Origin of the sequence: Vibrio sp. 10N.286.49.E11 (assembly GCF_041469505.1) — a bacterium.
Lineage (GTDB): Bacteria > Pseudomonadota > Gammaproteobacteria > Enterobacterales > Vibrionaceae > Vibrio > Vibrio crassostreae_C.
In genome coordinates this window covers 1-57,215 of the sequence record NZ_JBFRKQ010000022.1, presented here as the reverse complement: position 1 = coordinate 57,215, position 57,215 = coordinate 1, and the positions used below count along the sequence as shown (strand labels likewise).

Here is a 57,215-nt window from a genome sequence, read left to right as displayed (position 1 = left end):
TTTTGATATTCATCAACGAGTGCCCACACAGATTGATAGGTTTAAATTGTTAAAGAGCGCTAGCGTTTTGTGATTCACATCTCAGTCGCTAGGGGTGCGTACTATACCTGCACCACTTTGAGAGTCAAGGGTTATTTTCAAACTCTTTTTCTCTACCGATTTCGCTGTGTGACTTTCGTCTCACTCCGTGTCGGTGAGGCGGCATTATAGAGAGATTGAGATGGAGCACAAGGGCTTTTTGAAATAAAAGTTTTGTTCGCCTAAAAAGCCACCAGATCCGCATTTTTCGAATAAAAACTAAACATTTGAGACGTATCACAGCAATACATTGGAAAAATGGAAGCCATGAACGTAAGATTCATGTGTCTATTTTGTTAATGGTAGATGCGTCTATTTCGTTTATTAATATGTAGTATTCCGATATGAACTCAAAAAAATCGATGTTGTTAATTGTCGCACTGGCTGTATTAGGCGGCATTGTTTTCTCTCAGGTAGATATATCGCCTGCAATTACCTTTATCCTTGGTGTCTTGGCTTCCGCTTTTGTTGTTAACTTTTCAAGCACCGACTCACAATCAGATTCAGAACCTAAGGCTTCAACCAAAACACTTTATGTGGGTAACCTTCCATACAAAGCGAACGAATCACATGTACGAGAATTATTCTCAGAGCATGGTGAAGTATTTGCAGTACGTTTAATGAAAGACAAACGTACTGGTAAAAGAAGAGGCTTTGGATTTGTTGTTATGGCAAGTAATGATGTGAATCATGCAATCTCTGCACTTAACGATAAAGATTACATGCAACGCACTTTAAAAGTACGTGTTGCAAATGATCCTAAACATCCTGAAGCGGACGAATCTGAACTGAGCTAAACCCTAACTGCTTTAACATACTATTTAGTGCACTTTCTTTTTTAGGAAGTGCACTACAAAAAACTTCACGTACTCCCCCTTCTTTATTAACGCTTTCCAAACCCAACAAATCTTGAACCCGCTTAGCTATCGCTTTACCAGAATCTATCAGCACTACACTTTCACCTAGTACTTGTTGAATCTCTGATTTGATCAATGGGAAATGAGTACATCCTAATACAGCCACATCAATTGTGTTGATCATCGGCTGAAGGATTTGCTGTAACTCTTCAAGGCTAATCTCCTCGCCTCTGAGTTTATCTTCGGCCATATCCACGAGCCGAGTAGAACCCAACAGCTCTACTCTTTTATTACTCGAGAAGTTTTTGATGAGCTCGTGTGTGTATTCACGAGTAATCGTCGCGGGAGTCGCAATAAGGCCAACCGCTTTATTAGCCAGTAACGAAGCAGGTTTGATTGCCGGGACTACGCCGACAATAGGGATAAGGTTATTAGCGCGAAGTGTCGGCAGGACTATCGTACTGGCCGTATTACAAGCTATCACCACGATATCAATAGCGTGACTCGCCACAAAACTGGCGACGATACTTTGGACTCGCTGAATGAGGACTTGCTGATCGAGCTCACCATAAGGGTAAGCCTCGTTATCGAATACATAGATATAGTTGTGATTGGGTAGTAACTGGCTTATCTCTTTATATACAGACAGACCGCCAACTCCAGAATCAAAGACCAATATGTTTTTTTGTATGCTTTCCGACACAACCATTACCTGTAATAAGTTCCGCAGCAATGATACCCCTTCACCTAGTTTTCGCCAATCATCACTCTACATAATGCAAGCTCGGTAGCGTTGATGCCCAAAGCGCTCACCCTGATCTACATTTTCTAGCTCTATCTTGAGCTTACCTTTAAAGCATGGCGCTGACGTTACTAAGGTATGGAACTCACCATCTTCTCCACATGGGTCGACGTGACTTGGCAAACTGTCTATTAGTTCAGGCGTGTATTCTTTCCCGCAATAGCTCATGTCTAATGCATCGCTATCAACTGTGACGAGAAAGGTTTCGATTCCTCTATTTATGATTTCTTGAGCCAGAGTTTGGCTACTCTCTCCTAGTAGAGGAAATACACACTCCCAACCCGCAGGTTCTATATAACTTCTTCGGTAATCAGCAATACCATTGCAAAACATATCGCCGAATGCCACGGCATCAATAGATAAACCCGATCCTTTAAGCGCCGTAACAATCGTACTTTGATAGATCTCGTTACTTGGGAACACCTCCGGCAGCTCAATCGTTATTAGAGGCAAACCGATCAATGTAGCCTGCATTCCGACAACCTCGATTGGCGTGACTTGGAAAGGGACCTCATCTCCAACATACATAGTATAGAGAGCAACAACTTCATACTCGGTGCTTTCAAGTAGACGTTCTAGGGTTAATGTAGAGTCTTTGCCTGACGACCAACTTATGACGACTTTCTTTTTCATTGATATACCCAATAAGAAAAAACCGCCCGAAGGCGGTTTAGGTGATAATTAGAATTGGTAAGTAGCATTCACGTAATATGTACGCTCTGGTGATGGGTATCCACCAGCAGTCTCGTACTCTTCGTCAGTCAAGTTATCCACTCGACCATTTAAAGTAAGGTTTTCATTCGCATAGTAGTTCACTGAAACATCAAACAAGCTATACGCTGCGAGATCTTCAGAGAAGTCCGGTCTCTCACCTACATATTGGAAACCTAATGAAACATCAACATCATCGAAACTAGCCACTGCATTATACTTGTAAATCTTCTTAGCTCGGCGTATCAGTTGCTCACCAGATTGATCTTCTGGGTCTTGGAAATTAGCGCTCACTTGGTGGTTAATAAAGCTAGTATCAAACCCAACGACCATTTCCACACCACGTAATTGGCTTTCGCCATCGGTATTGTAGTACTTACTTGTCGCGTAGTTGTAATCAATTAAGTCTTCGACGTTCGTGTCATAGCCAGTAATCGACCAATCAACATCCTTGATTAAGCCACCAAAAGTCAGTTCAAATGAATCTGCCTTTTCAGCTTCTAACTGTGCATTACCGTAGTAGCTATATAGTTGATACAAGTTAGGTGCTTTAAAGGATGTGCCATAAGCTGCTTTTACAACAAGCCACTCAGCATAACGATAGCCTAACCCTGTGTTGTAAGTAGTTTCTGTACCAAACTGCTCATTGTCATCAACACGAAGACTCAGTTCTCCGAACACTTTATCCGCATCTGCGTTTAATGCAGCGAAGTACGCAACATTCGTTCTGTCGTATTCAGTATTCGAAGGCTTAACAATATAAGCCTCATCACGCCAATCTACACCACCACTAAGAGTCAGTGACGACGTTAGTTTGTATGAATTCACCCATTGAACATTTAGCTGTTCAAGCTCATCAGATGTTGCTGACGCTGAGTTCTTGCCTAAAGACTGTTCGTAGTTCCAGTTATCTTGATTCTGATAGTTAACTAAGAAATCAGACTTAAGTTCACTGCCACTATATTTAACACCAGTAGCAAAGGTCGAATTTTGAACTTCAGCTTCTTTGTAAGAATGGTCTGTACCAAATGAACCATCGTACTGAGAAATGGTTTCAAACATACGGAAATTCGCGAAGCCACTCCATTGCTGATCAAAATTATGAACATAACCAATTAGAGCATTGCGTGATTCAAAACCATGGCGATCACCATCATTAACACCTGGTAATGGATGAACGTTGTATCCCTCATCGGAATCGTAACCAACCGATACATTCAAATGACCATTTTCGCCAACTTTGGTACCACTAACAAAACTTAACTCTTCATAATCACGGCTGCCTAATCCCGCACTCACTACCGTTTCTTCATTGTCAGAACTGGCAACTGTAATGATATTAATCACACCGCCGATAGCTTCTGAGCCATACATAGCGGCACGAGCTCCTCGAACGTATTCCACTCGGTCAACGAATGTAATTGGTAACTGGCTAAAATCGACACCACCCTTTGCAGCTCGCGCAAAACGAATACCATCAATGAGAACAAGCACTTGATCAGAGTTAGCACCACGAACAAAGATCGAAGCTTGCTGTCCTCGGCCTCCATTTTGTGAAACCTGAATACCCGTCAATCGTCTAAACACATCTGTTAGAGACTTAGCTTGAATTCGATCGATATCTTGGCGTGTTACTACTTCAACTTGAGCGACAACACTTTCCGTGCTTTGCTCAAAACGGTTAGCCGTAACCACCATGGTTTCGTCGGCAGATGCTTGTTGGGCGTGTAAATTGGAGATAGGTGAAAGCAGCGATGCTACAGCAACCGCTAAAAGGGATTTGTTCATGTTGTGATCCTAAATCGCGTAAATTCCTACCAAACCACATCTTATGGTTTAGCTACTGGCAGGTATTCGGACTCAAGAGCACAACCTTTTGGTTACCTTATATTCGACTTCCCACAAAAAGCTATTTGCAGTGTCTTGTGAATACTTGTTCTCTTTTACCGCTGCGCGTCAGTTCTGGATTCACACCAGATTCCCTCTTCAGCCATCTATACATCTAAATGGCACCAGCTTGCCGAAGATAGTATTGACCTCTGAATCATTTGTCTAGTCTAAGATAGTTATAAGCTATAGTTTTCATGGCCTATTTACACTGATTGGCTCTCAACACTGGACAAGCGCCTGTGATTGAATAAAATCTGCGCTCTTGATTTAAAAGCACGACAGCAAAAGGCATAACAATGGCGAATTTAGATGTAAACCCGCAACGCTACCAAGAACAACTGGCAGAAAAGACTGAGCGTCTTACTGAAATGTTCTCAGAATATAATGTGCCTGAGCTGGAAGTGTATGAATCTCCAGAACAACACTACCGCATGCGTGCTGAGTTCCGCGTGTGGCATGAAGGTGACGATATGTATTACGTCATGTTCAATCAAGAGACTAAAGAAAAATATCGCGTAGACCAGTTCCCTGCAGCTAGCCGTCTTATCAATGACCTAATGCCTCTATTAACAGATGCAATGAAGGACAACCACTCTCTGCGCCACAAGCTATTCCAAGTAGACTTCCTTTCTACGTTAAGCGGCGAAATTTTGGTGTCATTGCTTTACCACCGTCAATTAGGTGAACAGTGGATTCAAGATGCTAAAGCACTTAAGCAGCAATTAAACGATGAAGGTTTTAACCTAAACCTGATTGGCCGTGCGCGTAAGATGAAAATCGTACTGGACCGCGACTACGTAATTGAAAAGCTAGATGTGAATGGTGATAGCTACATCTACCAACAAGTAGAGAACAGCTTTACTCAACCCAACGGCAAAGTGGCAGAGAAAATGTTGGAATGGGCTGTCGATTGTACTCAAGACAGCAAAGGCGACTTACTTGAGCTTTACTGTGGTAACGGTAACTTCTCATTAGCGCTAGCACAAAACTTCGAGCGTGTACTGGCAACTGAACTGGCGAAACCGTCAGTAGAATCTGCGCAATACAACATCGCTGCGAACAACATTGAAAATGTTCAGATCATCCGTATGTCTGCAGAAGATTTTACTGTAGCAATGGAAGGCAAGCGTGAGTTCCGTCGTCTACAGCAAGCGAACATCGATCTTAAGAGCTACAACTGCAACACTATCTTTGTTGATCCACCGCGTTCAGGTATGGATGTTGATACTTGTAAGATGGTTCAAGGCTACGAGCGTATCATGTACATCTCTTGTAACCCTGAAACATTGAAAGAGAACCTAGACATCCTAAGCGAAACGCACGACATCACTCGTTTTGCTCTGTTTGACCAGTTCCCTTACACGCACCACATGGAAGCTGGCGTATTCCTAGAGCGTAAAGCGTAAGTATCGCTTTCAGGTCTAAGCCAAACAGCAGATACAAAAAAACGAGCCCATTGGCTCGTTTTTTTAATTTCTAAATCAGCTTAAGCAGTTTTGCCGATAAAGCCGAGTTTCTTACCTACCCATGCAAGAAGCAACATCGCGACAATAATCGCAAAGAAGTTTGAGCCAGCATCAGGGTGTTGTGCCTTCACAAAAGCCGAGTGGCCAAATGCACCTACAAAGAAACAAGCCAAACCTACTAGTGGAATATCTTCAGATACTGGGTTAGTTAGGTACTCTTGGTAAAGTGCTTGTACAGCCAAGACTAAAGCAATCAGTGGGAAAATAGAGAAGCCCACTTCGCTCATTGTTACCCAAGATAACAGAGCATCACCACACACACCGGCAATAACAGCAAGTACGAGTGTCTTTCTTTCTGAACCACGGTTTACAGTATTATTTTCATTCGACATTATTCAATCCCGCCTTTTAATCGGTTACGTTCACGTTCTTTACGATACCAAAAAGCCCCTTTGGCCATCATTCGCAATTGCATGATCAAGCGTTCAGCCAGTTCATCTCGCTGACGTCGATCTAAATCTAATGCTTCTGCCCCTGAGTTGAAGACCAAGATAACGGAGGCTTCAGCTTGAGTAAAAGCTTCGTCTCGTGTCATGCCAGTCGTTATCAAATATTCGGTTAACTCAGCAGAGAAGTGCTGTATCTCACGAGCTACCGCTGCACGAAACTCAAATGAAGTTCCTGAGCGCTCTCGCAATAACAGTCTGAATACGTTAGGGCTGCTTTCAATGAATTCCATAAAGGTTTCAACCGATGTACGAATCACACTGCCTTCTTTTACTATGCGTTGCCTAGCTTGACGCATTAACTGGCGCAGCAGTAAGCCACCTTCATCAACCATGGTTAAGCCAAGCTCATCCATGTCTTTGAAGTGACGATAAAAGGAAGTCGGTGCTATTCCAGCCTCACGAGCGACTTCTCTCAAGCTTAGATTGGAAAAACTACGATCGGCGCTGAGTTGGCTAAATGCTGCATCGATTAAGCTGCGACGAGTTTTTTCTTTTTGCTGTGCGCGAATGCCCATTGGTTTCATACTTTATCAATTTCTTCTTTTACAGCCTAAACAGGCATGTTTAATACTCTATTCAATATAACGCGAATCACTTATTTATATAAGGCACTCTGGTTATATAAGACACTAAACATACCTCTTTGTTCACGTACCGAAGTAAATACGTTCGAAGAAAAAATTTCAATATCCACACTGTCATTTGGAGACATACGACATACCAAATATTATTTTTTCGATAACACTGCGTGATCCCACCGACTCTCTGATGCCCTTTTCATGTACCCAAGAACAGAATCAGTTAAAATCTCGCTAAAGCAATGTTACTCAAATATAACAAGGAAGATATCTATGCCGCACTCCAACCACTTTGATGTAATCGTAATTGGTAGTGGCCCCGGAGGAGAAGGGGCAGCGATGGGATTGACCAAAGCCGGGTTGAACGTTGCAATCATTGAGAAAGAGAGCAGCGTTGGTGGTGGTTGTACTCACTGGGGAACAATTCCTTCAAAAGCACTGCGTCATGCCGTAAGTCGTATTATCGAATTCAACAGTAATCCGCTGTTTTGTCAGAACAACAAAAGCATACACTCAACGTTTTCTAACATTTTGGGGCATGCCAAATCGGTTATCGACAAGCAGACTCGATTACGCCAAGGCTTCTACGACCGCAACCAGTGCACGTTGGTCTTTGGTACTGCACGTTTTATCGATACCAACACTGTCTCGGTAATGCAAAGCGATGGCACTGAAGAACATTACAGTGCAGACAAATTTGTTATCGCGACAGGCTCTCGCCCTTACCAACCAGATAACGTCGACTTCCTGCATGAACGTATCTACGACAGTGACTCGATTCTTTCTCTTAAACACGACCCGCAACACATCATCATCTATGGTGCTGGCGTTATTGGTTGTGAATACGCGTCGATTTTCCGCGGTTTGGGTGTAAAAACCGATCTTATCAATACTCGTGACCGTCTGTTGTCATTCCTAGACAATGAAACCTCAGATGCACTTTCTTATCACTTCTGGAACAGCGGTGTCGTGATTCGCAACGATGAAACCTTTGAGAAAATTGAAGGCACTGATGATGGCGTGATCATTCACCTAGAGTCAGGTAAAAAGATGCGCGCTGATTGCCTACTGTATGCCAATGGCCGAACGGGTAATACCGATAAACTGAACCTTGGTGCTGTTGGCTTAGAAGCGGACTCGCGTGGGCAAGTCTCAGTAAATACCAATTACCAAACCAATGTTGACCATGTTTACGCTGTCGGTGATGTGATTGGCTACCCTAGCCTAGCAAGCGCGGCTTATGACCAAGGTCGATTTGTGGCTCAAGCAATTGTGAAAGGTGAAGCTGAACGCCACCTTATCGAAGACATTCCAACCGGCATCTACACCATCCCGGAGATCAGTTCTGTTGGTAAAACCGAGCAAGAACTTACCGCAGCTAAAGTACCGTATGAAGTAGGACGTTCTTCATTCAAACACCTAGCTCGTGCTCAAATTGCGGGTAAAGACATTGGTAGCTTGAAGATTCTGTTCCATCGCGAAACCAAAGAGATTTTAGGTATCCACGTGTTTGGTGAGCGTGCCGCTGAAATCATCCATATCGGACAAGCGATCATGGAACAGAAAGGTGAAGCAAATACCATCGAGTACTTTGTGAATACAACCTTTAACTATCCAACGATGGCGGAAGCTTATCGTGTTGCAGCACTCAACGGGCTTAACCGTTTATTCTAGATAAAGAACCAATAGGAGTATTTGACCACCCATAGGCCAAATACATAAACAGCAAGCCACGCGCTTGCTGTTTTTATTTAAAACACTGAATATTAAGGCATTGATAGTAATTAGATCATGATGTTCTAAATACCCCTTTACCTGTACAGCCTCATTTACTCTCCACAAACAGAGCCCTCAGAGCTAAGCGAGAAACTCCCCTTTCTTCCACTGAGAAACAAACAACACACCAAGACCAATTCCGCGCATTGCCATAAAGCTCAGCATCGCTAACCACAGTGCATGGTTCTCTAAACCTGATGCTAAATAGAAAATCGCGAAGAAACTACAAGTCGCAACAAACATACTATTGCGCATATCCTTGCCCTTAGTTGCTCCAACAAAAATACCATCCAACAAGAAGCACCACATAGACACCAATGGCATTGCGATTAACCACGGTAAATACACCTCGGCTTGACTCTTCACGTCTGGGATTGTGGTGATCATATTGATTAAGCTCGAGCCAACGAGTGCGAACACTATGGTCAGTACCAAACAAATATTGAAGCTCCAGAAGAAAGTTCCAATCAATGACTGGTTCAGCTCACCTTTGTCTTTCGCGCCTATCGCCTTACCGACCATCGCTTCCATTGCGTAGGCAAAGCCATCCATCCCATAAGAGATGATCATCAAGAAACTCATCAACACGGCATTGGCCGCAACAACATCATCGCCAAAGCTTGCACCTTGGAAGGTCATGAAAGTGAAAGTCGCTTGTAGGCATAATGAACGAAGAAAGATATCGCGATTCAATTTCACGAAACGACTCAAACCTTGGCTGGTTTTCTTAAGCAGATCCCATGGCGATGGTAACTGCTTCTTCGCCCAGATTCGGTAAACACAAATCAAGCCAAATGTTAGACCGGCATAATCAGCCATTACAGATGCCAATGCTGCACCTTCCACTTGCCATCCTAAGCCGATAACAAAAACAATATCCAAAACGATATTGGTGATATTGGTGATGATCACCATCCACATGGGCGCTTTGGCATTTTGAGTCCCGAGTAACCAACCTAGAATCACAAAGTTAGTTAGCGCAGCAGGCGCACTCCAAGCGCGGATTGAGAAATATTGCTGACCATAGTGCTTAACTTGATCACTGGCGCTACTCAATGAGAAAACTAAATCGGCGACTAGACTGTGTAAAAGCAAAAAGACACCAGCAAACCCTAAGGCCATGGTCACGCCTTGCACAAAGACTAAACCAAGTTGCTTGCCATCATTCGCACCATAAGATTGTGCAGCTAGCCCTGTTGTCGACATACGCAGGAAACCAAGCAACCAAAAGGTCACGCTGATCATTGTGCCGCCCAGCGCCACACCACCTAAATACCAAGAGTGCTCTAGGTGACCGATAACCGCCGCATCGACTAAGCCCAACAGTGGAACAGTAATATTAGAGAGAACCATCGGGATCGCGAGCAACAGCACTTTTTTATGCATCGCCTGATTGGATAGCGTTTGAAAAATAGTTTGGGGATTAAATAACTTCACGATCACCTCTTAGATTAGAGGCGATAGTTTAACCTAGTGGGTGGGCTTTCACTATGTTGTGGAATTTTACTTATACCGGCTATGTACTCAGTTACTCGAAATACAAAACACCTAGGATTACCACTTAACGAGCACTAACTGCGGCGTTAAACGCTTTTTGACCTGAGAGATCTTACAAAGAAGTCGCTGCCACAATTTCCAACGGTTGCATTTTTGGTCTAGTGGAGAAAACGCTTTTACCCATTGTGCCCATGGCAACCAATTGAGAACACTGTCTATTGGAGAAGATAGGCCATGCGCATACTTTCCTGAACCAAGTTTTTGCCCCAACGTACTTGAGCTTTTATCTCCAGCTAAGACTAAACACGCATGTGCATGAGTAAAGTAGCGACTCAAAGACTGAATGAAGTTCGCCGTCTGCTGTTCATTGCAATCCAGCAGAGCATGTTCACACACCACCATCACCGAGGCTTGTTCTGGAATATTAAGTTCATCCAACCAAGTTAGGTCATCGACAGAGCCACACTCTAAGCGATAGCGTTCATTTTTGTGGAACAAGCGTTGTCGCCAAAGCAGATTCTCGGTTACATCTAACTCAACCCAATGACAGCGGCCATTATCTAAACGGTAGAAACGGGTATCGAGCCCTGCTCCCACGTTAATAATCCAAGCATCTGGGTTATGAGATAAAAACTGTTGAACTTGAGAATCACAAAGTTGAGTCAGTGTCGCGTAAAGGAGTTGCTGTTGGTCGAGTTCACCGGTAAGACATTCTGGTGCGAGCTGGCAACGCTTGCAGGCTTGAGCTGCGATAGGATCATAAACGAGACCATCATCAGCTAGGCTTTCACGGCTACGAAACCAAAGATGCTGAACGAGGTTCGTCGGAACTTGGAATTCTTGATGTGCAGACCCTTGTTCAGAAGAAGCCTTTTGAACAGAGGAGCGCGGCTTACGAGTAAGCGGCTTCATTTGAGGTTTGGTTGGGTTTGGCATCATCATCTTCCTTGTATCTCGACAAAGAAGATGATAATGAATATCAATTACAATGACAAGTTATTGAGAATAAATATCAATAGCTGTTTGTACTGACTACATCCAGTCGGTGTTGCGAATAATACCAACCGCAAGCCCTTCAATAGACAAGTGTTGAGATTCTAGATCGACATGGATTGGAGAAAACTCTTCATTTTCAGCATGTAACAGAACCGTTGAACCTTTACGTTCTAGGCGTTTTACCGTTACATCATCATCGACACGAGCCACTACAACCTGACCGTCGCGTACGTCTTGTGTTTTATGAACAGCCAGTAGATCACCATCCATAATACCGATGTTTTTCATACTTTCGCCATTTACACGAAGTAAGAAGTCAGCCTGAGGTTTAAACATACCTGGGTCTACTTGGTAATGCATTTCTACATGTTCTTGAGCCAGAATAGGCTCACCAGCGGCAACCTGACCGATTAATGGTAAACCTTGTTCCTCATTTGCTGCATCTTCAAGCAAAATACGAATACCACGAGACGCACCCGGGATAATCTCTATCGCTTCTTTACGAGCAAGAGCTTTTAAATGTTCTTCTGCAGCATTAGCAGAACGGAAGCCTAGTTCACGCGCGATTTCTGCACGTGTCGGTGGCATACCGGAATCTTCGATCTTACCTTTGATAAGGTCAAAGACTTGTTGCTGGCGGGGCGTTAACGGCTTCATGATTCACCTGTCTTTTTATACAGTTGACTGTGAGTATATCCAGTAACTGAACAAAAGCAAAGCAATTGCTTGTTTTTAGTTCATTTTTAGCAAATTACAAAAACAGGATCTCTAGCCACACATAACCTGCGAGTGCCAAACAGATGAAAACTGCTGCCGAACCGACATCTTTAGCCATCCCAGAAAGCTCATGATGTTCACTGCCGATTCGGTCGACAACCGCTTCAATCGCGGTATTGATTAGCTCGACAACCATCACCAATACCACCGATGAGATCATTAAGATTCGTTCAACTTGGCTTACATCTAGGTAAAATGCCAACGGAATAAGCACGACCGCCATGAACACTTCCTGTCGAAATGCAGCCTCATTTTTAAACGAACTCGTAATGCCTTGCCATGAAAAGCCTGCTGCTTTGATGATGCGTTTGAATCCGGTGTTTGATTTTTTGGTCATTTTTAACCCTATACTCAATCAGTCGATGAATGATTTTCCACAAACTTAACGGCAATATGACTATTTCCATTAAAAGGTTAGACCAGTTTCTGGTATTCTTGCATCGATTAAATTTACGCCTAGGCTTATCCCTATTTCACTCATAGGATTTATCCTTTTTATCAGAGAAATAGAGATACGCTTCAGCACATTGAAATAACTATTGAGGCAGTGAACCTATATGTCTTCTGGACAATCTTTTTCACGTTCATTAATGAAGCTACCTTTATCCGTATTGGTAAAGGGCACATCAATTCCTTCAAACCCTGTTGAGGATTTGAACATTGATTTGAGCAAACCGATTGTATACGCCTTACCGTTTCGCTCAAGTGTCGACATTCTTACATTGCAAAAACATGCACTTGAATTAGGCCTACCTGATCCGTTGAGCAAGCTTGAAATCAACGGCAAATCACTGCAACGCTACGTTTTCATCTCTTCTCGCAAAACTCTGCTGCAAGACGATGATTATGTACCAAGCTCTTCAATTGAAGTGTTCTCTGAATTGCTTTCACTGCACGCCGACGACTCTGAACTCGATGTTCAAGTTATCCCTGCTACCGTTTTGTGGGGGCGCAAACCTGGTAAAGAGAATAACCAGAAGCCTTACCTACAGGCAATGAACGGCTTAGAGAAATCAAAAGCGGTATTGCTAGCCGGTCGTGACTGCTTGGTTCGCTTTAGTCCTGTGGTTTCTCTGCGTTACATGGCCAACTCACACGGCACCGACAGCACCATCGCGCACAAACTGGCGCGCGTGGCACGTATTCACTTCTCTCGCCAAAAGCTTGCAGCATCAGGCCCTAACCTACCAAGCCGCCAAGCTCTGTTTGATCGCCTGTTAAAATCAGAAGCGATCAAAAAAGCGATTGAAGACGAAGCACAAGCAAAGAACATCTCGATCGAGAAAGCGAGCAAAGAAGCTCAAGACATCATGGACGAGATTGCTGCGAACTTCTCTTACTCGCTGATCAAGCGTGGTGAGAAGATTCTTGGTTGGCTGTGGAATAAGTTGTACCAAGGCCTGCATATCAGCAACGCTTCAACGGTTCGTAAGTTGGCTCAAGATGGTCACGAGATTGTTTACGTGCCTTGTCACCGTAGCCACATGGACTACTTACTGCTTTCTTATGTGCTTTACCACGAAGGCATGGTGCCTCCGCACATCGCTGCGGGTATCAACCTGAACTTCTTCCCTGCCGGTCCTATTTTCCGTCATGGTGGTGCGTTCTTTATTCGTCGTAGCTTCAAAGGCAACAAACTGTACTCGACGATTTTCCGTGAATACCTAGCGGAATTGTTCGCTAAAGGTTACTCAGTAGAGTACTTCAGTGAAGGTGGTCGTTCTCGTACAGGTCGTCTACTGCAAGCGAAAACGGGCATGCTAGCGATGACAATCCAAGCAATGCTGCGCGGCATGAACCGTCCGGTGACTTTGGTTCCTGTATACATCGGCTACGAGCACGTGATGGAAGTAGCGACTTACGCGAAAGAACTTCGTGGCAAGCGTAAAGAAAAAGAAAACGCGAGCTTAGTGATTCGTACCATTCGTAAGCTGCGTAACTTTGGTAAAGGCTACGTGAACTTCGGTGAGCCGATTCAACTGAACCAATACCTGAATGAGCACTCACCAGAGTGGACCAAAGACATCGACCCAATGGGCACCAGTAAACCACAATGGATGAATCCAGTGGTTAATGACCTGGCGACCAAAATGATGACGCACATTAACGATGCCGCGGCGACCAACGCATTGACCCTTTGTGCAACCGCGCTATTAGCCTCAAGACAGCGCGCATTGTCTCGTGACTCTTTGGTTTCTCAGATCAATTGCTACCTGTCTCTGCTTAAGAACGTACCTTACTCTGATACATTTACGGTACCAAAAGACAGTGCTGAAGATCTGGTAAAACACGCTGAATCGCTGAACAAGTTCCTAATTGAATCAGACTCAATGGGCGACATTATTTCGCTAGACCGTCACCAGTCAATTCTGATGACCTACTACCGAAACAACATCATTCACTTGTTCGCTCTGCCATCTTTAATTGCCCAGATGACCATTCGTCAGCGCGGTTTATCGATTGAAGCGATTCAAAAGAATGTTGCAGCAATTTATCCGTTCTTAAAGAAAGAGCTGTTCTTAAGCTACGACGAATCACAGCTTGAAGGCGTAGTATCAAACATCATTGATGAACTTGTTAGCCAGGGCATGATTGTTGTGTCTGACAATGAAGTGACGATCAACCAATCGAACAGCCAAGCTCTTATGCTGTTAGGCCGTACGATTTCAGAAACGCTACAGCGCTACTCTATTGCTCTAAACTTGCTGGCAGAGAATCCGGAACTGGACAAATCTGACCTTGAGCAGAAAAGCCAAGACATCGCACAGCGACTTGGTCGATTGCATGGTATCAATGCTCCCGAATTCTTCGATAAAGGTGTGTTTGCTTCTATGTTCGCAACGTTGAAGCAGCAACAGTACCTAGATAACGACGGCAACTGCGATTTAGAGAAGACTCAGCAATTCGCTAAGCTTCTTTACTCGATGCTTTACCCAGAAGTCCGTCTGACTATTCAAGAGAGTATTCACCAAGTCGAGTAATTCCTGTATATAGCAGGGCTCTGATAGCAGATTCAACGCGATCAAAAAAGGCACCCAATGGGTGCCTTTTTCTTTAGCATTCGTTAACTCGAAAAGCGGATGCTTACCAGAAGGTAATGAACAAGCCCGCTGTCACTGCCATTCCAACATAGTTATTATTGAGAAAGGCTTGGAAGCATAGGTCTCGATCACGGTGGCGCATCAGGTGTTGTTGATACACAAACAAGCTGCCCGCTACCAACAATGCCCAATAGAAGGTATCTCCTAGTTGGTAATGCATGCCTAACGCAATCAGCATCGCTAGGGTGACGAGTTGCAAAGAGCCAACAATCAGTTTATCGAAGCGACCAAATAAAATAGCCGTCGATTTAATACCAATCTTCAAGTCATCATCTCGGTCAACCATCGCATATTGCGTGTCGTAAGCAATCGTCCACAACGCGTTAATCACGAAGACAAACCACACAATGCTTGGCAGTTCATTGGTTTGTGCCGCCCAAGCCATTGGTATCGCCCAACTAAACGCTAAGCCAAGAAACAACTGTGGAAGATGCGTAAAACGCTTCATGAAAGGGTAAATGAACGCCAGACCCACACCAATAAATGAGAGCTTAATGGTCAGTGGATTCATGGTGAGTACCAGCAAGAATGAAACTACGGCTAGCACTAAAAAGAGCAGAATCGCTTCCTTACTGGAAACCAAACCAGACGGCAGTGGACGCTGCTTGGTACGTTTAACATGACCATCTACTTTACGGTCCGCAAAGTCATTGATCACACAGCCAGCTGAACGCATCAACACCACGCCGAGTACAAAAACAACCAAGACATCAAAATCAGGCATACCTTGTGCGGCGATAATCAGTGACCACAAGGTCGGCCAAAGGAGTAATAGGGTACCAATCGGGCGATTCATTCGCGTTAATTGCCAATACGCCTTCGCTTTGGTGGCAAGCATTTACACACTCTCCTTAGAGTAAATGGGTGATGTTGGTAAAAACAGTTCTGCCACAAGCATCGGTTTATGGTTCATCCATAATCGAGAACGACGCGCGAGTAATCGCTCATCGCCTGCGATAACCCAACCAACTTGCAGCGCATCTCGCTCCACGTTCTCAGCACTAAAAACGGTCAATCCAAGCGGGACATTACCTTGTTGAGAAAGGTCTGAGTGCTGATGATCTTCTAATGTGACTCGGGGAATCAAGGTTCGACCTAACACCCACGGTTCGTCATCACCCTTTAAAATCACTTTACGCAGTAAGCAATCAAACGATGATAAAAGATGTTCCTCGTCTTGTTGCAGCATTGAGCGTTCTACAACTTGATTATGAAGCAACTCAACAGACAGGTGCTGACAGCACTTCCCCAACTTGCGGGAAAGAGAACCTTGCTCCATCAGCCACTCTTTGGTGGTTTCATTAGGAAAATCAAATGTTTCTGTACTTTGCCAATCTACATTCATTAACGAATTAAGATACAGCGATATTGGCTGATTCATACTAGTATTCAATAGGTGACTTTACACGTACAATAAAGCTTCAACTTTCGAACAAAATTAAAGCGTTCTTCGAATTGTAAACGTATTTAGATTTAGACCGCTCATTGTAACAAGACTAATGCGTTTCGAATATCGCGAATAAACTAAAGAAAAGTCACAAATATGCACAAACGTTATGTAGCCCAAATATTTCTTGCGATTACCCTACTCTTTTCAGCATCAAGTTTCGCGGAAGAGGAGTCGGCAGCTAAACTCGCCTACTTCACGCTAGAGCCAGACCTGACCACCAATTTTTACACTAAAGGTAAAAAACTGGGCTACATTCAGGTTCGCCTCGACATCATGGTGGCAAATAGTAGCGACTTGGCCGCTATTGAGCATCACCAACCACTGATTCGCGATGCGGTGATTGAATTGCTTGGCAAACAAAACGAAGAAACCATTAAATCTCTATCTGGCCGTGAAGACTTAAGAAAATCCTTAGTTGAACACCTCAACAAGATTTTGCTTCCAGAGACAGGTAAAACCCTGATTGCTGACTTACTGTTTACCAAATACCTTTATCAGTAATGATGTAAAACGAATCCCAATAAAAAAGCGGCTCATCTGGCCGCTTTTTTTGTCTCTATCGTTTGGCTACTCATTAGAAGATATGAATTAGCTTCTTGCCGAGCTTGGTGCTTTCATCGCATCGATAAAGCCAATAATCACACCAGCGGCTAGACCAGCTAAATGCGCCGTATTGGCGATAGCCATAAATGGCTGCATGTACCCAAGCACTAGCCACACCAACATAAAGCCGACAATCTGTCTTGGGATACCTAAACCAAGTTGTGGCGCCTTCGCACCAACCACCCATAAGTAACCAACCAAGGCATACACAACACCAGACAAACCACCGAAGTTCGCCCCTTCAACCCAATACTGCCCAGCACCTGAAAGCGCAGAAGAGACAGCAAAGATCTGAAGTAGCTTGAGGCTGCCAAGTTTCTTCTCAATGTCTCCACCTAGCTGCCACCACCACAAAATATTAAATGCGATGTGCATAACAGAGAAATGTAGAACGGCATGACTCAACCAACGCCACAGCTGCCATTGCTGTCCATCCACCGCTGGGAAATGTAGGGCATTGAAAATAGCTTGGCCAAAACCGATCTGTTGCAGCGCAAAAATCACCACACACACCAACATCAGGCTTAGTGTCACTGGGCCTGCTTTGGCTTTGATCATGCCCATGAAGCTTGGCGTGTGGTAATGGAAGTTGCTCTTTCTGGTCTCTGCCATGTCCCAAGATGCAGCTTGATAGCGCTTATGATTGGGCTCAGCCAGAAAACGATTCAGCTCAGCTTCGGTTTCAACCTGAAATTGGCCATCAAGAAGCCAAAGAGCAAAACGCCCTTCTCCCTCTGGAGACATCTGAATAGGGATCTGACGAGAGGCCATATAATCAATAAATGCTTGAGCAAGACGTGGATTGTCTAACACCATCAATCTAATCATTGTTACTTCCTATTCATTCTATGAGGGATGCTTGAGGCGGTTCAGGTGATGAAAGTCATTAACCTGCGATCACTGGAAGTTCAGCACGATGCCAAGCTTCGAAACCACCATCAACACTATATACCTCTTCAAAGCCTTGGTTCACTAAATATTGTGCCGCACCTTGGCTACTGATGCCGTGGTAGCACATCACTAAGATAGGTTGTTCGAACTCAACCTCACCCATGAATGACACCATCGTATCGTTAGTCAGGTGGTAGGCTGTTTTTGGGTGGGCAACCGCAAAAGACTGCGGGTCACGTATATCGACAAGTCGAGCTTCGCCTTGTTCGATGAGGGCTTGAGCGCCTTTAACATCGATATGTTTAAACTGGTCCATGACTTTCTCTTTTTATACTGATTTACTTTGCTGCCATTGTAACCTATCCCAAGGCTAACATTCACATCCACTTAATAAGGTTATCCACCAGCGATCACTTTTACACCATTTGTGGATAAATCTGTGAATTGCGTGAATAAAGTGTCTTTTCAAAAATAGATCCACAACATGTAGTAATGATCCTGATCTAACTGTGGGTTAACTGAAACATATCCCCACTCGAAAAACCCCGTCAAAGCCTTACTACACACTGCTTTTAGATAGCTGACGAATAAACTTCTCACAGAGTTATCCACAAAATCATTTTGCAAATTTCGATCGCAAAAGTTGAGAAATCGATCCAAAACAAAAAGGCCGAGATCTCTCGATCTCGGCCTTTTCAAAATTCAGCTATTTGTTAGCTCTACTAGAAAGTAGAAGCTAATAGAAACTAGATGCTATTAGAAATCACCAACGGCTTGTTTCAATTTCTTCATCGCATTCTTTTCTAACTGGCGAACACGCTCAGCTGATATACTGTAGGTATCCGCTAAGTCTTGCAGGGTTGCCTTGTTGTCGTCTAACCAACGTGAGCGAACAATGTGTTGGCTACGCTCGTCTAAGCTTGCTAGTGCTAGCCCTAGGCGATTATTGGTGTGTGACTCCCAGTTAGCCGCTTCAACCGTCTCAGCAACGTCTGACGCCTTGTCTTCTAGGTAGTAAACTGGAGCAGTGTAAGCAGAACCGCCATCGTCATCGTCCATAGGCGCTTCAAACGTCGCATCTTGTGCTGCTAAGCGAGATTCCATCTCACGAACTTCTGAAGGCTCAACACCCAGTTCACGAGCAACCGTCTCAACTTCACCGTTATTGAACCAACCCAAACGCTTTTTAGACTTACGAAGGTTAAAGAACAGTTTACGCTGTGCCTTAGTGGTCGCAATTTTAACGATACGCCAGTTACGTAGAACGTATTCATGGATTTCAGCTTTGATCCAGTGAACAGCAAACGAGACGAGACGAACACCAACTTCTGGATTGAAGCGCTTAACAGCCTTCATCAAGCCGATGTTACCTTCTTGGACGAGATCAGCCATTGGTAGCCCGTAGCCAGAGTAGCCTCTTGCAACGTGCACCACGAATCTTAGGTGGGAAAGGATCAAGCCTTTCGCAGCGTCGATCTCACCTTTGTAATGTAATCGCTCTGCAAGTCCACGTTCCTCTTCAGGAGTCAGCATAGGGTAGCTGTTCGCTGAGCGGATATAGCTATCTAAACTATCTTGTGTGACTAAAGCCATTTGATACGCTTGGTTTGCCATTCGGTTCCTCATCAATCTCTGATCTGGAGTAATACATCTATTAAAACCCTACAATCTTGAACCTAAAATGAACAGGTTTCAAGGAGGGGGAAGTAATTATGCATAATCAATTCGTCTATACAAGGCAAAAACTGGTTAAGAAGTGCCTATTTTTCGTCTAAATATGACTCTATTCACCTAAACTGGTTCAATTTCTTTTAGGTGACGCTGTGCAGAAAGCTTTGCAGCCACACTACCAAGCAGAGTTCCGACGATCAAAAGCAGTAAAGATTCATCCCAACTCAGGCCAATTAAACGGAAGTGGCTGTCGTATAGCTGAGCCAAGTCATCCACCGCGCTGTTCAGCAATACGGTAATCAATGCCGTCATTACCCAAGCGCTAATCGAACCTAAAACGCCAAACCACATCCCAGCATAAAGGTATGGTCGAAGAATGTAGCTGTCGGTCGCACCAATCAGCTTCATGGTTTGAATCTCTTCTTTATGCGCCAACACATTAAATCGTAGTGTATTGCCGATAATCAGAAATACCGCGCCCAGCATCAATACCGTTAAGGTAATCACGATGACAGCCGCTAATGCTTTGATCGCATCTAATCGCGCTAACCAATCTTCGTCTAGGCGAACATCGGTCACTAATTCTTGTTGTTTAACTGTGCCTGCCAGCTCTTTAATTAAGGTATCGCTGTGCACGCTTGGCGTAATCACCAGCACACCTGGCAGTGAATAATCGTCGAGAATGGTTAGGGCGTCTTCAAAACCAGAATACTGGCTGAGGTCTGCAAGCCCTTGCTGCGGAGAAATGTACTCCACGAGCTCAACTTGATCCCAACTTTCGATTTCATCCTTAAGCACCATTACTCGTGGCTCAGGAATACCATCCTCTACATAAGCACTTATTTGTGACGGGCTAGTGACATCTTGCGCCACTTCCCCTACATTTTTACCTAATAGGTACAAACAAGCTGGCATAGCCAACGCCATAGAGATCACCGCAAGGGTCAGTAAGTTGCCTAACGGGCGCTGCCACATTTGCGAGAACGATGACTTGGCTTGTTTCCAGTGAACAACAAAGAAGCCGTCGCTTGAAGCGCGGTTTGCTGCTCGATTAGATTGAGGTTTTTTGATGCGCTTATTCGCGGCCATAGTCTTCAACCTCACTCAAAAATCCTTGGTTTAATTCAAGATGGCGGTACTGAGGGCGAGTGTTCACTAACCCGATATCATGCGTCGCTAGGATGATCGTCACACCTGCGCGGTTGAATTCTTCAAATAATCGCAACACACGGTTAGATAATTCAGGGTCTAGATTACCGGTAGGCTCATCGGCTAAAAGCAGAGTTGGACGGTTAACCACGGCGCGAGCAATACCCACGCGTTGTTGTTCACCACCAGAAAGTTGGCTTGGCAAACAACGGGCTTTATCTAATAAACCGGTTTTATCCAACGCAGCACTGACTCGGCGTTTTATTTCGTTTTCAGAAATAGATTCAATACGCATAGGCAGAGCGACGTTATCGAAAATCGAACGGTCCATCAGCAGGCGATGGTCTTGAAAAACAATCCCAATATTACGGCGTAAGAAAGGAATGTCTTTGGCTGGGATACGAGTGATATCGTGATCGTTGAACCAGACACGTCCATCAGTTGGACGCTCTATCGCGCAGATCAACTTCAGCAAGGTACTTTTACCAGCCCCAGAGTGCCCACCCAAAAAAGCCATCTCTCCACGTTTCAGGTGAAAGTCCACTTTTTGGAGCGCTTGTCTTCCACCTCGGTAGGCTTTACTCACTTGCTGAAATTTGATCACCGAAAATTCCTCTTACGATCACTAATATCAAATTTAAAAACGGTAGCAGATTAAGGATAAACCACTTTGCTACTCGCGTTACTCTTCGCGGCTAAATAGTGCTTCAATGAAGTCTTTAGATTCAAATGGACGCAGGTCATCAATACCTTCACCCACACCAATGTAGCGGATTGGAATCTGGAACTGGTCAGCAATTGAGAAAATTACACCACCTTTCGCCGTACCATCTAGCTTAGTCAGTGTAATACCCGTAACTGGAGCCACTTCACTGAACAACTTCGCTTGGCTGATAGCGTTCTGACCTGTACCTGCATCGAGCGTTAGCATGATTTCGTGTGGCGCAGAGTCATCAATCTTCTTCATTACACGAACGATCTTGCGTAGCTCTTCCATCAGGTTGCTCTTGTTCTGCAAACGACCGGCTGTATCAGCAATCACAACATCAACACCACGAGCCTTCGCTGCTTCAATCGCATCGTAGATAACAGACGCACTGTCCGCACCAGTGTGTTGAGCGATAACTGGCACATCGTTACGCTGACCCCAAACCTGAAGCTGTTCAACGGCTGCAGCACGGAAGGTATCACCCGCTGCTAGCATCACTTTCTTGCCTTCATTTTGGAATTGTTTCGCCAGCTTACCGATCGTAGTTGTCTTACCTACACCGTTCACACCCACCATTAAGATAACGTAAGGTGTTTTAGTGGTATCAACAACCAGTGGCTGTTCCACTTGGCTTAAGATGTCTGCCATCTCTTCTTTGAGCAGACCATAAAGCGCTTCACCGTCTTTTAGGTCATTGCGAGATGCTTTTTCTGTCAGGTTTTCAATGATCTTAACCGTGGTATTCATACCCACGTCAGCAATCAGAAGTTGCTCTTCTAGCTCTTCAAACAGGTCTTCATCGATTTGCTTGCCTTTGAACAGACCAAAGAAACCAGCACCGATGTTTGCTTTAGTGCGGCTTAGGCTGCGCTTAAGACGAGCAAAGAAGCTTTCTGTCGGCTTCTCTTGTACTTCTTCAACCTTAGCTTGAGGAACTGCCACTTCTTCCTGTTCTGCTTCTGCTTCTGCTTCTGCTTCTGCTTCTGCTTCTGCTTCTGCTTCTGCTGCGACAGGTTGCTGCTCTTGTTGAGCTTCTTCAAGCGCTTGCTCAGATTCAGTTGGCTTAACTTGTTCAGCTTCAGGCGCGACCTGTTCAGCCTCAACTTGTGATTCAACTTCAGTTTGATCTTCAACGCTTTCTACGTTCGCTTCATTCTGAGTTTTTGGGCTTTGTTCTTCTTCACCAAAACCAAGCCACGATAATAATCCGCGCTTCTTTTTTTCCGTCATCAGAGGAGTTTCCTAGATCTACTAATTAGCTGTATTGACTTAATACACGTCGACTCTTTGCTATTGTTATACAATACAAGCTTGTACAAACGAATAGTAAAGAAAAATGACAAAGCAGTGATAAGTTTGCTTTTAGCTTGATACACTTTGTCATTGCAAATTTATTTAATACACGAACCCACTTAAATTGGGCTCGGTATAGTATCACTTTATTAGCGGTCAAAAAATCTATGGTAAGACGTCGCCAGCAAAACACATCACAAAAAAAGCCATCCGGAGGCTTTGTTCGAATTATTAGTGGCTCATGGAGAGGTAGAAAGCTGCCTGTTCATGATTTAGAAGGATTACGCCCAACCATTGACCGAGTAAAAGAAACACTCTTTAACTGGGTGGCTCAAGATATCCCACATTCAACTTGCTTGGATGTATTTGCCGGTTCTGGCGGTCTAGGTTTTGAAGCAGCTTCTCGCCAAGCCAAAATGGTGACACTGCTCGAAATGAATCAAAAGGCGGCTAAACAGCTTTCTGATAACGCGAAAGAGCTCAAGGCAGACAACATTAATGTCGTGAATACTGATGCTATCTCTTTCCTTAAGAAACCAGGCACTCCTTACGATATGGTTTTCCTTGATCCACCATTTCGCAAAGGCTTACTGGCAGAAACAGTACAACTGCTTGAGAGTAACGGTTGGCTTGCAGACAATGCCATCATTTACGTCGAGACAGAGAAAGAACTGAAACTCGAAGCTATGCCAGAGAACTGGGAATTGCATCGCGATAAGACCACCGGACAGTCAAGCTACCGACTGTTCAATCGAATTACTGAAGAATAGGAGTTATTGAATGAAGTTCTTGCTTCCACTAGCAAAAGCAGCCATCGCCTTTGTTTGGTTTATCTTGATCGTAAATATTTTCTACCCGTTCCCGGGTAATGCTGCGATTGCGCTTTATATCATGACAGCATTCTTGTTCTTCATGCACGGCCTGCAGATGCTGATTTTCATCGGTGCTTTCGGCGACAAGATCGAGATGTCACGTTGGGAGAAGTGGTCAATATTGATTTTCGGTGTCTTCGCCTTACTCGATATCCGACGCAAACACATGATGTAATCGAGCTTAAGCCCAGATATAAAACGCTTAGCTACAGAAAACATCATGACAGAAACAGTAGAGACAAAAACGCCGCTCATTTGAGCGGCGTTTTTTTATTCAGCAATGATATTGATGTTAGCCCATGTAGCCTTTCACACCATCGAGGAACATTTGCGTCGACAGCATAACCAACAACAAGCCCATCAAGCGTTCGATGGCTTTAAGACCTCTCTCTCCCAGCACTCGCAGGAAGAAGCCATTAAACATCAGAATAAAGAAGGTAGCACCCCAAGCCAGCATCACTGCGCCTGAAAGCTCTAACATATTGTCAGGGTGCTGTGTCGACAACAGAATCAATGCCGCAATCACTGAAGGGCCAGCAATCATTGGGATCGCCATCGGCACAATAAACGGTTCTTCACCCGCCGCGAGGCCAGTAATACTACCCGCACTTGGGAAAATCATCTTAATCGCGATGATGAATAGAATAATACCGCCAGAGATACTCAAGGTTTCAGGCTGCACGTGCAGGAAGTTCATGATGCTTTGACCAGCAAACAAGAACAACAGCAGGATAACCAGCGCAAACATCAGTTCACGAACAAGAACAATACGGCGACGCTTCGGATCAATATGCTTAAGGATAGAGAGCACGATTGGTAGATTGCCAAGCGGGTCCATAATAAGAAACAGCATGGTTGCTGCAGATAAAATTTCCATAAGTTTGTCTCGAAAAGCGTAAGTGCGCGGAGTATAGCAGCCTCAACATTGATTTTCGAACGCAGTAATAAAAGGATTAACTTATGTAATTAGAAGGGAATTTTGCGAGAGCAAATAGAAAGGAAAAAGGAAAAAGAGAATTTAAAGAGTGAAGCCGAAACGTCGCATCCACTCTTCTTATCGATAAAAGCCAAAAGGCTCTAAAAACCAAATCTCTGGGAATTAGTGGTTACACACACGTTCGCGGTTAGTGCAAAGCTTATCATCGACAACGACAACCTTGTCCATCTTCAAGAAAAACTTCAACAGGCTATCTAAATCCAGACCATTGAGCTTACAAGTATGGAAGCGAGCTTCTTCGCCATAGGTTTGAGCAAGCGCTAATGTTAGCTCTTCGCGAGTCAGTGGCTTTTCACTAAGCAGGTTTAAAACGTTGTGTGCGTGAATTTCAGTCGTCATAACTCAATCTCATGTTTAATGAATTACACGTAGAGTACCGAGTTTTAGCAACGCCGTTTTGATGTAGCTCAGGCTTGAGAGAGCTCTACCCTAAATAGTAATCGATGCGACGATGAATGCGTGTGCGAGAAAGTAACTGCCCGTTACCCAAAAGTAAGCGCCCTTGATTGGGCTGCGGTAACTGTTTAGCGCATAAGCTAAGGCCGAAAGGAGCAGCACGCTACAGCCAGCAAAACCGACCGCGTGTGATAACTGAGGATCCAGCAGCCAAACCTCACCAGAAGCCCATGCTAACTGAATAAGCACAATACCCATGATGACCACGGGAAAAACGAGTTTGTCTAAGCGTGGCAGCAGTAAAAAGAAAGCAACAACGCAAGCTGCCAATAACAGCGCGAACAACCACCAAACCATTTCACCTGATAGCTGTAACCAAAAAGCTTTGCTGTAACAGAGTTGAGCCAATAAGAAGCAGACAAAATGCAGAGGGCGTTTTTGAGTGAGAGTATGAAGCACATCTGCGATCGCAGAGATAGCCAACCCCGCAACTATCCAATAGGTAAAGTCAGCCACAACCGACTGAGTTAAAGCAATTGTCGCTAATAATACAAAGGTAAATACCTTATACGATAAGGCCTGACCGATATGTCCATGTTTCGTTCCTGCTATTGCTCCGATACCAGATAAGGAAACCGCTAACCAACTCCACATACCACTTGCCCTATTGCTTTAAATCGTCGCCAGTCTAGGCACACGAGTGTTGATGTAAAGCCTCAGCCCCTCAAAATTGGATCTTGATTACGCTTCCACTAAAAAGAGTCTCTTTAGATTGAAGTCGTAACAATTACCACCATGACAATGGCCATTCGTTTAAAACTAGAACGAATCATCATAAAACCCATTCAAACTGGCATTAGAGTCGCCATACTTGAATTTTGGCCAATTCTAACCTATCGACCCCACCAAAACCGGCCTAATTCCGTAAAATACCACACTTAAAAAATTAAAATAACCACATTTAAAGTAAATAATAACAATAACTTAAGTAAACAAACTCAAGATTAATAGGAAAATAAAAACGCCAACCAAGCCTAAACTTGTAAAGTAGCCAGTTTTCTTTTTTAACGCCCAGTTTTGTCAGGTTATTTCAAGCCTCCGGTAAAAATCGCCACAAAAACCAAGCCGAAAACTTAAAAAACCAACCAAAACCAACCTAGCCACCACCAACCTCTATTAATACAGTTTAACAACCTTTAACAATATAAATTACACAAAACAACCATTACAAAACAACAAGTTAAATCAAATTAGAACAAACATAAATCACAACGAACAAATTAAGAACACACCATAAAACACAGTTAAACACTGCCAAACAAGCCAAAAACTCATAGTTTTCTACTACTTTTAAAGCTTTCGAAAGTAATTCTTGATCTAAGGCCATAAGTAGTGCTATTCTTTAAAACATAGCGAGAGACAACCAAATTTAGGAGTAGTGTTATGATTTCATCTTCGCAAAGACAAGGACTTGTAATGATCGCGGTAGTTGTAGGTCTAATGACACTACCGATGATGTACTAAGCAAGTTACAGATAAAAAAAGGGACGCCATGAGCGTCCCTTTTTTTGTTCAATTTTTTCACTTCGAAAACAGATGCAGTGTTAGCACATCCCAGTTCGCATAATAGAAACCTGCGGCAGCTAAAGTCATTGCCATCATCAGTAAGATCGCAACTCGCCAGATAAAACGACCACTACGTGGAGTCAGCTCCTTCTCACAGTCGTTACACATCATGATGAACTTATGTTGGTCTTCCAACTTAGCCTCATGTTCATTGACTACCTTATTACGACACGTTGCGATATAGCGCAGCTTGCTCACCATATCGTGCGGTAGCCTTTCTTCACAGCTTGTTACAAGCTCATGCAATCCTTCGCCTTCGGCATGATATTGAAGCCTCAATAATTTCTCTATATTGCGAGTTCTTGTCACCACTTTTTCAATATCGGTCATCTTAGCCCTCCCACTCCACACTATAATTCTAGTCGAGCATTTCCCTATTCTTATACAAAATCACTGTTATTTACGAGAGAAAGAGACAATAAATAACAATGCTTTATCCCAAACTGACCATTAAATGTGATGTCTGCCGAAAAATAATCAGTTTGGCTTACAACAGTTCACGAATAACGGCTTTAAACACATATCCCTATTGCCTGAAAGACTAGAATAACCATCACGACTACATGGAGGTTATATGCCTAATTCACTCTTTTTTGCCATCTTTGCTCTCGCTGCTCTAGCGGCTTGGGTATTTATTGGTTTCTATCGAAAACACTCGCAAGGTGAAAATGCGCCAGAGAAGAAAGTGAATGTCACGGTGTTAGACAAACAATCGATCGACCTTCCTGACGCAGAACCGGGCCAAGAAGATCAAGAGTACTGGATTTACGTTCAACGTGGTGTGGTTGGTCCGAAGCGAGAATTCCAAGTCGGCATCCACTATTTCCACGCCCTTAACCCTGGCGACAAAGGAACCTTAACCTACCAAGGCGATAAGTTCTTACACTTTGCGTTGAAGCGCTAAACGTCAGCCGCTTCAACTGTCGTCCCTAAGCAATCCATCAGAAAGCCTTAGCAATCACCGCTAAGGCAATAACCAACGCGTTTTCTCTGACTTAGACACCAACCAGCTCATCCATAATGCGCCAGCTCCGCTGATCACAATCCATAATGGAATAACCCATGCCGGATGTCCTTGGTACCAACCAAACTCTTTCATCGGCCACAAGAAAATCGGGTGCAGCAGGTAAATACCTAAGCTGTGCTTACTGATAAAGCCAACCACTTGGTTACTCTTCTCAGACAGGCCTTCACCATAGTAACGGCATACCATGAACACCATGCTCGCGGCTAATACGGTATTCAACGTTTTGTAAGATAGCCAGCGCCCTACCGTGTACTCTTCTGCTACCAAGCTTGCATCAACCACCATGTAAACCGTGGTTAGTAACGCTAGCCCACCCAGTAACACACTCACGCCAACGGTCATCTTGTTAAGTGGCACAATCTTATACAGCAAGTAACCCAATGGTAAGTAACCGGTGTACAACCACAATTCGTGACTCCAAGGGCCATCGATTTTCAGTAAGAACAGCAATGTTGTGAACAACCATACCGCCGTAAAGGCATAGACCGATCTATCACCGTACTTTCTAACCATGATCTGCAAGAACGGAATCACAAAATAGAGTGGGATGAAGTAATAGAAGAAACCAAGGTGGTAATAGGTGTAATGATGGTAGCTATTAAGCAACACGTCCCAACTGACGTCGGCATCAAAGCCCATTGCCGACCAGCCCGACAGATAGGTATAGAAAAGCGACCAGACAATGAAAGGTATCAGTACCTTGCCCAAACGACGCTTGAGGTAGTATTTGGCGTCAAACGGGCGCTGATCACTGAGCATCAGTGCACCAGTAATCAAGATGAACACCGGCACCGCCCAACGACTGAAACCGTTCACCGTAATGGCGGTCAGCCACTCACCGAAAGGAATAGTGCCTAATTCATTCCGATAAGGCGCCAAAACATGAATCGCGATAACTGCTATGGCCGCAACACATCGTGCTAAATCAAAAAAGAGAATTCGCTGCTTCATGTAAATGCCTGATTAATATTCAATCATTCTACTATAGCAATAAAAAAGCTGACTGGAATAAATACCAAGTCAGCTTAGTGTTAAAGGAGAGGCTTATCGCGAATTTAGCTCATACGAATTTAGCTCGTGCGGCTGAAGCTTATGCTGCTGAGATTTGCGGCACTTTAGGTAAACGGAGAGAGATCACCGTCGTTATCGCTAAGAACGCAAAAGATACCCACAGACACGCAGACAAACCGGCCATTTGGAATACCAAGCCCGACAATATCGTGCCAATCAAACGGCCCATCGCGTTTGCCATGTAGTAGAAACCGACATCAAGAGAAACGCCATCACCTTTCGCATAACTCACAATAAGGTATGAGTGCAGCGATGAATTCACCGCAAAGATGGCACCAAACACCATCAAGCCACCGATAATAACGAACTCGGGTTGCCAGCCAATTTGCACCGCATAGGCAATACCTGCAGTCACGATAGCCAACGCCCCCGCCCATAATAGCGCTGCATGTCCATCAGGCACCTTGCCTTGTGCTTTACCAGTAATCTTGGGTGCAATGCCCTGCACAAAGCCGTATGCGATGGTCCAAGCCGCTAAAAAGCCACCCACCCATGAGTGATCCCACCCAAACACGCTGCCTAGGTAAATCGGCAAAGCAATCACAAACCACACATCACGAGCGCCAAACAGGAACATACGTGCTGCGGATAGGATGTTGATGGATTCAGACTTAGAGAAGATCTGTTTAAACTTAGGTTTAGTTTTCGCTTTACCCATGTCCGCTTCTAAGCTCAACACACTGCCAACGAAGACCAATGCCAACACGGCTGCCATCGCAAGCACAGCGTATTGGAAGCCAATCGTTGAAAGCAGCAAACCACCAATAAAGAAGCCTGCCCCTTTAAGCGCATTCTTAGATCCGGTCAGAATCGCAATCCACTTATAAAGCGCGCCTTGTTGTTCATCAGGAACCAGAGTCTTAATCGAACTCTTGGCACTCATCTTATTGAGGTCTTTAGCGATACCAGACAAGGCTTGCGCCGCCATGACCCAAGGAATGGTCAGCATTGCCGTTGGCACCGCGAGCATACCCAAGGCGACGACTTGCATCCCTAACCCGATGTTCATGGTCTTGTTGAGGCCAAGACGCGCCCCTAACCAGCCACCGATTAGGTTGGTCACCACACCAAAGAATTCATAGAAAAGGAACAGTGAGGCGATTTCTAGTGAACTGTAGCCAAGGTCGTAAAAATACAGAACCACCAGCATGCGAAGTGCACCATCAGTAATGGTGAAGTTCCAGTAGTTGAAAGTCACCAACATATATTGGCGAACGCTCTTACTTAGATTTGAAAACATAACGCTATCTCTGCAATCTAAACAAAAAGAGCTTTTGGATCATGATAAGTTCAACACTCCAGAGACCAAAAGCTCCCTGTCTAACACTGATGACTATTAGCTATTCGCTACGCCATTAATGTATTCAACCTGGATAGGTTTAGTGAAGGCACCTGGACGCAGTGCCTGCACCTCTTGAACTACCTTGCTCAAATCCCAGCCTTTTTCTAACAGTAGGTGAGCTGCGAACAAACCAGTGCGACCAGAGCCGCCCATACAATGCATTGCAACCTTGCCGCCGTTATCGACGATGTTATGTAGCTCAGGGCTAGCTGCTTGCCACTTCGCAGCAAAACCAGCACCCGGTGCACAGTCGTCTTCAATTTCGATCTGGAACCATTGCATACCTAACGCACGTGTTTTTTCACCAAGTGCCGCCACGTCTTTGCTTGCAAGCTCATGGTCATCAAGTGCTGTCACGATAGCTTCAACGCCTTGCTCTTTTAGCTGAGCCAGTGATGCATCAAGCGTTGCTTCTTTTGTGCCTGGGCACGGAGTAAGCACTAGCGCACCTTGCTCTAGGTCTAGTTGCCATGTTGGATGTATCATTATATCTTCTCCAGATTCTTATTAAGCAAGGCCAACGGTACGAACAAGCTCAGCGGTACGTGTTGCGTAACCCATCTCATTGTCGTACCAAGCGTAGATCTTAACCATGCGCTTACCGACCAACATCGTTGATAGTGCATCCACGATTGTTGAGCGTTGGTCGCCTTTGTAATCGATAGAAACCAGTGGACGCTCTTCAAAGCCAAGAATACCTTTTAGTTCATTCTGAGACGCTTCTTTCAGCATCGCGTTAACTTCTTCTGCCGTGGTGTCTTGCTTCACTTCGAAGATGATGTCTGTCAGAGAAGCGTTCGCTAGCGGTACACGAACTGCGTGGCCGTTGATGCGGTTTTCTAGCTCAGGGAAGATCTCAACAATCGCTTTGGCGCTGCCCGTCGTTGTTGGGATAAGACTCATGCCACATGCACGTGCGCGGCGTAAGTCTTTGTGCGGCGCATCAAGAATAGTTTGCGTGTTAGTTAAATCGTGAATAGTGGTGAAGGCTGCGTTCTCGATACCAAGCTTCTCGTTGATCACCTTAACCACTGGCGCGATACAGTTCGTTGTACAAGACGCTGCCGTTACGATTTTGTGTACCGCAGGGTCGAAGATATTGTCATTCACACCAACAACGATGTTTGCGATGCCTTCTTCTTTCACTGGCGCCGATACCACAACACGTTTCACGCCCTGCTCTAGGTATTTGTTTAGGAAAGAGGTCTTACGGTGAACACCTGTCGCTTCGATAACCACATCACAACCAGACCAGTCGATCGCATCGATGTCGCGCTCTTGTGTGGTCTTGATGCGCTGGCCATTAATGATCATCTCATCGCCTTCTGCAGTTACTTCGTGGTGAAAGCGACCTTGAACTGAATCAAATTCTAGAAGGTGGGCCAGTGTTGTTGTGTCGCCAGCAACATCGTTAATTTGAACAAATTCTAGCTCATCCCAATCGAATGCTGCGCGAAGTGCTAGACGGCCGATACGACCAAAACCATTAATACCTACTTTGACTGTCATTTTCTGTTCTCTCAGTTAATTGCCTTCATATTTGAAGCAGCAGCGTTGTTGACTACGTTCACTTACCGGAGCGCCGGCCGCCCTAATTACATAGAGCCACTATGCTCATAGGGATAAGTTCACTTGTCGCCTAGCTGCAACTACAACTATTTCGGCATTAAGTTTTAATGTATTTAAACGCAACATACTGGGCGTGAGTTCATCGACTCTAAGCGCTCAATATCTTGCTGGTATTCAGTTTTCAAACAGTTCGATGCAATAAGGTCGTCAATTAACTTTAGCATCCAACCTGGTAAATCTTGTGACAGGCGGTAAAACACCCACTGCCCCTGGCGAACATCAATCAAAACACCGTTTGAACGCAGCTGCGCAAGATGGCGTGAAACCTTTGGCTGACTTTCTTGCAATGCCTGAGTCAACTCACCAACCGATAAGCACTCATTGCGAACTATCAACATTAAGCAACGCACTCGCGTTTCATCGGACAGTAATTTAAAAAATTGGTGAGGAAGCATAAAAACATACTCATATATGGATATGCACATATCTTAGATATAAAAAAACGCACGTCAAGGCGTGCGTTTCAATTGTCATAAAAGTTTAACGAAGAAATATCAGAGCTTGTTGGTCACGGTATGGCTCCAACGGCGCGCTTCAGTAAGCTCCGTTTTAACCTGATCCACGCTTAATCCTAAATCGGCGCAGTGCTCATCAATCTGTTGCCAATCGGCATGCTCAAAGCTCTCTTCAAGTGCGAGCAAGGTACCATATGGCCCTTCTCTACGTAATAGAGCAACCTTGATACTTTTACACAGCGGCAACTGCTCGACTAAGTTATCTAACGACAAGTCCAACAGAGCACCCAACAAGGAGAATAAGCCAATCATAAAGGCCTGTTCTCTATACCCTTCAAATGCCTGATAGCGAGACATACGCTGACAAAACTGAGCACGCTGTAGGGACAATCCATACAGCTCTTTCGGCTTTTTATCAGAGACATAAGAGGCGACGGCTAACGACACAAACATTTTCAGTTTCTCTTGACCTAGATACACCAAAGCCTGACGAAAAGAAGAGATGGTCACTTCAAGGCGCGGCGACATAGTATTCACAAAACGCAGCAGCTTATATGAGAGCGCCACATCTTTCGCGACAATGCTCTCCACCCGTTGAAAGTCCACATCGGGCTTACACACTTCTTGAAACAGCTCCATAGCAATCACTTGCTCAGGGCTAATGTATTTACTCTTGATGATTTCCGGTTTATTGAAAAAGTAACCTTGGAAAAACTTAAAGCCAGCCTCTTTGGCTTGCTGGAATTCTTGTTCGGTCTCAACGCGCTCCGCCAAAAAGCTAAACTTTTTCCCTTGATGCGCCCTAACCAAATCACACGCTTCATCCAAACCCATCTGCATAATATCGAGCTTTACGATATGCGTGTATTTAAGGAAACGTTCCCATTCTGGGGTCGAAGTAAAATCATCTAGGGCAATCATGTAACCCGCTTGGTAAAGGTCTTTAACCGCTTCCAACAATTCATCTGTTGGTTTACAGGTTTCCAGAATCTCTACCACCACCTTATCTTTCGGCAAACTTAAGGGCAGTCGACGAATCAAACTTTGATAAGGGAAGTTGATAAAGCAGCGTGAAGATGGAATAGAAGGGTTAAGACCAACAGACAAGAAGTTCTCAACAATCAGACGATACGTTGCTCGATTAGACTCAATATGCGCTGGGTACGCATTCTTTTCTCCATCGCGAAATAACAACTCATAGCCGAGTGTATTCCTCTTGCGATTTAAGATAGGTTGTCGAGCAACGTATGTAGCGGTCATTTCTTGATAACTCTGATTGGTTTAACTATAACTCAGTCGCTTAATCTAAGCTTTCGCGGCAGCTAGCAAAGCACCGCAGCCCATGAACATACCACCAAATATTTTATTTATCTTACCCATTATGCGATCAGAGCGAATAAAACGTCCCATTTGTGACGCTAATGAGGTGTAACCCAACATAACAACGCTATCAATGAATACTGTCGTCACACCTAGCACTAATAACTGAGGTGCTTGAGGTTGTGTAGGGTCAATAAACTGAGGAAACAAAGCCACCAAAAACACGATTGATTTCGGGTTAGTTAGGTTGATAAGCACAGCGTTTCTCAGCAGTTTGCCACTCGACAGAGTAGAGCTTTCTTCAGATGCTACTAGGCTCGAGCTATCACGCCACTTTTGAATACCTAACCAAAGTAAGTACACCACGCCGACCCACTTAATGATGGTGAACGCCAACGCAGGCTTAGCAACGAGTGCACCGATACCCGCGCCCACCAGCATAATGTGAAACGCAAGACCAAGCTGTAAGCCAACAATTGATGCGAGTGACTTTTTAGTGCCATAGCTAAGCCCATTACTGATTGAGTTAACGGTACCCGAGCCCGGAGCCAAGCTAAACAAAATCGCTGTGACAACATAAGCAAGCCAGACATGAGTATCCATTTGCATTTCCTTACTAGTTCTTTAATCTAACAACATTAGTAGCAATAAAGCTCTCACACGCATCAGTTCAGGTAATTTCCCATGGAAAACCACAGCGAAGCCACCTTCCCTTACACTCAAGAACCTCAGTTCGATCATGCGATTAAACACCCGATCAACGCTCTTTGGCAACAAAGAAAAGAGGGGTATTTAACATCGTCTGGTAAAAAGAAACTGTACTGGTGCAGCCTCACCTCAGAAAAGCACAGCAAAGCTATTGTGATTTCAAATGGCCGTATCGAATGCTGCCAAAAATACCAAGAAATCTTTTATGATTTTTATCAACAAGGCTATGACGTTTATTCATTTGACCACCGAGGTCAAGGCCAGTCTGAACGTATGGTAACAGACTCTGACATTGGTCACATTCATGAGTTTGATGATTATGCATCTGACATGTCTGACGTCATTGCCAGTTTTGACCTAAGCCGATACTCCAATCGCTACCTACTGGCACACTCAATGGGCAGCACCATAGCCACTCGCTATCTACAAACTCATCCCGATCACCCGTTTGACAAAGTTACTCTGTGCGCTCCGATGTTTGGTATCAATACCGAGTGGTACCTGAAACCTATCGCGATGATCGTTGGACAAGTGCTTACCGCTTTTTATGCCAAGCCAACTTACGCGCCGGGCCAGCAAGCATATTATTCGAAGCCTTTTGAAAACAACTTACTGAGCCACAGTAAGGTTCGCTATCAGTGGTTCCGCCGCTTATATGACGAGTCTCCATCTTTGCAGGTGGGTGGACCAAGCACGCGTTGGGTGTGGCAAGGGTTAATGGCCGCCAAGCAAGCAATTCAACAAACTCGTCAAATCAAGATCCCTCTGCTATTGATTCAAGCTGGGGATGAAAAGATTGTCAGTAACAGTGCTCAAGTAAAGTTCATCTCTAAGCTGAAGAAAACCAACTCTGATTGTCAGTTTAAGTTGATTGAGGGTTCTAGGCATGAGGTGTTGTTTGAGCAGGATGAATATCGCAATCAAACACTGGATGCGATCAATCAGTTTTTCGCCTAGAGCTAATAGGCTAAGCAACCTACCAAGAAAATAAGCGCTAAAGAGGAAGAGAAGTAAGTGAGCTTTGCCCTCTTTTCTTGCATGAATTTGGCATACAATTTCTACCTAGAGATATTGTAGTTAAAACGATTCTAGCGCTGGCTAGCGTCAATATTGGTTAAGCATTTTGCAATGAGGGTTAAATGAGTATTCCTGCACTAAAAGATTCCGTGAAAATTGTTGCTTCTGATTTAGATGGTACGCTTTTGGCTCCCAACCATCAGCTAAGCGACTTTACCAAGCTAACGCTTAAGAAATTACACGACCAAGGTTATACCTTCATCTTCGCTACGGGTCGTCACCACGTCGATGTGGCGGGTATTCGTCAGATAGCAGGTATTCCGGCGTACATGATCACTTCAAACGGTGCACGCGTGCATGACCAAAACGATCAACTGATGTATAGCCAGAACGTACCTCAGGAACTCGTTCAGCCAGTTATTGATATTGTGCGCCAAGATCCAAACCTCTTTATTCACATGTACCAGAATGAAGATTGGTTACTAGACCGTGAAGATGAAATGTTGGCTAAATTCCACAGTGAGTCTGGCTTTAGCTACAAGCGCTTTGAAGCTGAAAACGCACCAAGCGAAGGCATCGCGAAAGTCTTCTTCACACATCCAGAACAAGACCACGAATATCTCGTCACGTTTGAACAAAAGCTAAGAGATGCTTTTGGCGACAAACTGAACATCGCCTTCTCTACACCTTGGTGTCTGGAAGTGATGGCAGCTGAAGTCTCTAAAGGCCACGCTCTAGACGCTGTTGCAAAATCACTAAACCTGACTCTGGATAACTGTGTTGCCTTTGGTGATGGCATGAACGACGCTGAAATGCTGGCTATGGCGGGTAAAGGTCTAATCATGGGTACATCACATGAGAAAGTGATGAAAGCACTACCTGACAATGAAGTGATTGGCAGTAACGCAGACGATGCCGTTGCTCACTACCTAGAAAAGCATCTGCTCTAATCTCGCTCGTTGAACAGATCTGAATAAATAAAAAGGCAGCCAACTGGCTGCCTTTTTTGAACCTTACGTAAAAAGCTCTCTCTAACGCTATCGAGAACCTAACACTTCTTTGCTTAAGATTGCCTGCCACTCTTGTTCGGTAACCGGCATGATCGATAAGCGATTACCGCGTTTCACCAAGGGCATTTCGGAGAGTTCAGGCATGGCTTTAAGCGTAACCAAAGGAATCAAGCGTTCAGTCACTCGCACAAACTCGACATCCACCATGATCCAGCGTGGGTTATCGGGTGAAGACTTAGGATCGTAGTAATCACTCTCAGGGTCGAACTGAAAGTGGTCTGGGTAGGCTTCTCTGGTTACTTTAGCGATCCCCGCTACGCCAACTTTTTTACATGATGAGTGGTATATCATCACCAGATCGCCAAGCTTGACGTCATCACGCATCATGTTTCGAGCCTGATAGTTGCGTACACCCTCCCAACAAGAGGTTTTTTGTACTCTAAGAGTCTGAATAGAGAAGGTGTCGGGTTCTGTTTTAAATAACCAATATGCCATAATAAATCCAATTAACGGTTGCTCCGAGGAAGATATAACATGAAGGTAATGAAAAACCCAGTGACATGGCTAGTCGCGTTCGCTCTACAAGGCTGTGTTACGGCACCTGATACGCCGCAACAACCTGAACAGCCCCCAGCAAACTTGGATGAGCCACTGAGCATTCAACCGCAAACCTTCATCATGCGTGGTCAGGTGGTGGTTGGCCATGAAAGCCGAACCTTCACTCCTTGCGGTAGCCAACAACAATACTGGTTAGACTTATCTCCAGAGTTAGCGTTAGAAGCACAAGGGCTCTCAACGAGACCTTACCAAGCCTTATATGGCGAGCTGATTGGTCACCTAACCGTGCCGAGCCAAACGGGTTATAACGCAGATTTCACAGCGCGTTTCGTGGTTGACCAAGTGAACATCCTAACCGCAGAGAACCCAGATCGCTGCGTCCAACCGCTGCGCTCAACACGAGTATTTGGTAATGAACCCTTCTGGTCAGCAACCTTCGATAAAGACCAGCTGAAATACACCAAGATGGGCGAACAGCCACAGACCCTCGATATTGAATCAAGCCGCACCACATCGAGCAGCCGTGACTACCAATTAGAAGGTAAAGCTGCACAAGGCAAACTCAACCTTACAAAAGAGAGCTGTAGCGACGGCATGAGCGATTCTATCTATGGATGGCATGCCAATCTTAACCTCAATGACAGTAACTACAATGGCTGTGCGACGGTCTCTAACCAAGATCCAACGCTGGACTGGAGCGGACTCTACTTCGCTAGCTCAACGCAAAACTCAGGGTTCTCTATCAACCTTGAACTCAACAATGACCACAGTGCTATCACGACTTATTCATACAGCAATGGAGACCCTTCTATTGTTGAACAAGGCTTCTGGCAGCAACTGAACCAAAATCAGGTACAAGTGGTTATGACTCGCCACCAGCAACAATATTTGATCTCCGAGCGCATCTTCACACTCGATAATGGCAAGCTAATCGCTGAAAAAGAGAAAGTGGGCAACGTGGTGTATCCGATTGCCAATGGCGGTCTGGTGCTATTCGAAGCTAAGAGTGCGCAAGCACAAGTAAACACCACCACTAACGTTGATCTAACCGCAAAGCAGGTGAACTCCAGCGATCAACTTGATCCAAAAGTCGACCAAGCGATCCGCGAATACTTTAAGATCAACAACAGCTCACCTGACGACACTAAATACCGCTGGTTAACCTACGACCTCAACGGCGACGGTAAAGAAGAGCTGTTCGCCCAACTCGATTGGTGTGGTTCTGGTGGCTGTACACTGCTAATTTTCGAAAACCATCAAGATAACTGGCGCTTCAATAGCCGAGTGACACTGGTTAAGGGCGACATACGCTTAGGTAAATCGCAAAACCACGGCTGGCAGGATCTGATCTTCAATGTCAGTGGCGGCGGTGCAACACCGGCGAAACACACACTTTCATACTCTGGTGTCAGCTACCCGCTAAACCCAAGTGTCGCTCCAGTTGCAGATGATGCTGATATCAGCGACGTGGTTTTGTTTGCTGATGGTATCTCACCCGCACAAAGTGGAGTGAAGTTGTAAACATGAGTAACCAACAAGCTTGCCATGGTTGTAGCTTCACTCACCAATGTATTTGTCACCTGATACCTAGTGTCGCAAGCCAAATCGATCTTGTACTGCTCACTCATGAGAATGAACTGTCACGCGATACCAATACAGGGAAGCTGCTTCAGCAATCCCTTGATCAGTGTCAGTCCATTGTATGGCAAAGGAAAACACCACCAGCGGAGCTCATCGCACTGCTTGACGATGAAACACGACAACCGTTTCTTTTATTCCCAAGTGATCAAAGTGTCGAGTGCCAGCAAGCTGTAATGACCCAAGCCCAGAGCCGTAAGCCGCTATTCATCATCTTGGATGGCACATGGCAAGAAGCGAAGAAGATGCTTAACAAGAGCTCGTGGTTACAAGCCGTTCCGCAAGTTCACCTCGATATTACCAGCGAATCTTCATACACCTTGCGCCGCAACCAAGACAGTGGCCACTTGTGTACTTGTGAAGTGGGTATTGAGTTACTCAAATCTTTAGGTGAAAGTGAATCTGCCAAGCTCATTGATGACTACTACCAGCATTATCTAAAAGTGTTCCACGCCGACAAGTGTGGCCACGCCCTCAAATAGACCAAGCAGGCGCGCGGGAAGGTAAAAACACATTTCGGGACGAGACAGACACTAAAAACAAAAAGGGTGAGCCATAAGCTCACCCTTTTTACATCGTATTTTCGTTATTGAGCCAACCAGTGTTTCACGTGAAACGCTCGCTCCATCAAAACAAACGCTGAGGTTGACCAAAGTAATACCCTTGCAAGTAATCGACCCCCATGTCTTCAGCAATACGGCACACCTGCTCATTATGAACGAACTCCGCCACCGTCTTAGCATTCAGAATCTGGCATAAGCTCACCAACTGCTGAGCGATCTTGCGCTGCTTTTTATCTTTATCAATATTGCGAATCAAACTGCCATCAAGCTTGATCACCTGTGGTTCTAGCTTCAATATCTCATCAATGTTCGAATAGCCCGAACCAAAGTCATCAACAATAATATTCACACCAAGATCGCGGAAGTGATTACACACCTCAATCAAGCGACCGTAATCCTGAATTTGTTCCGTTTCTAACACCTCCAAGCCAATACGCTGTGGGTGACTGATTTTCTTGATCGCTTGTTCAAGGTGAAGAATGGTTTTCTCATTGCTGAAATCTTGTGGCGCTAAATTAATTGAGAACGAATCGGTTCGCTGACTCATAAAATCGAAGGTGCGCGTTATCATCTGACGACTGAGGCGTGTATAGAGATGGGTTCCTTCAATGATTGGCAAGAACTTACCCGGTGCAATTAACTGACCGTCCTCTTCAATTCGAACCAAACACTCGTAGCTCTCTACCTGATGACTGTGTGCTGAGACAATCGGTTGAGAACACGCCACAATATTCTGATTAAGCACCGCGCGACTCACGCACGACAGCCAACCAAGTTGCTCTTGGCGATGCTTCTCCAATTGAATGAGTGCCTTGGCGCTCACTAGGTGTTTGTTTTGGCTGACGGCGCTGCGCCGCGCATCAATCGCCTTCAACAATAAGTCATCAATAGAGGTAGTAGGAAAATCTCGACGGCTGGCAATACCCGCACAAATAGACACCGACAAGTAATCAATATCAGGTAAACCGGTAGGCTCAAAATTCACATGCTCGGTTTGATCGGCAAATTCAGAAAATCGCTGATGAATATGTTCTTGGCTCGCCCAGCTATCAAACACCACCGCCCACTCACCAATACCGATACTGTAGAGCTGACAGCCCTCATCAAAGAACTGCCACAGCGCCTTTTGAAAGTACTCACTCAAATCATGCAGAAGCTTGTCACCTACTCGATAACCATACTTCTCATTGATCTGACCAAAGGTCGTGACCTTCAAAGCTAGTAAGTGGCTATCACTGCTCATCTTCGACAGTTTCTCACGCAGCACACTTCGATTGGGTAAACCTGTACGGTGATCAATTCGATAGCTTGCCGTCAATGCAGTGGCTTGCTGCTGAATCTTACTCGCCATGCTGTTGTTCATGTCATCGACATCAAGCAGTGCATTTCGGATCAATGAAAACAGAGGGGATATGTTGGTCGCGGGTTGCGTCTCTAATGGCAATACCGCCTTACCCTCGCCTTCTCTAAGCGCAAGATAAGTGAGGCTATGGTGCAAGATTCGCTGTTGGCCATTCTCTTGATAAAGTTCTCCCATGCAGTAAACGCCATAGCTGTCGGCCAATTTTTGGAAAACCTCAACCTCTTGGTTGCCATCAATAAAGTCGATACGAGATGTACAGTTATAAATGAAGAACTGTTCTGGCCTATGAGAGGCGATCTGCTGCACGCCCAGTCGTATCTGCTCTAAGGTCAGTGATGGATGGTCATAACAAAACCGGACCTCATCGCCCACTTGGAACAGGCCGCTGAATTCTATCTCTCCACTTTCCGTTACCTTGAGCGGTAAGTGAATGTTTTGCTCTTTCGGGTCACCGACCATCAAGGGAAAGTTATGCAGTTGCTCAAAAGGCACTTCGAGGCCATCAGCGAGGTAACGATTGTAGAGTTCGCGAACAGGCATCCCATCCAGTTCCAACAACCGGTTCTCTTGAGCACCTGTCACTCGAAAAGTTCGACCAATCGGATTCCATTCAGTGTAGTAACCCTTAGCGATGGAGAGCTCAACACTGTGCAGCGCCAACATCACATAGGCATTTTCATAGCAAATGCCGTCTAACATCACCCATCGCCCATTATCTGTGATGGTCGATGCACCGCCACAGATCGGTAATGAATACATCGACTGCTCAAACGCTGAAAATAGATCTCGGTTATTTATCTGCAAGCGGTCTGCGAAACAGATGATGCTTTGAGTATTATCATTGCACTCAAGCTGTTGCCACATAGCGTGGCTATCGAGCAATGGTTGTTCGCTATATTCGACAACACCACAAGAGTAAGACGTCGCGTCAAAGCGGGTAACAATCAGATAAAGACCTTGGTGCAGGATGACACCTTGACTAATGTAGTGGTTAGCACTGCAACCAATCAATTTGGCATTGGGAAAAGTCGATTGAATCACTTGGCAGGCAGCCAAAACAGAACCTTTCTCGAAAGACGAAAACACCTGAATCAGTAGGCTTTCATGTTGATGAAAATCTATCTTTTCCAATTCACGTTGGGTTTGCTCAATGTCTTGTATCAGGAGAGAAGTCGACTGCATATTCACATTAATCGTTACGTTAATGATTTATTATTGTGCTTATTATAGATAAGGCTTGCACGGAATACTTGCGATCGCGTTATGAATAATGTGACCTTAGTTAGACATCATTCATTCCGCCAAAAAGCAGTCATTAATGGCGGCGCAGTACTTTTATAGCCAGTCGTTACACAATGCGGGAAGCTTTAACTGCTAAAACAGTCGCTTAGGCTCACCGAAGTAGTAACCCTGCAGATAATCGACACCCATTTGCTCTGCTATCTCACAAACCTGTTGGTTATGGACAAATTCAGCGACCGTTTTGGCATTGAACACTTGGCACAAACGAATCAACTGAGAGGCTATGTTTCTTTGTTTTTGATCTTTGTCGATATTACGAATCAAGCTACCGTCGAGCTTAATGATCTGTGGCTCAAGCTTAATGATTTCCTCGATGTTGGAGTAACCAGAGCCAAAGTCATCAACAATGATTCTCGCCCCAAGCGCACGGAAGTGATCACACACCTCAATCATGCGGCCATAATCTTTAATCTGTTCAGACTCGAGAACTTCTAAACCAAGTCGAGTAGGATCGTTCATACCACTGATCGCAGCCTCAAGGACCTCGAGCGTCTTATCGCTCAACAAATCTTGTGGGGATAGATTGATAGAAAATGAGCTCTGCTTATCCGCCATATAGCCAATAGTGCTCTTAATCATGTGTCGACTAAGGCGCGTGTAAAGATGGGTGTCAGCAATGATAGGTAAGAACTTTCCTGGTGGCACAATAGTACCGTCCGACTCCATGATTCTGACCAAACACTCTTGGCCAATCATTTCGTGCGTAACCGACTCCACAATCGGCTGGGAATAGGTGATGATGTTCTGATCTAGAATCGCACGACTTACACAACTCAACCAACCGAGTTGCTCTTTGCGGTCCTCTTCGCTCACCTGAATATCTTTGGCATTGGTGATGTGGGTATTGTTACGTACTCCATAGCGTCGAGCTTCGATCGCTTTCAATAAGATCTGGTCACCACTGTCGGTTAAGAAGTCACAACGACTAGCAAAGCCGCCACACAGAGAAACTGACAGGTAATCAATATCAGCCAAACCATACGGCTCAAAATTTATGTGTTCGATGTCATCGGCGAACTCAACGAAACCTTCTTTTATTTTCGCACTACCAACACTGGCATTAAAGATAATCGCCCACTCTCCGACACCAATACTGAACAGCTCTACTTTCACGCGAGGCTCTTTGACGACACGAAGCTGCAATCGCTCGATGAAGTGATTAGACAGATCAAGCAGTAACTGGTCACCCACTTGATAGCCGTATTTTTCGTTAACTTGATGGAAATTCGTGAGCTTTAACGTGAGTAAGTGTTCACTAAACAGAATAGTATTGAGGCGTTCTTTCAATACGATACGGTTCGGCAAACCAGTACGCGAGTCAATACGATAGCTTTCGGTTAAGCGACGCGCTTGTTGATGGAGTTTCTTTTCCATCTGAGTATTCATACTGTCAAGATCAGCGACTGCATTTCTGACAAGGTTAAGCAATGGCGACACGGTTGAGCCACACTGAAAGTCTTCGCAATGAAACTCTTTAATCTCGTCAGACTCGCGCATAGCGATATAAGTCAGGCTATGGTGCAGTATCTCTTGGCGGTCTTCATTACGGTATAGCTCCCCCATGCAGTAGGCACCACATGTATTCACTATCCCTTCAAATGGCTTGAGCTCAAGTTTACTGTCGATAAACTCAAGTCGAGATACACAGTTATAAATGATCACCGATTCAGGCTGATGCATGGCTAGCATCTCGGCCCCGTGGCGTACCTTTTCTGCAGTGAGAGATGGGTGGTTATAACAAAACTGCGCCTCTTCACCGACATGCCAAGGGCTATCAAACTCGATACTGCCATCATCATTAATACGTAGCGGCGTCGAGATACCCTTCTTTCTGCCAAGTTCTCGATAAAGCGGAAAGCTCATCAGCTGGCTAAAAGGAAGGTCTTTGCCATCCGCAAGGTAATGTTTAAATACTTCAATAGCCGGCTTGTCGTTCAATGCGTATAAGCGATTTCCGATTGCGTGTGTGACTCGTAGCTTCATCCCAATCGGGTTCCACTCAGAGTACGCGTCCGACCAAACCTTCAATCTTGGGTTAGTCAGAGCCACAGCAACACAGGCGTGCTGGTAGGTTTGCTCGTTATACATAACCCAACGGCCAAATTCATTCTCATGGCACAGTCCACCAGCTATCGGCAAGGCGTAAGGCAAATTTTCAAAAGCGCTATAAATAGGATAATCACGCCCTTCAACCTGATCGCATAGGCTGATGACCGTTTTAGCATCTTTCGAGAGATCTAGTTGAGAAGCGAGCTCTTGGCTGTCTTGATTTGGATTGCCGGAAAAAGGCTGGACCGCAGAGGTTAGATGGGTTTCGTTGAACTCACTGATGATGACTAAGGTGCATGCACTTTCAAGGCAATTATCACAGATAACATGACGAGCACTCTGGCCAATTAGCGTCGCATTATTTAAACGATTGAGGGCAACACCCGCGATTTGACGAGCTAGATCTGAAGATTGAGCTGAGAAAATTTGAATAAGGTACTGTTTGCTGTCACACCATTCTCGCTGATCAAATTGAGCTCTAAATAACGCCTCAGTATTTGCGAGAAATGTAAATGTTTGCATGCCAACCCTTGTTCAAAATCGAGTGAAGTAACAACCCGCAACCACTGCTATGACTGAAATGAATCGATAAAAAGTAGTCGCCAATTATCCTAGCCTAATCAGGCTTTTATAGGCGACTAATGTAACAATTCAATAGCATAAATGCGACACAATAAGCTTACCGAGCCATTAAATTAGTCGCATAAGATCGCTAAGTTGGTCTATTTCAACATCAGGGAGCACACTCGCCTTCGGGGAGCGGTATAAATTGGAACCAGTGTCATTAAACCAGCACGCTTGGAAGCCATTTTGCTTGGCTCCATAGACATCCGTTTTGAGGTGATCGCCAACATGAAGAATATTCTCAGCGTCACAACCTAGGTGTTGCTGAGCTTTTTCAAACATATCTGGATAGGGTTTTGCTCTGCCATCAGGGCCGGCTTTAAGGATTAATTGAAAGTACAGCCCTAAGCCAATTTTGTGTGGATCGACATTGCCATTGGTAATCGCAACCAGAGGAATACGTTGGCTAAGTTCAGTCATCACTCGATGCGTTTCTTGAGGGACATCGACTTGATTACGCAACCACAAGGCATGCTCAATGCCCTCTCGAGCCGCTTGCTCTGCTTGCTGCAGAGAGTAACCCAATTGCAGCAAACCACTCTTAATCTGAGTTTCACGCCACACGGTGACATCATGTTTCAAAGCTGGGTTTTCAGATGCGACTTGCTGCTTAATGCCCTGCCACTCTTCAAGCGATAAAGAAGCCGACACTGGGTGCTTTTGATAAAGCCACTGTGCCATCTCTTTCTCAACCTTCATGATCACAGGCCAGTTGTCATACAGGGTGTCATCCAAGTCAAAGGTCATGGCTTTGATGGGCTTTAACCCTCGATAAATTCGCATAGTAAACCCTTTAATCTAATCTTTATTCTTCTTACGAGCTCTCGGGTGAGCCTGATCATAAGCTTGTGCTAAGTGTTGGAAATCTAAGTGGGTATACACTTGGGTCGTCGAGATGTTTTCATGGCCAAGCAACTCTTGCACAGCACGAAGATTTTGGCTCGATTCCAGCACATGCGTTGCAAAGGAGTGACGCAGTTTATGCGGGCTGATGTGGCTCGCGACAGATTGCTTCTTGCCCCACTCTTCCATGCGCTTTTGCACGCTGCGGTGAGAGATACGAGTCCCGAGCTTAGAGACAAACAGCGCGGTTTCACCCGGTGAAGCCAATTCACCACGAACTTTGAGCCATTTATCGACCCACTCTTTAGCTAAACCAGAAAAAGGCGCTTTGCGTTCTTTGTCGCCTTTACCAATCACTCGGATTTCGCCTTGTCGACCCAACACATCTTTCAGATTGATGCCGACCAGTTCTGCCAGTCGTAATCCAGCACCATACATCACCTCCATCATCGCTCGATCACGAATCGACAATGGATCGTCCTCATTCACATCAAGCAGTTGACCCACTTCATCAACATCGAGGTTTTTAGGCAAAGGGCGTTGTTTGCGAGGTGCAGAGACACCTTTGGCTGGATTGGCGGTCATTTCGCCACGCAACACAAGGAAATCAAAGAAGCTGCGCAGTGACGATAAGCGCGTTGCAATGCTGCTCGCTTTCATTCCCTCACGCATGCCTTTACTGGCCAGTTGTCTGACCCACGCCGCATCGACTTGACCCCAATCCTTTAGCCCTAGAGTGACTAAATGACCGGCCATGGTTTCAAGTTGTTGTTTGTAATTACGTTGGGTGTGTAGGCTGAGTCCCTTCTCGCTTCGGAGATATTCATAGAAGCGAGAAAGTGGCTTTTGAAGGCTGTTAGGAAGAGGTATTTTGGGCTCTAGGCTCATTATTTATCTGCCAAGGTAAGGTGTCCGCCAAATGAGCGACAACAAGTGCTAAATGGCGTAAAAAGAGCGTATCCATATGGGGTTGGAAATGTCCGCCATCTTCACTAGAAAAGGCGAGCAAACCCAATGGAGACTGCTTAGCAAGCGGTAGTACTACATAAGAGCCTAGCTCTGGAACTGGATAATCACCAAACAAATCGTGTCTGTCGGCTTTTCTCAAGCGTCCAAGATAAGCATCTTTGCCATTGAAATGGTTAAGCGAAAACTTAGAGTAACCCTCAGCACTCAACTGATAAAAGCCAGATTGCGAAAGAATACGAACATGAGCCTTAAGCCCAAGATCTAACGCTTTTTGTTCAACGGCTTTTATCACCTGCATGAAGTCACTGCATTTCAGCACTTGCGCTTGCAGATCCATAAACTCATAGAAGGTTTTATCGTTATTTGCTGCCAACGACATCAAGCCAGTGATCTCTTCTTCAAGCTCTTCGATTCGATGACGTTGGCGTTTAAGCTGAACCTCAACCAGAGAAACAGCGCCCTGCTCAACGTTATTGATAGCAAGGCGATCAACCAAATCTTTTCGGTCTTGGAAAAAATCTGGGTTATCACGTAAATATTCCGCGACCACTTCTGCGGTGAGTGCGTCGGCTTCAACGTAAGACAAAACCTATCCTTTATTTTTATGAATATATTTGTTTTGGGTCGTTATTAGCAAGAAAGTTGACCATCAAACACATGCGTTGCAGGGCCGGTCATAAACAGAGGTTTACCCGGGCCTTGCCAGCTAATGTGTAAGTCACCGCCTGGTAGACGAACCTTCACATTCTCAGCCAGTAAGCCTTGAGTGATACCCACTGCAACTGCGCCACACGCTCCGCTGCCACATGCCTGAGTTTCACCCGCGCCGCGTTCGTAAACACGTAGACGAACTTCTTCACGGTTAACGACCTGCATAAAGCCAGCATTAACACGCTCAGGGAAACGTTCATGTGATTCAAGTAGTGGGCCTAAGGTGTCCACATCAGCCGTGTCGACGTCATCAACCACGGTAACCACATGTGGGTTACCCATGCTTACCGCACCACAGAATAAGGTGTGTACATCCGTTCTTAGGATATACGTCTTCTCTGGCTGCTTGGCCTTGAATGGAATCTTGCCGGGTTCGAACTCAGGAATGCCCATGTTCACCGTGATCAGGTCATTCTCTTCAATCTTGAGAACCATTTTACCTTTCTTGGTACTCACGTTGATGCTGTACTTATTCGTTAAGCCTTTCATGCGAACGAATCGTGCAAAACAACGTGCACCATTGCCACACTGCTCCACTTCACTGCCATCCGCATTGAATATGCGGTAATGGAAATCAGTTTCTGGATCATAGGGAGCCTCAACCACAAGTAGCTGATCAAAGCCCACGCCAGTGTGACGATCCGCCAAGCGACGGATCAAATCTGGAGAAAAGAAAATATTTTGAGTAATGCAGTCCACGACCATGAAATCATTGCCCAAACCATGCATTTTAGAAAAGTGGAAGTGCATAACGCTTAAAATTACTCCGGAAGAATGTTTTCAAGTTCCCACAGACTCGTAAGCTCTTCACGCTGACGAACCAAGTGAGTTTTATCGCCATCCACCATCACTTCAGCCGCACGCGAACGAGTGTTGTAGTTAGATGACATCGCGAAGCCATAAGCACCCGCTGAACGAACTGCTAGCAGATCACCTTCTTCAAGAACAAGGTCACGATCTTTACCTAGGAAATCGCCTGTCTCACAGATTGGGCCAACCAAATCGTAAGTCACAGTTTCCCCCTGACGAGGGCTCACAGGAACAATATCCTGCCAAGCTTGGTAAAGTGCTGGGCGCATTAGATCGTTCATTGCTGCATCGATGATGGCAAAGTTCTTGTGCTCTGTTGGCTTGAGGAACTCGACTTTCGTTAATAATACACCAGCGTTAGCAGCAATCGCTCTTCCAGGCTCGAAAATCAGCTCTAGATCAGAATGATTGTCTAAGCGAGCCAATAAAGCTTTCGCGTAGTCAGAAGGCTGTGGTGGTAATTCATCACGATAAACCACACCCAAGCCGCCACCGACATCAAGGTGTTTGATGTTGATACCGTTAGCACGTAGCTGGTCGATCAGCGCAAGTAGGCGATCGGTTGCATCGATGAAAGGTTCGATATCCGTTAACTGAGAACCAATGTGGCAATCAATACCATGGATAGACAAGTTATCGAGTGTTTTTGCAAACTCATAAACAGCAGGAGCACGGTCGAAAGCGATACCAAACTTGTTATCACGCAGACCTGTAGAGATATAAGGGTGAGTGTTCGCATCAACGTCTGGGTTGATACGCAGTGAAATCGGCGCTTTAACACCAAGCTCACCAGCTACTTTATTCAGTCGCTCTAGTTCTGGTTCAGACTCTACGTTGAAACACTTAATGTTCAACTCAAGCGCACGCTTCATTTCAGCAGCTGTTTTACCGACACCAGAGAATACAACTTTTGCTGGATCGCCACCGGCAGCAACCACACGCTCTAGCTCACCGCCAGAAACGATATCGAAGCCAGAGCCCAAACGAGCCAAAGTATTCAACACGCCAAGGTTTGAGTTAGCTTTAACGGCATAACACACCAAGTGCGGATGCTCACCAACCGATGAATCAAACGCATTCCAGTGGCGTTCTAATGTTGCACGAGAATATACATACAGCGGTGTACCATATTGCTCTGCTAGTTGTGAAAGTGCGACGTCCTCAGCCCAAAGCTGGCCATCTTCCTGATAGTTGAAGTAATCCAAAGTTCTTATCCCTTATAAATAACGATTTCTGCGTGTTTTCACTTATTGTGATTGTTCGGTTTGCTGAACTTCATCAGGATCGTACAAAGGACCCGTTTGACCACAACCAGAAAGTCCAATAACGGACATCATAAATAGAGCAGTAATTAATTTTTTCATTTTGCATATCGTGATTATTAACTCAATGCCCCCTATAATCGCACCACACTCAGGAAAAGCAATAGGATAGAAAGGATGAACGAGACTGAATTTCATCAGCTGGTCGATATACAGATGCAAAACATCGAAGAAGCTATCGATGAATCAGAGGCAGATATTGATTACGAAGTGACTGGTAACGTGATGACGCTGGAGTTTGAGAACCGCAGCCAAATCATCATTAACCGCCAAGAACCAATGAAAGAAATCTGGTTAGCGTCTAAATCTGGTGGCTTTCACTTCAAGCTAGTTGACGACAAGTGGACATGTTCAAAGACGGGCATGGAGCTGTTTGAGATGGTTAAAGAAGAATGCGTGAAGCACGCAGGTGAAGCGATCGATTGGGTCTAATCATTTGTAAGCAAAACTAAAAAGGAGTGAATCAATCACTCCTTTTTCAATATCAATCGGGCTTAGTAAGACTAGATGTTGACTATCTTTGAGCTCCGAGAAGCTAAAGTTGCATCGTTACGATAAGGCACAACGTAAGAATTGCCTTCTTCAGGATGAACGATTTGGTAGTACTGAGGTAGGTTAAAGTTAATCAACTTAGACGACATCTTCGACTCATCTTTTACCGATGTGTAGAAAGAATTCACGCTCGCGATCATCTCATCTTTTTCACCGCTGTACTGGTGGTAGACCTCAACTTGGTTCGACTCGTCCAATACATAAATATTGAAGCCTTTGTCGGTATCTTCGAAAAAGAACTGAATCAAGCCCTCACTCGCAAAACCATCCACCACTTCTGGTAGCTGATACTCTTGCTCTTTATCGAGCATCAGTAAAGGTGAGCCTTTGAGCTTATTGGTTGAGATGCTACGGTAGAAATCGACCGAGTTTTCCAACATCTGTACCGACACACCACGACGTTCGAAGAACAGACCAAACATCTTATTAGCTAAACGAATAGCCTTAAAGCGGCGGCGCTTCTCGGGTTCAATCGGTTTCAATCGTAAATCGATACACTCAGCAAGCAGTTGATACACCATGTTACGCATCACACCACGCAGGTTTTTGCTGTAACAGAACACATCAACCGATTCTGGCGGTAAAGCATCTTGGTGCATTTTGCCAAGCACCGTCTTCAGCGCATCCAGCATTGCCGTATCACCTTGGAAATGCAGCGTACGTACTTCATGCCAAGAGTTACGATAAACTAAGTCGACACTGCCGACTAAACTCTTACCTTCTTCACCAAAACTGAAGATATCGGCGTTCTTAAGATCAACCTTCAACGCACGACCACTTAATTCAGAAGTTGGGTCACTTTCAAAGTTGATGAACATCGCCAGTTGGCTTATTTCACACGGGCTCGCCAGTGCTTGCATACTTGGGCGACGCTTACGCAAAGAAAACGTATTACGCAGGTCGCTCACCATTTGATAGAACTTATCGATATCGATGTGAGCGTCACGTACCACAGAGTGCAAACGTGTCGACTCGGTAATCAAGCCATTAAAAAACGACCATGCTACCAACTTACTCAAGTACTCATGGTGCTCTAGAGAAGGCTGACCAAGAATGCGGTGTGCAACCAGTGGCTGCTTATACAAGTACCAACCTGCTTTATTCGACTGACCCTGACGAACTTCGATGAAGCTCAAGTCGGGTTCATGCAGATCCGGAGAGATTTGTGGGTTCAGCAGTGTCACTTTACCTGGCAATACCTCAAACGCAGCGTAAAGCTTACGTGCCAAGATGCTGATATCTTGTGGACTGATTGCCGAAGTGATGTCGTTACGACGCGCAAATTGAATCAGATTACGATAGCTCAGCATCAAGGCATCAAGCAGTGCATGGTGCACCACTTTAACCTGCTCAACCTTCCAGTTACGGCGGTTATCGAGCTCAGCAATGGTTTCATGTCCCCAATTCCAAGATTTAGTCATCTCGGTTAAGGCTTCACGACGCCACGCAACGGAGCCAATGCCCGCATCTCGTGACAACTTCTCGTGGGTCTTAAGATAAAAACAGCGCCTTACCAAGTCCAATCGAGTGTGGTCGTTAATGCGTTCTAGATAGCGCGTTACCTTTTCAAGCATCAGATAGTAGCTATCCATGCCATACAGATCCGGTTCATCCGCGAAGAAGCGACGCTTGGTATCAATACTCAGCAGTTGGGTGTTTGGGTATTCCCATGAATAGGCTTCTAACAGGATCGCCTTCAAAACCGATTTATACGGTGAGTCGATACTCTTATAGAGCTGCCACAGGTTTGAACCAAAGTACTCTTCAGCGGGAATGCGATTCAGCTTGCCGAAATCGATCCACTGCGAGCAATCAAGATAGCCATCCTGACACAAACCTTGAACATACTCGTCGTAACACTCTTCCATTTCTGGCGGAATGATTTGCCACAACAAACGCTGACCAGCCAAACGAACCGCAGAGCGATAAAACTCATCAAGCAATAATAAGTGCTGTGAAGAACCACAGTTATCGCCGGTCATCTCTTCTGAATGGTTCGAACGGAAACGCTCTTCATCCATCAAGAAGAAGTTCGCTTCTACTCCCAAGGTTTCAGCCCAATCGGTAATCAAGAGACACTTGTTGGTTAGGCTATCGCGAGAGGCGCCATCCATATCCGGGGAAACACACACCCAGATATCAAGATCACTTGAAGTGCTTTGACCAATAGAAGAAGTACTACCCATGGTGTACAAGCCAAGGATTGCTGGTTCATCCGTCTCGGTGAGTTTGCCACCCAGCGTTAATTCGGTATCAGAGACAAATTGCTTTTGGAATTCATTAAGCGTGAAGCTACGAATTCCAAAAGGAACTTGTTGGTCATAATAACCAGGCATCATCGGGTGATTGAAGTGAAGCAGTGCGGGAATAAGGTTGAATACTCGCTGGCCTTGCACATTCATCAACGCCAACGCACGATCAATGCGCTGCTGATTTAGATTGTCTAATCGTTGAATCAAAGTTTGAGTGTAAGCCTGCAAGGTAAGTCCTTGGTTTGAGGTTAAGTGCAGTTCTGTTTAGTTACTGAACGAAAGGAGCAACAAAACGTGATCAATTTAACACTTTTACCCTTAATGGTAAAGCAAAGGAACCCGTCATACTGGTCAATTCCTTGATGACAGAAAGTTAAACTCACGGCGCCGTAGTGTCCTCTTTATTGACTATTTCTAATAATAGCCCATGTTTCAAATGAGATACTAATCACACTATTTTGGTGAACTCATGAAAATCTCTCAGCTATCAAAGTATGGAATGATCAAACAGTAAGAATTCTCGCCTCATAATGGTAGGATTAGGCTATTACAGAACCTATATCGGAAACACCATGACAAATTCAGCACCAATCCGTATCGCGACCAGAAAAAGCCCTCTTGCCCTTTGGCAGGCATACTTTGTAAGGGATGCACTGCAAGCTGCTCACCCTGGTTTAGAGGTTGAGTTGGTAACTATGGTGACCAAAGGTGACATCATCCTAGACACTCCGCTTGCTAAAGTGGGTGGTAAAGGACTGTTCGTTAAAGAACTTGAAGTAGCCATGCTAGAAGGTCGTGCTGACCTAGCGGTTCACTCAATGAAAGATGTACCTGTCGACTTCCCTGAAGGTCTAGGTCTGGTAACAATTTGTGAGCGCGAAGATCCGCGTGACGCTTTCGTATCAAACACTTACAACAACATCGACGAACTCCCACAAGGTGCTGTCGTGGGTACGTGCAGTCTGCGTCGCCAATGCCAACTGTTAGAATACCGCCCAGATCTGATCATCAAAGAGCTGCGCGGCAACGTTGGCACTCGTCTAGGTAAACTCGATGATGGTCAATACGATGCGATCGTACTGGCTGCTGCAGGTCTTAAACGTCTAGAGCTAGAAGAGCGTATTCGTAGCTTCATCGAACCAGAGCAGTCTCTCCCTGCTGTTGGCCAAGGCGCTGTTGGTATTGAGTGTCGCCTTGATGACGAGCGTCTGATTAAACTCCTTGAACCACTGAATCATAAAGACACGGCTGATCGTGTACTGTGCGAACGTGCAATGAACCTTACCCTAGAAGGTGGCTGTCAGGTTCCTATCGGCAGCTACTCATTATTAGATGGCGAAAACATCTGGCTACGTGCATTAGTTGGTGAACCGGACGGTTCTAAGATGGTTCGTGGTGAGATCTCTGGCCCTCGCAAAGATGCAGAAGCACTTGGCGTGACTCTGGCAAATCAATTGCTGGATGATGGCGCGAGAGAAATCTTAACCAAGCTCTACGTTGACCAAGAATAATCATGACAGTGTTGGTGACTCGTCCCGGTTCAGAGGGACAATCGCTTTGCCAACAACTAGCGGATGAAGGGGTTCAAGCAATCCATCATCCGCTGATTCGTATCGTGGATAATCCCAACTCTGCGGATTTAAGCACCCAGCTTAATAACAGCGATATCATTATTGCAGTCAGTCACCACGCCGTGGCGGCTGCCCAAAGCATCCTTTCAAAAACCTCATCCATTTGGCCTACTTCGCCGCTTTATCTTGGCGTTGGTCAAAAAACTGCGCACGTTTTAAGCAAAGTCTGTAAACAAAAAGTAAACTATCCTCAAGTTAGTGATAGTGAACATCTTCTTAAACTTACCGAACTTAATGGCGTAGAAAATAAGTCCATTTTGATACTACGTGGCAATGGTGGGCGTGAGCTCATTAGGGATTCTCTACTCAATCGAGGTGCACAAGTCTCTTATTGTGAGACCTACCGTAGAGAATATATTCCTATTAGCGACCACAATACCTATCAAACATGGATAAACAAAAAAACGTCCAAAGTTGTCATCACTAGTCAGGAACAATTGGAGTATCTCTGCTCAATTACCCCTGATGAGTATTTGGCTTGGCTTTCAACAAGACATCTATTTGTCCCAAGCCAGCGCATTGTAGAACGAGCACAACAACTCGGCTTCTCGAATGTGACCAATACTCACAGTGCTACGAACCAAATATTACTGGCTGCTCTCCGGCCCTAGCTAGAAACAGGAAATAAGCATGACAAGCAAAAAAAATAATGAGCATATTGAACCTGAAAAGAAACAAGATACTCAGCCAGTAGTTGTTGAAAACGAAAAAGCTGACTCTACAGAGACAAAACAACCTGAACAGAAGCTTGATGCCTCTGCTTCAAATACCGCTAAAAATGAGCAGCCTCAAGCTGAGCATAAAGAGCAAATAGAGAAAGCAGAAAAGCAAGGTAAGCGCGGTGTCAAACTAGGCGCTATTGCGATCGCTATTTCAATTATCTTCAGTGGCGGTATCGCATTTCAAATGCAGCAAAAGAGCGCTGAATACTCGGCTCAAATAGCCGCTCTTCAAGCACAACTTCAAAATACCCAATCTGCGGTAAATAAAGACCTACAAACCATCAAGCAAGAGACTATCCAAGAAGCCTCACACGCGGTGGAGAAAACTCAGGTCGTGCAATCTCAACAGCAGAAGAGCATTCAAAGCCTGCAGTTAGCAGTGGCTGACGTGAAAGGTCGCCGCCCGAATGACTGGTTACTTGCCGAAGCCGATTACCTTGTGAAACTAGCAGGACGTAAACTGTTCCTCGAGCATGATGCCGTTAGCGCAACCAAGTTAATGGAAAGCGCCGATCAACGTATCGCAGCACTGAATGACCCGAGCTTAGTGTCACTGCGTCAATCAATGACCAATGACATTACCAAGCTTCGCACTATTCCTCTGATCGACCGTGACGGCTTAGTTCTGCGTATCACAAGCTTGCAACAGCAAGTCGATACACTGCCGCTTGCCAATGCGATTCTTCCGGAAGCTGCGGTTGTTGAGAAAAAAGCGGTATCGCAAGATATTAATGATTGGCAGAACAACCTGATGACGTCGATGAAAGACTTCTCAGAAAACTTCATCACATTCCGCAGTCGTGATGGCGAAGTTATCCCTCTACTATCACCAGAACAGCACTTCTACCTGCGTGAAAACATCAAAGGTAAATTAGAAACCGCGATTCGCGCCGTCTACAAAGAACAAGGTGAACTCTATAGCGCAGCTCTTAATACCGCTAGCGAGTGGTCGAAAGCTTATCTAAATCAAGATAACAACTCAGTGATTGAATTTGAGAAAGCGATTAAACAGCTAAGTGAACAGAACATCTCTGTGAAATACCCTGTAAAGCTTGAGTCTCAAAATGAGTTGTCAGATGTGATACGTGAGCGCCTACGTCGTGAAGTCACCGTTATGACCACGGAGGAAAAATAATGATTCGTTGGATTTTTCTTTTTCTCGTTCTAGGTGCTGGGTTAATTGTTGGTACTCAGTTCTCTGGTCAACAAGGCTACGTTCTGATCTCAATTGCGAATAAGACCATTGAGATGAGCGTGACAACACTGGTTATCTTCGTCATCGCTCTTCTAGCGGCTCTATTCGGCTTAGAGTACCTATTTAAAAAGCTTATGTACGCGAGCTCGACAACTTGGAATTGGTTCAGTGTTCGTAAATTGAAACGCTCTCGTCGTTATACCAATGAAGGCATCATCAAGCTGCTTGAAGGTGACTGGAAAGGCGCTGAGAAGAAAGTAACTCGCTGGGCTAATCATCACGACATGCCTCTACTTTGTTATTTAGTCGCTTCTCAAGCGGCACACGAACAAGGTAATACAAGTGAGCGAGATAAGTACATCGAGCTTGCTAGCCAACAGGACGACTCTCTACTAGCGGTTGAGCTAACTAAAGCTAAACAGCAAATCAGCGAGTCAAACTACGAAGCTGCATTCGATACACTTTCGACCCTAAAAGGCACATACCCTAATAACACTGCTGTACTTGGCCTGTTAAAAGCCACTTACTTGCAACTGAAGTTATGGCAGCCATTGCTAGAGTTAACTCCTAAATTAGTTAAGAACAAACTTCTAACAGCTGATGAGCAACGTGAATTAGAACAGAAAGCACAATGTGGGCTACTTCATGATGTGGCACAACAGCAAGGTAGCGAAGGTTTAATCAGCCATTGGAACAAGCTTTCAAGAAAACAGAAACAAAGTTCGCACCTTGTATCCTGCTTTGTGAAGCAACTTATCGCTCGCAAAGCTGACTCAGAAGCCTTCACTGTGATCAAAGAGAACATTGCAAAGAGTGGGTCAAATGAACTCTACATGTTGCTTCCAGAGCTGAACTTATCCGATCACCACCCAGTAGTGGTCATGCTAGAACGTGCAATTAGTAAAGACAGTGGTAATGCCGAAGCACACAGCGCGCTGGCTCAGTTCTACTTAAGAGAGCAGAAGTGGGCGGAAGCACAAAGCCACTTCGAAAAAGCCCTAGCACTTCGTTCAAATGTTTCAGATTACGGATACCTATCTGACGCACTAGAGAAGCAAAACTTAACGAAAGCAGCTCACGAGGTTTCTCGTAAAGCGCTCGCTCTAGTTCAACCAGCTTAATTTAAAGTGTCTCAAACTAAGCCGATGCCTAGCATCGGCTTTTTTGTATCTGTTACTTATCCATAGATAACTTCTACAATAGCTATAAACCAAACTCATCGAACCCTTACCTGCCCAATACCAACTAACCATGAAATTGCTCAACTGGGCTTCTCAAACACACGGAGAACGACTTTAGTTGTGTCTGTACGTAGTTTTACCATTCTTATAAACAAGTCCTTATAAGAGGTTCGAGAGGAGTCATAGAGAAAAGTGATACCTTGAAGTTCAAGAACAAATGGAGATCAGCTTGAGAGAAGGCGCTTAAAGATATTTACCCGCAGACAGATGCCCACTTAAAGTCACGTTGAATTAACAATTAAATAGCCATCAACGTTCCAACTATAAACCGTTATAACCGGGGAGTTCACGTAACTGCCTGTAGATTAATCTATTAAGTAGAGGGAGATAGCAAGAGTTACCGACCAACAAAACCTTGTTATTAGAAACGAGGCATCTTTATCAGCCAGTTCAAATTAGTAGGAGATAGAGCTCTCAAGACGCTCAGGAAAAGTTAATCAACGAACCAATAGCCACAAGTATAAACTTACGTAATCAAGCGCTGTTAGAGAGAGCAGAGCTTAATAATAAGTGTCGGAATATCAGAGCTCGTGATCAACGTAAAGCGCCTCTACAAACTCTGAGACGAATAATAAGACTCATACCAATCCGGAAAA

55 protein-coding genes and 1 riboswitch are annotated in these 57,215 nt (G+C 44.9%); of the genes, 17 read left to right on the top strand and 38 right to left on the bottom strand.

Annotated features, from left to right (window positions below; translation table 11 throughout):
• Positions 1 to 422: 422 nt before the first annotated feature.
• Positions 423 to 875 carry an RNA recognition motif domain-containing protein gene (locus tag AB4167_RS03590; protein ID WP_372118570.1) on the top strand — a complete coding sequence of 151 codons (453 nt, stop codon included), beginning with the start codon at positions 423 to 425 and terminating at the stop codon, positions 873 to 875.
• Here AB4167_RS03590 and murI read toward each other — a convergent pair.
• The 3 genes from murI to btuB are packed head-to-tail and all read right to left on the bottom strand — an operon-like array spanning position 838 to position 4,236.
• A complete protein-coding gene (murI, locus tag AB4167_RS03585; RefSeq protein ID WP_017061053.1) occupies positions 838 to 1,644 on the bottom strand; it encodes a glutamate racemase in 807 nt (268 codons plus the stop codon). The two genes, AB4167_RS03590 and murI, sit on opposite strands and share 38 nt — an antisense overlap.
• Before the next feature lie 60 nt (positions 1,645 to 1,704).
• On the bottom strand, positions 1,705 to 2,370 hold the full coding sequence (locus AB4167_RS03580; RefSeq protein WP_372136139.1) for an ATPase: 666 nt from the start codon (positions 2,368 to 2,370) through the stop codon (positions 1,705 to 1,707).
• A 48-nt stretch (positions 2,371 to 2,418) separates the two neighbouring features.
• Positions 2,419 to 4,236, bottom strand: a complete 1,818-nt coding sequence (btuB, locus tag AB4167_RS03575; RefSeq protein ID WP_372136138.1) for a TonB-dependent vitamin B12 receptor — start codon at positions 4,234 to 4,236, stop codon at positions 2,419 to 2,421.
• A 39-nt stretch (positions 4,237 to 4,275) separates the two neighbouring features.
• A riboswitch (cobalamin riboswitch) is annotated at positions 4,276 to 4,480 on the bottom strand.
• 154 nt (positions 4,481 to 4,634) lie between these two features.
• Between btuB and trmA the strand changes: the two genes are divergently transcribed.
• Positions 4,635 to 5,744 (top strand): tRNA (uridine(54)-C5)-methyltransferase TrmA, encoded by a 1,110-nt coding sequence (trmA, locus tag AB4167_RS03570; RefSeq protein WP_372098468.1) that lies wholly within the window; start codon positions 4,635 to 4,637, stop codon positions 5,742 to 5,744.
• Between the two features lie 80 nt (positions 5,745 to 5,824).
• Here the strand turns inward: trmA and AB4167_RS03565 are convergent, their stop codons facing one another.
• Complete coding sequence (locus AB4167_RS03565; protein WP_017061049.1) at positions 5,825 to 6,196, bottom strand: YijD family membrane protein; 372 nt, start codon at positions 6,194 to 6,196, stop codon at positions 5,825 to 5,827.
• Positions 6,196 to 6,837 (bottom strand): HTH-type transcriptional repressor FabR, encoded by a 642-nt coding sequence (fabR, locus tag AB4167_RS03560; protein WP_010438693.1) that lies wholly within the window; start codon positions 6,835 to 6,837, stop codon positions 6,196 to 6,198. The genes AB4167_RS03565 and fabR overlap by 1 nt, the downstream gene beginning before the upstream one ends.
• Before the next feature lie 327 nt (positions 6,838 to 7,164).
• Between fabR and sthA the strand changes: the two genes are divergently transcribed.
• A complete protein-coding gene (sthA, locus tag AB4167_RS03555; RefSeq protein ID WP_017061048.1) occupies positions 7,165 to 8,565 on the top strand; it encodes a Si-specific NAD(P)(+) transhydrogenase in 1,401 nt (466 codons plus the stop codon).
• Positions 8,566 to 8,748: 183 nt separating this feature from the next.
• Here sthA and dinF read toward each other — a convergent pair whose 3' ends face one another.
• The 4 genes from dinF to AB4167_RS03535 all read right to left on the bottom strand — a co-directional run bounded on the left by dinF (position 8,749) and on the right by AB4167_RS03535 (position 12,274).
• Entirely contained in the window at positions 8,749 to 10,104 is a 1,356-nt protein-coding gene (gene dinF, locus AB4167_RS03550) for an MATE family efflux transporter DinF (RefSeq protein ID WP_372136137.1), read from the bottom strand.
• Between the two features lie 117 nt (positions 10,105 to 10,221).
• A complete protein-coding gene (locus AB4167_RS03545) occupies positions 10,222 to 11,100 on the bottom strand; it encodes a class I SAM-dependent methyltransferase (protein ID WP_372098466.1) in 879 nt (292 codons plus the stop codon).
• Positions 11,101 to 11,196: 96 nt separating this feature from the next.
• Entirely contained in the window at positions 11,197 to 11,817 is a 621-nt protein-coding gene (gene lexA, locus AB4167_RS03540; RefSeq protein ID WP_372136136.1) for a transcriptional repressor LexA, read from the bottom strand.
• Between the two features lie 94 nt (positions 11,818 to 11,911).
• A complete protein-coding gene (locus AB4167_RS03535; protein ID WP_017061045.1) occupies positions 11,912 to 12,274 on the bottom strand; it encodes a diacylglycerol kinase in 363 nt (120 codons plus the stop codon).
• 220 nt (positions 12,275 to 12,494) lie between these two features.
• Here AB4167_RS03535 and plsB point away from each other — a divergent pair, with 220 nt between their 5' ends.
• Entirely contained in the window at positions 12,495 to 14,918 is a 2,424-nt protein-coding gene (plsB, locus tag AB4167_RS03530) for a glycerol-3-phosphate 1-O-acyltransferase PlsB (RefSeq protein WP_371725603.1), read from the top strand.
• Positions 14,919 to 15,021: 103 nt separating this feature from the next.
• Here plsB and ubiA read toward each other — a convergent pair whose 3' ends face one another.
• Positions 15,022 to 15,876, bottom strand: coding sequence for a 4-hydroxybenzoate octaprenyltransferase (gene ubiA / locus AB4167_RS03525; protein ID WP_017061043.1), 855 nt, complete (start codon positions 15,874 to 15,876; stop codon positions 15,022 to 15,024).
• Positions 15,877 to 16,419, bottom strand: coding sequence for a chorismate lyase (locus AB4167_RS03520; RefSeq protein ID WP_164091128.1), 543 nt, complete (start codon positions 16,417 to 16,419; stop codon positions 15,877 to 15,879).
• 162 nt (positions 16,420 to 16,581) lie between these two features.
• Here AB4167_RS03520 and AB4167_RS03515 point away from each other — a divergent pair, with 162 nt between their 5' ends.
• Positions 16,582 to 16,989: a flagellar basal body-associated protein FliL gene (locus AB4167_RS03515; RefSeq protein ID WP_017063771.1), complete on the top strand. Its 408-nt coding sequence runs from the start codon at positions 16,582 to 16,584 to the stop codon at positions 16,987 to 16,989.
• Between the two features lie 87 nt (positions 16,990 to 17,076).
• Here the strand turns inward: AB4167_RS03515 and glpG are convergent, their stop codons facing one another.
• From glpG to ftsY, 6 genes are all read right to left on the bottom strand, one after another.
• Positions 17,077 to 17,919 carry a rhomboid family intramembrane serine protease GlpG gene (gene glpG / locus AB4167_RS03510; RefSeq protein WP_017063770.1) on the bottom strand — a complete coding sequence of 281 codons (843 nt, stop codon included), beginning with the start codon at positions 17,917 to 17,919 and terminating at the stop codon, positions 17,077 to 17,079.
• A 58-nt stretch (positions 17,920 to 17,977) separates the two neighbouring features.
• Positions 17,978 to 18,298 carry a thiosulfate sulfurtransferase GlpE gene (gene glpE, locus AB4167_RS03505; protein WP_086971530.1) on the bottom strand — a complete coding sequence of 107 codons (321 nt, stop codon included), beginning with the start codon at positions 18,296 to 18,298 and terminating at the stop codon, positions 17,978 to 17,980.
• A gap of 440 nt (positions 18,299 to 18,738) precedes the next feature.
• The gene (gene rpoH, locus AB4167_RS03500) at positions 18,739 to 19,596 is read right to left on the bottom strand and encodes an RNA polymerase sigma factor RpoH (RefSeq protein WP_017055518.1); all 858 of its coding nucleotides are present in this window, start codon (positions 19,594 to 19,596) and stop codon (positions 18,739 to 18,741) included.
• A 177-nt stretch (positions 19,597 to 19,773) separates the two neighbouring features.
• On the bottom strand, positions 19,774 to 20,742 hold the full coding sequence (gene ftsX / locus AB4167_RS03495; RefSeq protein WP_017061038.1) for a permease-like cell division protein FtsX: 969 nt from the start codon (positions 20,740 to 20,742) through the stop codon (positions 19,774 to 19,776).
• Positions 20,729 to 21,406, bottom strand: a complete 678-nt coding sequence (gene ftsE, locus AB4167_RS03490) for a cell division ATP-binding protein FtsE (RefSeq protein ID WP_004736585.1) — start codon at positions 21,404 to 21,406, stop codon at positions 20,729 to 20,731. Before ftsE ends, ftsX begins: the two co-directional genes overlap by 14 nt.
• 78 nt (positions 21,407 to 21,484) lie before the next feature.
• Entirely contained in the window at positions 21,485 to 22,741 is a 1,257-nt protein-coding gene (ftsY, locus tag AB4167_RS03485) for a signal recognition particle-docking protein FtsY (protein WP_136989532.1), read from the bottom strand.
• A 230-nt stretch (positions 22,742 to 22,971) separates the two neighbouring features.
• Here ftsY and rsmD point away from each other — a divergent pair, with 230 nt between their 5' ends.
• Together rsmD and AB4167_RS03475 are read left to right on the top strand one after the other, a co-directional pair.
• The gene (gene rsmD, locus AB4167_RS03480) at positions 22,972 to 23,574 is read left to right on the top strand and encodes a 16S rRNA (guanine(966)-N(2))-methyltransferase RsmD (RefSeq protein WP_017061036.1); all 603 of its coding nucleotides are present in this window, start codon (positions 22,972 to 22,974) and stop codon (positions 23,572 to 23,574) included.
• 10 nt (positions 23,575 to 23,584) lie between these two features.
• Complete coding sequence (locus AB4167_RS03475; protein ID WP_016784000.1) at positions 23,585 to 23,851, top strand: DUF1145 domain-containing protein; 267 nt, start codon at positions 23,585 to 23,587, stop codon at positions 23,849 to 23,851.
• Between the two features lie 117 nt (positions 23,852 to 23,968).
• Here AB4167_RS03475 and AB4167_RS03470 read toward each other — a convergent pair whose 3' ends face one another.
• The 4 genes from AB4167_RS03470 to AB4167_RS03455 form a co-directional block, all read right to left on the bottom strand.
• Positions 23,969 to 24,553 carry a YhgN family NAAT transporter gene (locus tag AB4167_RS03470; RefSeq protein WP_017063768.1) on the bottom strand — a complete coding sequence of 195 codons (585 nt, stop codon included), beginning with the start codon at positions 24,551 to 24,553 and terminating at the stop codon, positions 23,969 to 23,971.
• Between the two features lie 222 nt (positions 24,554 to 24,775).
• Positions 24,776 to 25,012, bottom strand: a complete 237-nt coding sequence (locus AB4167_RS03465; protein WP_136981722.1) for a YecH family metal-binding protein — start codon at positions 25,010 to 25,012, stop codon at positions 24,776 to 24,778.
• A gap of 90 nt (positions 25,013 to 25,102) precedes the next feature.
• On the bottom strand, positions 25,103 to 25,723 hold the full coding sequence (locus tag AB4167_RS03460; RefSeq protein WP_017061033.1) for a lysoplasmalogenase: 621 nt from the start codon (positions 25,721 to 25,723) through the stop codon (positions 25,103 to 25,105).
• Between the two features lie 927 nt (positions 25,724 to 26,650).
• On the bottom strand, positions 26,651 to 27,025 hold the full coding sequence (locus AB4167_RS03455) for a hypothetical protein (protein ID WP_004736595.1): 375 nt from the start codon (positions 27,023 to 27,025) through the stop codon (positions 26,651 to 26,653).
• A 244-nt stretch (positions 27,026 to 27,269) separates the two neighbouring features.
• Here AB4167_RS03455 and AB4167_RS03450 point away from each other — a divergent pair, with 244 nt between their 5' ends.
• Positions 27,270 to 27,599, top strand: a complete 330-nt coding sequence (locus AB4167_RS03450; protein WP_017061032.1) for a DUF2500 domain-containing protein — start codon at positions 27,270 to 27,272, stop codon at positions 27,597 to 27,599.
• 60 nt (positions 27,600 to 27,659) lie between these two features.
• Here the strand turns inward: AB4167_RS03450 and AB4167_RS03445 are convergent, their stop codons facing one another.
• The 7 genes from AB4167_RS03445 to rhtB form a co-directional block, all read right to left on the bottom strand.
• Positions 27,660 to 28,673, bottom strand: a complete 1,014-nt coding sequence (locus AB4167_RS03445) for an acyltransferase (RefSeq protein WP_102488288.1) — start codon at positions 28,671 to 28,673, stop codon at positions 27,660 to 27,662.
• A 139-nt stretch (positions 28,674 to 28,812) separates the two neighbouring features.
• Positions 28,813 to 30,033: an organoarsenical effux MFS transporter ArsJ gene (gene arsJ, locus AB4167_RS03440; protein WP_029235159.1), complete on the bottom strand. Its 1,221-nt coding sequence runs from the start codon at positions 30,031 to 30,033 to the stop codon at positions 28,813 to 28,815.
• Between the two features lie 96 nt (positions 30,034 to 30,129).
• Entirely contained in the window at positions 30,130 to 30,621 is a 492-nt protein-coding gene (locus tag AB4167_RS03435; protein ID WP_017061028.1) for a cyclin-dependent kinase inhibitor 3 family protein, read from the bottom strand.
• A 21-nt stretch (positions 30,622 to 30,642) separates the two neighbouring features.
• Positions 30,643 to 31,644 carry an ArsJ-associated glyceraldehyde-3-phosphate dehydrogenase gene (locus AB4167_RS03430; RefSeq protein ID WP_017061027.1) on the bottom strand — a complete coding sequence of 334 codons (1,002 nt, stop codon included), beginning with the start codon at positions 31,642 to 31,644 and terminating at the stop codon, positions 30,643 to 30,645.
• Positions 31,645 to 31,817: 173 nt separating this feature from the next.
• Entirely contained in the window at positions 31,818 to 32,159 is a 342-nt protein-coding gene (locus tag AB4167_RS03425) for a metalloregulator ArsR/SmtB family transcription factor (protein ID WP_017063763.1), read from the bottom strand.
• 99 nt (positions 32,160 to 32,258) lie between these two features.
• Complete coding sequence (locus AB4167_RS03420; RefSeq protein ID WP_372136135.1) at positions 32,259 to 33,479, bottom strand: EAL and HDOD domain-containing protein; 1,221 nt, start codon at positions 33,477 to 33,479, stop codon at positions 32,259 to 32,261.
• Between the two features lie 45 nt (positions 33,480 to 33,524).
• The gene (gene rhtB / locus AB4167_RS03415; protein WP_372136134.1) at positions 33,525 to 34,142 is read right to left on the bottom strand and encodes a homoserine/homoserine lactone efflux protein; all 618 of its coding nucleotides are present in this window, start codon (positions 34,140 to 34,142) and stop codon (positions 33,525 to 33,527) included.
• Positions 34,143 to 34,223: 81 nt separating this feature from the next.
• On the opposite strand from rhtB, the gene AB4167_RS03410 reads away from it, so the two are divergent.
• Complete coding sequence (locus tag AB4167_RS03410; protein ID WP_372136133.1) at positions 34,224 to 35,204, top strand: alpha/beta fold hydrolase; 981 nt, start codon at positions 34,224 to 34,226, stop codon at positions 35,202 to 35,204.
• Between the two features lie 182 nt (positions 35,205 to 35,386).
• Positions 35,387 to 36,214 carry a Cof-type HAD-IIB family hydrolase gene (locus tag AB4167_RS03405; RefSeq protein ID WP_017061022.1) on the top strand — a complete coding sequence of 276 codons (828 nt, stop codon included), beginning with the start codon at positions 35,387 to 35,389 and terminating at the stop codon, positions 36,212 to 36,214.
• An 87-nt stretch (positions 36,215 to 36,301) separates the two neighbouring features.
• Here AB4167_RS03405 and AB4167_RS03400 read toward each other — a convergent pair whose 3' ends face one another.
• Positions 36,302 to 36,769, bottom strand: a complete 468-nt coding sequence (locus tag AB4167_RS03400) for an EVE domain-containing protein (protein ID WP_017061021.1) — start codon at positions 36,767 to 36,769, stop codon at positions 36,302 to 36,304.
• 39 nt (positions 36,770 to 36,808) lie between these two features.
• Between AB4167_RS03400 and AB4167_RS03395 the strand changes: the two genes are divergently transcribed.
• Both AB4167_RS03395 and AB4167_RS03390 read left to right on the top strand, forming a co-directional pair.
• Positions 36,809 to 38,353 (top strand): COG3650 family protein, encoded by a 1,545-nt coding sequence (locus tag AB4167_RS03395; RefSeq protein WP_372136132.1) that lies wholly within the window; start codon positions 36,809 to 36,811, stop codon positions 38,351 to 38,353.
• 2 nt (positions 38,354 to 38,355) lie between these two features.
• Complete coding sequence (locus tag AB4167_RS03390) at positions 38,356 to 38,952, top strand: tRNA-uridine aminocarboxypropyltransferase (protein ID WP_017061019.1); 597 nt, start codon at positions 38,356 to 38,358, stop codon at positions 38,950 to 38,952.
• A 145-nt stretch (positions 38,953 to 39,097) separates the two neighbouring features.
• Here AB4167_RS03390 and AB4167_RS03385 read toward each other — a convergent pair whose 3' ends face one another.
• From AB4167_RS03385 to lptM, 8 genes are all read right to left on the bottom strand, one after another.
• Positions 39,098 to 41,578, bottom strand: a complete 2,481-nt coding sequence (locus AB4167_RS03385; protein ID WP_017063759.1) for an EAL domain-containing protein — start codon at positions 41,576 to 41,578, stop codon at positions 39,098 to 39,100.
• A 192-nt stretch (positions 41,579 to 41,770) separates the two neighbouring features.
• Entirely contained in the window at positions 41,771 to 44,269 is a 2,499-nt protein-coding gene (locus tag AB4167_RS03380; RefSeq protein ID WP_372136131.1) for an EAL domain-containing protein, read from the bottom strand.
• Positions 44,270 to 44,437: 168 nt separating this feature from the next.
• A complete protein-coding gene (gene yigB / locus AB4167_RS03375; protein WP_017068593.1) occupies positions 44,438 to 45,154 on the bottom strand; it encodes a 5-amino-6-(5-phospho-D-ribitylamino)uracil phosphatase YigB in 717 nt (238 codons plus the stop codon).
• Positions 45,155 to 45,169: 15 nt separating this feature from the next.
• Positions 45,170 to 46,102, bottom strand: a complete 933-nt coding sequence (xerC, locus tag AB4167_RS03370; RefSeq protein ID WP_017061015.1) for a tyrosine recombinase XerC — start codon at positions 46,100 to 46,102, stop codon at positions 45,170 to 45,172.
• Positions 46,071 to 46,769, bottom strand: a complete 699-nt coding sequence (locus AB4167_RS03365) for a DUF484 family protein (RefSeq protein ID WP_017061014.1) — start codon at positions 46,767 to 46,769, stop codon at positions 46,071 to 46,073. Before AB4167_RS03365 ends, xerC begins: the two co-directional genes overlap by 32 nt.
• Positions 46,770 to 46,813: 44 nt before the next feature.
• A complete protein-coding gene (dapF, locus tag AB4167_RS03360; RefSeq protein ID WP_017061013.1) occupies positions 46,814 to 47,644 on the bottom strand; it encodes a diaminopimelate epimerase in 831 nt (276 codons plus the stop codon).
• 11 nt (positions 47,645 to 47,655) lie between these two features.
• Positions 47,656 to 48,909 (bottom strand): diaminopimelate decarboxylase, encoded by a 1,254-nt coding sequence (gene lysA, locus AB4167_RS03355; protein ID WP_017066756.1) that lies wholly within the window; start codon positions 48,907 to 48,909, stop codon positions 47,656 to 47,658.
• Between the two features lie 42 nt (positions 48,910 to 48,951).
• The gene (gene lptM, locus AB4167_RS22175) at positions 48,952 to 49,068 is read right to left on the bottom strand and encodes an LPS translocon maturation chaperone LptM (RefSeq protein ID WP_017068592.1); all 117 of its coding nucleotides are present in this window, start codon (positions 49,066 to 49,068) and stop codon (positions 48,952 to 48,954) included.
• Positions 49,069 to 49,143: 75 nt separating this feature from the next.
• Between lptM and cyaY the strand changes: the two genes are divergently transcribed.
• The gene (gene cyaY / locus AB4167_RS03345; RefSeq protein ID WP_017061010.1) at positions 49,144 to 49,458 is read left to right on the top strand and encodes an iron donor protein CyaY; all 315 of its coding nucleotides are present in this window, start codon (positions 49,144 to 49,146) and stop codon (positions 49,456 to 49,458) included.
• A gap of 71 nt (positions 49,459 to 49,529) precedes the next feature.
• On the opposite strand, the gene AB4167_RS03340 is transcribed toward cyaY, so the two are convergent.
• Positions 49,530 to 52,058, bottom strand: a complete 2,529-nt coding sequence (locus tag AB4167_RS03340) for a class I adenylate cyclase (protein WP_372112367.1) — start codon at positions 52,056 to 52,058, stop codon at positions 49,530 to 49,532.
• Positions 52,059 to 52,402: 344 nt separating this feature from the next.
• Between AB4167_RS03340 and hemC the strand changes: the two genes are divergently transcribed.
• Genes hemC through AB4167_RS03320 form a run of 4 tightly spaced genes read left to right on the top strand, consistent with a single transcriptional unit; the run spans position 52,403 to position 56,499 of the window.
• Positions 52,403 to 53,341, top strand: a complete 939-nt coding sequence (hemC, locus tag AB4167_RS03335; protein WP_017061008.1) for a hydroxymethylbilane synthase — start codon at positions 52,403 to 52,405, stop codon at positions 53,339 to 53,341.
• Positions 53,342 to 53,343: 2 nt separating this feature from the next.
• Positions 53,344 to 54,072: a uroporphyrinogen-III synthase gene (locus AB4167_RS03330; protein ID WP_017061007.1), complete on the top strand. Its 729-nt coding sequence runs from the start codon at positions 53,344 to 53,346 to the stop codon at positions 54,070 to 54,072.
• Between the two features lie 19 nt (positions 54,073 to 54,091).
• Positions 54,092 to 55,318: a uroporphyrinogen-III C-methyltransferase gene (locus AB4167_RS03325; RefSeq protein WP_017061006.1), complete on the top strand. Its 1,227-nt coding sequence runs from the start codon at positions 54,092 to 54,094 to the stop codon at positions 55,316 to 55,318.
• The gene (locus AB4167_RS03320; RefSeq protein ID WP_017061005.1) at positions 55,318 to 56,499 is read left to right on the top strand and encodes a heme biosynthesis protein HemY; all 1,182 of its coding nucleotides are present in this window, start codon (positions 55,318 to 55,320) and stop codon (positions 56,497 to 56,499) included. Before AB4167_RS03325 ends, AB4167_RS03320 begins: the two co-directional genes overlap by 1 nt.
• The last annotated feature ends 716 nt before the right edge of the window (positions 56,500 to 57,215 follow it).

Bases quoted from the DNA above. Each gene is read 5' to 3' on its own strand.
- AB4167_RS03590 (WP_372118570.1), top strand. From the start codon at position 423: ATGAACTCAAAAAAATCGATGTTGTTAATTGTCGCACTGGCTGTATTA.
- murI (WP_017061053.1), bottom strand. From the start codon at position 1,644: ATGGTTGTGTCGGAAAGCATACAAAAAAACATATTGGTCTTTGATTCT.
- AB4167_RS03580 (WP_372136139.1), bottom strand. From the start codon at position 2,370: ATGAAAAAGAAAGTCGTCATAAGTTGGTCGTCAGGCAAAGACTCTACA.
- btuB (WP_372136138.1), bottom strand. From the start codon at position 4,236: ATGAACAAATCCCTTTTAGCGGTTGCTGTAGCATCGCTGCTTTCACCT.
- trmA (WP_372098468.1), top strand. From the start codon at position 4,635: ATGGCGAATTTAGATGTAAACCCGCAACGCTACCAAGAACAACTGGCA.
- AB4167_RS03565 (WP_017061049.1), bottom strand. From the start codon at position 6,196: ATGTCGAATGAAAATAATACTGTAAACCGTGGTTCAGAAAGAAAGACA.
- fabR (WP_010438693.1), bottom strand. From the start codon at position 6,837: ATGAAACCAATGGGCATTCGCGCACAGCAAAAAGAAAAAACTCGTCGC.
- sthA (WP_017061048.1), top strand. From the start codon at position 7,165: ATGCCGCACTCCAACCACTTTGATGTAATCGTAATTGGTAGTGGCCCC.
- AB4167_RS03545 (WP_372098466.1), bottom strand. From the start codon at position 11,100: ATGCCAAACCCAACCAAACCTCAAATGAAGCCGCTTACTCGTAAGCCG.
- lexA (WP_372136136.1), bottom strand. From the start codon at position 11,817: ATGAAGCCGTTAACGCCCCGCCAGCAACAAGTCTTTGACCTTATCAAA.
- AB4167_RS03535 (WP_017061045.1), bottom strand. From the start codon at position 12,274: ATGACCAAAAAATCAAACACCGGATTCAAACGCATCATCAAAGCAGCA.
- plsB (WP_371725603.1), top strand. From the start codon at position 12,495: ATGTCTTCTGGACAATCTTTTTCACGTTCATTAATGAAGCTACCTTTA.
- ubiA (WP_017061043.1), bottom strand. From the start codon at position 15,876: ATGCTTGCCACCAAAGCGAAGGCGTATTGGCAATTAACGCGAATGAAT.
- AB4167_RS03520 (WP_164091128.1), bottom strand. From the start codon at position 16,419: ATGAATCAGCCAATATCGCTGTATCTTAATTCGTTAATGAATGTAGAT.
- AB4167_RS03515 (WP_017063771.1), top strand. From the start codon at position 16,582: ATGCACAAACGTTATGTAGCCCAAATATTTCTTGCGATTACCCTACTC.
- glpG (WP_017063770.1), bottom strand. From the start codon at position 17,919: ATGATTAGATTGATGGTGTTAGACAATCCACGTCTTGCTCAAGCATTT.
- glpE (WP_086971530.1), bottom strand. From the start codon at position 18,298: ATGGACCAGTTTAAACATATCGATGTTAAAGGCGCTCAAGCCCTCATC.
- rpoH (WP_017055518.1), bottom strand. From the start codon at position 19,596: ATGGCAAACCAAGCGTATCAAATGGCTTTAGTCACACAAGATAGTTTA.
- ftsX (WP_017061038.1), bottom strand. From the start codon at position 20,742: ATGGCCGCGAATAAGCGCATCAAAAAACCTCAATCTAATCGAGCAGCA.
- ftsY (WP_136989532.1), bottom strand. From the start codon at position 22,741: ATGACGGAAAAAAAGAAGCGCGGATTATTATCGTGGCTTGGTTTTGGT.
- rsmD (WP_017061036.1), top strand. From the start codon at position 22,972: ATGGTAAGACGTCGCCAGCAAAACACATCACAAAAAAAGCCATCCGGA.
- AB4167_RS03475 (WP_016784000.1), top strand. From the start codon at position 23,585: ATGAAGTTCTTGCTTCCACTAGCAAAAGCAGCCATCGCCTTTGTTTGG.
- AB4167_RS03470 (WP_017063768.1), bottom strand. From the start codon at position 24,553: ATGGAAATTTTATCTGCAGCAACCATGCTGTTTCTTATTATGGACCCG.
- AB4167_RS03465 (WP_136981722.1), bottom strand. From the start codon at position 25,012: ATGACGACTGAAATTCACGCACACAACGTTTTAAACCTGCTTAGTGAA.
- AB4167_RS03460 (WP_017061033.1), bottom strand. From the start codon at position 25,723: ATGTGGAGTTGGTTAGCGGTTTCCTTATCTGGTATCGGAGCAATAGCA.
- AB4167_RS03455 (WP_004736595.1), bottom strand. From the start codon at position 27,025: ATGACCGATATTGAAAAAGTGGTGACAAGAACTCGCAATATAGAGAAA.
- AB4167_RS03450 (WP_017061032.1), top strand. From the start codon at position 27,270: ATGCCTAATTCACTCTTTTTTGCCATCTTTGCTCTCGCTGCTCTAGCG.
- AB4167_RS03445 (WP_102488288.1), bottom strand. From the start codon at position 28,673: ATGAAGCAGCGAATTCTCTTTTTTGATTTAGCACGATGTGTTGCGGCC.
- arsJ (WP_029235159.1), bottom strand. From the start codon at position 30,033: ATGTTTTCAAATCTAAGTAAGAGCGTTCGCCAATATATGTTGGTGACT.
- AB4167_RS03435 (WP_017061028.1), bottom strand. From the start codon at position 30,621: ATGATACATCCAACATGGCAACTAGACCTAGAGCAAGGTGCGCTAGTG.
- AB4167_RS03430 (WP_017061027.1), bottom strand. From the start codon at position 31,644: ATGACAGTCAAAGTAGGTATTAATGGTTTTGGTCGTATCGGCCGTCTA.
- AB4167_RS03425 (WP_017063763.1), bottom strand. From the start codon at position 32,159: ATGCTTCCTCACCAATTTTTTAAATTACTGTCCGATGAAACGCGAGTG.
- AB4167_RS03420 (WP_372136135.1), bottom strand. From the start codon at position 33,479: ATGACCGCTACATACGTTGCTCGACAACCTATCTTAAATCGCAAGAGG.
- rhtB (WP_372136134.1), bottom strand. From the start codon at position 34,142: ATGGATACTCATGTCTGGCTTGCTTATGTTGTCACAGCGATTTTGTTT.
- AB4167_RS03410 (WP_372136133.1), top strand. From the start codon at position 34,224: ATGGAAAACCACAGCGAAGCCACCTTCCCTTACACTCAAGAACCTCAG.
- AB4167_RS03405 (WP_017061022.1), top strand. From the start codon at position 35,387: ATGAGTATTCCTGCACTAAAAGATTCCGTGAAAATTGTTGCTTCTGAT.
- AB4167_RS03400 (WP_017061021.1), bottom strand. From the start codon at position 36,769: ATGGCATATTGGTTATTTAAAACAGAACCCGACACCTTCTCTATTCAG.
- AB4167_RS03395 (WP_372136132.1), top strand. From the start codon at position 36,809: ATGAAGGTAATGAAAAACCCAGTGACATGGCTAGTCGCGTTCGCTCTA.
- AB4167_RS03390 (WP_017061019.1), top strand. From the start codon at position 38,356: ATGAGTAACCAACAAGCTTGCCATGGTTGTAGCTTCACTCACCAATGT.
- AB4167_RS03385 (WP_017063759.1), bottom strand. From the start codon at position 41,578: ATGCAGTCGACTTCTCTCCTGATACAAGACATTGAGCAAACCCAACGT.
- AB4167_RS03380 (WP_372136131.1), bottom strand. From the start codon at position 44,269: ATGCAAACATTTACATTTCTCGCAAATACTGAGGCGTTATTTAGAGCT.
- yigB (WP_017068593.1), bottom strand. From the start codon at position 45,154: ATGCGAATTTATCGAGGGTTAAAGCCCATCAAAGCCATGACCTTTGAC.
- xerC (WP_017061015.1), bottom strand. From the start codon at position 46,102: ATGAGCCTAGAGCCCAAAATACCTCTTCCTAACAGCCTTCAAAAGCCA.
- dapF (WP_017061013.1), bottom strand. From the start codon at position 47,644: ATGCACTTCCACTTTTCTAAAATGCATGGTTTGGGCAATGATTTCATG.
- lptM (WP_017068592.1), bottom strand. From the start codon at position 49,068: ATGAAAAAATTAATTACTGCTCTATTTATGATGTCCGTTATTGGACTT.
- cyaY (WP_017061010.1), top strand. From the start codon at position 49,144: ATGAACGAGACTGAATTTCATCAGCTGGTCGATATACAGATGCAAAAC.
- hemC (WP_017061008.1), top strand. From the start codon at position 52,403: ATGACAAATTCAGCACCAATCCGTATCGCGACCAGAAAAAGCCCTCTT.
- AB4167_RS03330 (WP_017061007.1), top strand. From the start codon at position 53,344: ATGACAGTGTTGGTGACTCGTCCCGGTTCAGAGGGACAATCGCTTTGC.
- AB4167_RS03325 (WP_017061006.1), top strand. From the start codon at position 54,092: ATGACAAGCAAAAAAAATAATGAGCATATTGAACCTGAAAAGAAACAA.
- AB4167_RS03320 (WP_017061005.1), top strand. From the start codon at position 55,318: ATGATTCGTTGGATTTTTCTTTTTCTCGTTCTAGGTGCTGGGTTAATT.